This window comes from Hymenobacter jejuensis (assembly GCF_006337165.1).
In the GTDB taxonomy this organism is placed as follows: domain Bacteria; phylum Bacteroidota; class Bacteroidia; order Cytophagales; family Hymenobacteraceae; genus Hymenobacter; species Hymenobacter jejuensis.
The window spans coordinates 1,211,100-1,267,638 of sequence record NZ_CP040896.1; the positions used below are offsets into that span (position 1 = coordinate 1,211,100).

Below are 56,539 nucleotides of genomic sequence, written 5' to 3' on the forward strand. Positions count from 1 at the left end.
AATATGTTGCCCGAAATAGTGGCCTACAAGGAAACCCAAGGCATTCCGTACCGTCGCTTGCCGCCACACAACCCGGAGTGCCAGCTCGTGCGCGGCGGTGCCGAACGCGCGCCCAGCATCACGTCGCCGCTACCCAACACTGAATACGTGCTCAACCGTGGCGAAAAGCAGCAATTGCTGCTCAGCTGCACCACCGACAACGAGGTGCGCCAAGTGTATTGGTATGTAAATGATCGGTTTCTGCGCGCGGCGGCGGCTACTGAGCGCGTCTTTTTTCGGCCCGCGCCTGGGCCGCTCAAAATTTCCTGCGCCGACGATCACGGCCGCAACACAGATATTCGGGTGATTGTGAGCGAGTTATAAAGCCAATAAGCTCTTATTATAAGCATTTGACTATCAAACACTTATAACTCTGGCACTTCATCGCCTGCGAACACGGGCGCCATCGCCTGCGATTCTTCTTCCGTGAAAAGCCGCGAGCGAATGAGGAAACGCACGCCCAAAGGGATTTCGAGTGAAAAGCTGGCGCCGCGGCCTTTCGTCACGTCGACGGTGAGTTGGGTGTGCTTCCAGTACTCAAACTGGCTGGCGCTCATAAAGAAATCGCAGCCGTAGATGCGGCCGAGCCACACATCGCTCCCCCCGACTCTGAACTCGCCGGCGGCAAAACACATGGGCGACGAGCCATCGCAACAGCCGCCGCTCTGGTGAAACATCAGGGGGCCGTGTTCCTCGCGGAGCAAATCGATAACAGCTTCAGCAGCAGGCGTCACCAAGACGCGGGGTGTGAGGGTGGGCATGGCAAATGAATGAATTAGCGGACGTGACGCCGACAGGTACGAACAACACCCGTGCGCCGCCGGAGCAGCACAAAGCAAGTGTCTCACATACGGTAGTAACACGTTTTAATAGAAACGTGACCTACTGTAAAAAAGACACTTATCGCCCTCCGACTAAATGATAAAGAACGTCATGCTTCGCTTACGCTCTGCATGACGTTCTTTACATTGCATTGATTATCAATATTTTACTTTAAAAGAAGCCGAGCTTCTGCTGGCTGTAAGAAATCAGCATGTTCTTGTTTTGGCGGTAGTGATTGAGCATCATCTTGTGATTCTCACGGCCAAAACCTGAAGCCTTATAGCCGCCAAACGGCGCGCCAGCGGGGTAATCGTGGTAGCAATTGACCCACACGCGGCCGGCCTGAATGGCGCGGGGCATCTGATACAGTTCGTGGGCATCGCGGGTCCAGAGGCCGGCGCCGAGGCCGTAGAGCGTGTCGTTGGCGATGGCGATGGCTTCGTCGTTGTCCTTGAAGGTCGTCACCGACAGCACCGGCCCGAAGATCTCTTCCTGGAAGATGCGCATCTTGTTGTGGCCCCGGAAAATGGTCGGCTGAATGTAGTAGCCCTCGGCCAGCGCGCCGTCTTCCTGGTGGTACGCATCGCCGCCCACGAGCACTTCGGCGCCTTCGGCCTTGCCGATTTCGAGGTAGCTCAGGATTTTTTCAAACTGATCGTTGGAAGCCTGGGCGCCCATCATGGTTTCCATGTCCAGCGGGTTGCCGAGCTTGATGGCTTTCACGCGCTCGATTACGCGGGCGATGAACTCGTCATAAATGTCTTCGTGCACCAGCATCCGCGAGGGGCAAGTGCAGATTTCGCCTTGGTTGAGGGCAAACATCACGGCCCCTTCGATGGCTTTGTCGAGGAAGTCATCGTCGTGGTCCATCACGCTCTTGCAGAAGATGTTAGGCGATTTGCCGCCCAGCTCCATCGTAACGGGAATGATGTTTTCGGAAGCGTATTGCAGAATCAGGCGGCCCGTGGTGGTTTCGCCCGTGAAGGCTACTTTCTGCACCCGCGGCGACGAGGCCAGCGGCTTGCCAGCTTCCAGCCCAAACCCATTGACGACGTTAAGCACCCCAGCCGGCACGATGTCCTGAATCATTTCCATCAGCACCATGATGCTGGCGGGCGTTTGCTCGGCGGGTTTTACTACCACACAGTTGCCGGCCGCCAGCGCAGGCGCGATTTTCCAGGTGGCCATCAGCAGCGGAAAATTCCAGGGAATAATCTGGCCAATGACGCCCAGCGGCTCCTGAATTACCAGCGATAACGTATTCTCATTCAGCTCCGTAGCCGAACCTTCTTCGGCCCGAATCACGCCGGCAAAATAGCGGAAGTGATCGATGGCCAGGGGTAAGTCGGCGGCCATACACTCGCGGATGGCTTTGCCGTTTTCGATGCACTCCACGGCGGCCAGATGCTCGAGGTTGGCTTCCATGACATCGGCAATTTTCAGCAGCATGTTGCTACGCGTGGTGGCTGAGGCATGCTTCCAGGTTTTGAAGGCTTCGTGGGCGGCGTCGAGCGCCAATTCGATATCTTCCTTGGTCGAGCGGGCTACCTTACAGAAGGCCTTGCCGTCGATGGGCGAAGGGTTCTCGAAGTACTGTCCTTTCACTGGCGCGACCCATTTGCCGCCGATGAAATTATCGTAATGATCTTTAAATTGAGGACGGGCAACTAGGGTGGTGGGTTTTTCTAACGTTTCCATGCTGTGGGAGTTATGGAGTTAAGACTACTTCCAAGGTAGCTTCTATTATTGCCCGAAAAGATGTAGTATCCTCTCATTAAGCTTGATGATAATCGCAAGTTGACTTATCCTTTCAAGGCTTGATTTCTGCTCCTCTGCTGCCGGTTTTCGTTGCCCACAACGGAGGGCCGGCCACTACTGAAACGGAGAACTGATTACGCCTTCCTGCCCTTTATCCCCACCCATCATGTCCCGCCCCACTCAGCCCACTTCTGTTGCCCTTCACCACCCCGATAAGCTGGATACGCTGGTCGAAAACCGCACGGTGTACACGCTTGAGGGCTTCGAGCTAAACATTTTCGAAACGCACCAGCAGGCCAGCCGCGTGCCACTCAGCATGGGCAGCCTGGTACTCACGACCATGCTGCGGGGCAAAAAAGTGATGCACCTCCCCGACCGCCCCGCTTTCGACTACCTGCCCGGCGAATCGGTGATTGTGGGCGAACAGCAAACCATGGAAATCGACTTCCCGGAAGCTACTCTCGACAACCCGACGCAGTGCCTGGCCGTGGCCATTCCGTCCGATACCATTCGCCAAACCGTCGATTTGCTCAACGAGCGCTTTCCGCTGGCCGAAGACCACACGCCCTGGCACCTGAGCAACTCCGCGAACGCGCACCTGACCAACACGCCCGAGCTTACCGGCACGCTGGAGCGCCTCATTCATCTGTCGCAGGAAACGCACGCCGCCAAGGATGTGCTGGCGTCGTTTACGCTGCAAGAATTGCTCATCCGGCTCATGCAGACGCAGGCGCGCAAGCTCATTTTTCACAACTACGCCCAGCACCTGACCTCGCACCGCTTTGCGCACGTCGTGCACTACATCAAGCAACACCTCACCGAGCAGATCACGGTGCAAAAGCTCTGTGAGCTAGCCTGCATGAGCAAGGCGACGTTTTTTCGCCTCTTCAAGCGCGAGTTTGGCCTTACGCCCGTCGAGTACGTGATTCAGGAGCGCCTTACCGAAGCCAAACGCTTGCTGCGCAACCCTTTCAGCACCGTGGCCGATGTGTGCTTTCGGGTGGGCTTCAACAACACCAATTACTTTCAGGTGCTTTTCAAAAAGTACGAAGGCATGACGCCGGGCTTGTACAAAAAGCGGTGCGCCGCGTGAGAACCCACGCAACCAAACAAGAAATATATTTTATATAACCATCTGGTTATCAATAACTTATACAATAAAGCAAAAGAAGATTTCTGTCCCGTTGTAACATTTAGGTACTCCCAAAGCATTTAAGGGAGCAAAAGCGGCTGAATTTAGCGGTTGGGTTTCGCACGTTGCCGCTCACCCACCGGGCCGCCTTACCACGGATTACAATTCATGAAATCAACTCTTCTTGAGCAGGAAAAACCGGCTTCGGCGGTTTCTGCTCCGGCCATCGATGCCGCTTTGGTGTGGCTGATGGCGATTACGTGCGGCCTGGTCGTCGCCAATATTTACTACAACCAACCGTTGCTCGCCGACATCGGCAACACCTTCCACCTCTCCGACAGCAAAGTCAGCCTGATTGCCACCGCCACCCAAATCGGCTACACGCTGGGGCTGTTTCTGGTGGTGCCGCTCGGCGATAAAGTCGAACGCAAGCGCCTGATCTTGTTGAAGTTGCTGTGCGCGGCGGCAGCCATGGCCTTAGCAGCTTTTGCGCCTTCGTTTGTGGTGCTGGTCGTGGCCAGCGTTTTGATCGGCATTTTTTCGGCGGTGCCGCAGCTTCTTATTCCGATGGCGGCCTCGCTGGCCAACGACGAAGATCGCGGCCGCATCGTGGGCAAGGTCATGAGCGGCCTGCTGATCGGCATTCTGCTTTCGCGCACTATTAGTGGGTATGTAGGCGCGCATTTTGGCTGGCGCACGATGTTCTGGGCTGGTTCGGCGGCGATGGTAGTACTGACGGGCGTATTGGCCTTGAAACTTCCGACCAGCCGTCCGTCCTTCACCGGCACCTACGCCAGCCTGATGAAATCGCTGGTGAGCCTGACGCGCGACTTGCAGCCGTTGCGACGGGCTGCCTTGGTAGGCGGCTTTTTATTCGCGGGCTTCAGCGTTTTCTGGACTACGCTGGTGTTCTTTCTGGAAGGCAGCCCCTACCATTACGGCAGCGACGTCGTGGGCTTTTTCGGCCTGATTGGCGCCTGCGGAGCCTTGGCCGCGCCGCTGGCTGGCAAAGCCGCCGACAAAAAAGGGCCCGACTACGCCATCCGAATTGGATTGCTCCTGGCTCTGGCCGCATACGCCATACTGGGCTTCGGCGGCTACCACCTGGCTGGGCTAGTAGTGGGCGTCATCATTCTGGATGTGGGCGTGCAGGCGACCCACATTTCCAACCAATCGAGCATTTTCGCGCTGATTCCGGAAGCGCGCAGCCGCCTCAACACCGTGTACATGACCGCCTATTTTATCGGCGGTTCGTTGGGCTCGCTGGCAGGCGGGTTTGCGTGGGCCAACGCTGGTTGGGCGGGCGTAAGCGCGACCGGTTTTTCGTTTGTGCTGGCCGCTTTTCTCATCAATCAGCTCTACCGTCGTAAGCAGCAAGCGCGCTAAAACGCAAAAAGGCCGCGATTCACATGAACCGCGGCCTTTTTATATCTGTTTGACGATCAATTAGATACGACTCATGCACTCCTTCAGGCTATCGCGCCAGTGCGGAATGGCCAGTTGCAGGTTGGTCTTGACTTTCGTTTTGTCCATTACCGAAAACGCCGGGCGCGTGGCTTTGGTCGGGTACTCGGCCGTACGAATGGGCACCGCGTTGACACTTGTGTTGCTGAGCTCAAAAATGGCCTTGGCAAAGTCATACCACGATGTAACGCCCTCGTTGCTATAGTGATACACGCCGTACTGCTGGCTCTGGCGTTCGATGATGGTGAAGATGCAGCCCGCCAAATCGATGGCGTACGTGGGCGTCCCGATCTGATCCCAGATGATGCGAAGCTCGTCGCGCTCGCGGCCCAGCTTCAGCATCGTTTTCACGAAGTTGTTGGCAAATTCCGAATACAACCAGCTGGTACGCAGGATGAAATACCGGCTGGTGTGTTCGGCTACCACCTGCTCGCCTTCCAGCTTCGTGAGGCCGTACACGCTGATTGGCTCCGTTTCGTCGGTTTCGATTAAGGGCTGATTGCCAGTGCCGGCAAACACAAAATCGGTGGAGATGTGAATGAGCGTGGTTTCAAATTCGTCGCACACCCGGCTCAGGTTTTCGGCGCCGTCGCGGTTGATTTTCCGGGCCAGATCCACGTCGTCTTCCGCTCTATCGACGGCGGTGTAGGCGGCGCAATTGATGCAATACGCGGGTCGGTATTGCGCAAAAACGGCTTGTAGCTTCGCCGCATCCAGAATATCGGCTTGCTCTTCGGGCAGAAACACGACATCCGTTACGTTGCGCTCTTTCGCGACGTGCTGCAGGCATTGCCCCAATTGGCCGGAGGCCCCGAAAACGACTATTTTGCTCATGTAGTGGTGCTAGTTGACGTAAAGCAATTCGGAATTTGGCTCCAAATTAACTCATTCAACCCAAGCGCTACTCACCGCGCGAGTCACGGCGTTTGTTTTTGATGGGCTGAAAGCGCAATTCGCGCGGCTGCTTTTCGCTGAGGTATTTCCAGTAGCGCAACGGAATGTGGCGCCGGTGCAGTTTTAGGTTGCGGCGCTCCGGAATATTGACGTGGTCGAAGTACGTCTGCCAGAGCACTTTAAACAGCGGCTCGCGCTCGTCGAGCACCGTTGCCGACACGCTGGTGCTGCGTTGCGGCGCGTCGGCTTCAAACTGCACGATGTCAGTATGATGCAGGTCGTAATACAGCCCGTAGTGCCGCCGCCGGTCGAAGATGAGCCAGCGCTGGTCGGCGTAGCGCTTGGTAAAATGCGGCGCAATGAGCGGCAACACATCAAAATCCGGATCGATGGTAGCGTGAAACAGGCCATCACTTGTTTTTTCAAAGCGCACGAACGCTTCCATGCGGTGCTTTTCGCGGCCGAGCTGCTGGCTAATGTGTGCCACGAGGCGCACGGTATCGTCGGCGTAATTCTCCGAGATATCTACTTGGCCCCGTGCTTCCACCGCCTGCTGCACATACCGACTGATCAGCATCTCCCGATCGGGCCGCTCCGATAAATACGTGTGGTACAAACGATTACGCGTCTCGCCGTCTATGTACTTTAGCAAGCCTTTCCACACGCGGGTGGCTTTGTCTTCGTTGGTTTCGATGTGCACCGTGGCTGTAAACAACCCACCCTGCACGGCCCCGAGCGGCTGCACGCTGTTGGGCCAGGCTTTGCGCTCGTACATTTCCAGCACTACCGTAAGCAGGCCGTCGAAGGTGCCGTCGTAGGTATAGTCGTGAGTCATGCGTGCGCTTCGTTAAAAAATTCCAGCAGCAACCGATTCACCTCAGCGGGTTCTTCGTGCTGCACCCAGTGCGTGGCACTGGGCAGGTAGGTTAGCTGGCCGTGGTCGCACATCTCCAAGCTCATCTGAGCGAGTTGGGAGTTGAGAAAAGCATCGCGCTTGCCCCATATAATGCGAACAGGAATTCTAACGCGGGCATTCTTTCCTAATCCTGAGCGGAACCGGAAAGCCGCCCGGTACCAGTTAATCATGCTGCGCATTGCCCGCGGCTGCGACCAAGCCTGCTGATATAAAGCCAAATCGGCACCGCTAAACGTGCCGCGGCGGCTCGTGCCACGCAATGCGGAGCGGGCGACGCGCCAGTTGCGCCAGCGCGTCGCCCGCTCCGGCAGCCAAGGCACCTGAAAAAAGAACACGTACCAGCTTTTAAACAGCTGCGAGGGCGTGCGGCGGAGCGCCCGCGACAGCGTTCTTGGGTGCGGCACATTGAGAATCGCCGCTCGCCGTATCCTGTTTGGATATTTAATTGACAGCCACCACGTTACAACAGCGCCCCAGTCGTGCCCAACAACGATTGCCGACGACTGCCCCGCGGCATCCAGTAAGCCAATAACGTCGGCAGCAAGCGTAGCGACCTGATAGTCACGTATATGCAATGGCTTGTCGCTCAGGTTGTAGCCGCGCTGATCGGGAGCCCAAACGCGGTAGCCCGCCTCAGCCAAGGGTTGAATCTGATGGCGCCAGCTATACCAAAACTCCGGGAAACCGTGCAACAGAATCACCAGCGGGCCTTGGCTAGGACCGCATTGGACTACGTGCAGCCTGATGCCGTTGGTCTGGACGTAGTGGTGCTCGAAAGGATAACCCATGCCGGCTTCTACCGCCTTTCTTGGCCGCGAGTTGTCGGTGCGCGCCTACGCCGCCTCGGTCTGCGTGGTTTGCGTAGCGGCTGCGTTGTTGGCGCGGGCAGCTTCGTGGAGTTGGCGCACGATGGGCAGCAGGTCGCTGAGTTTGCAGCAACAAGCCATACGGACAACTTTCATGTTGTTAGCGGTTTGCGTGGCGGCCGACGCGTCGGTGGCGCGGTGAGAAATAGTCATAGCTCAGAGAGGCTTAGCTGGCTTGTGAAAACAGGTCGGTAGGTACGGGAGGGGCAAAAAGGTCAAGCTGTTGGGTTACCAACGCCGAACGCACAGAGCCGGAGCCAAATAAAATCTGGCGCCGGATGCTTTGCTCGTCGTAGTCGCGGGTTTCGAGGGATTGACCGCGGCAGGTAATGAAGTATTTGGCGCGCTTCAGCACCACCCCAAACTTGTGCAGGTGATCGAGCGACAGCGAAGCAAAGCGCCGGGCCGCCACAATGCGCTTAGCCGAACGCGCCCCAATGCCGGGCACGCGCAGAATCATCTCGTAATCAGCAGTATTAACATCAATCGGGAATACGTGGCGATTGCGCAAAGCCCAAGCCAGCTTCGGATCAATCTCCAGATCCAAGAACGGATGTTCAGGGTCCAGAATTTCGTCGGCGTCGAAGCCGTAGAAGCGCATGAGCCAGTCGGTTTGATAGAGGCGGTGCTCCCGAATGACGGGCGGCTGCGTGGTTTGGGGCAGGCGAGCATCATCGCTAACCGGCACATACCCAGAATAATACACGCGCTTCAATCCGTAGCCTTTATAAAGCGAATCGGTGAGCTTGATGATCTGGTGGTCGTTTTCAGCGGAAGCCCCCACAATCAGCTGAGTGCTTTGGCCGGCGGCAGCAAACTGGGGCACCTTCTTGAATAAGGCTTTTTCTTCCTTATTCTGGGTGATGCCATCGCGGATCTGCGCCATTGGCGTCAGAATTTCCTCGTAATTCTTCTCCGGCGCGAGGTTTTGCAAACTCATTTCGGAGGGCAGCTCGATGTTCACGCTCAGGCGGTCGGCGTACAAACCGGCCTCCTGAATCAGCTCCGGCGAAGCGCCCGGAATGGTTTTGACGTGGATGTAACCATTGAATTTGTGTTCGGTACGCAGCTTTTTAATAATGCGAACCAAGCGCTCCATGGTATAATCGGAGTTGGAGAAAATGCCGGAACTCAAAAACAGCCCCTCGATGTAGTTGCGGCGGTAGAAGTTCATGGTCAGGTCCACAACTTCGTCGACGGTGAAGGCGGCGCGCTTCACGTCGTTGCTGCGCCGCGACACGCAATAGGCGCAGTCAAAAATGCAGTGATTCGTAAGCAGAATTTTGAGCAGCGACACACAACGGCCGTCTTCCGTGAAAGAATGGCAAATGCCCATGCCTTCCGCGTTGCCCAAGCCTTTATTTTCGTTTTTGCGCTTGCCGCCACTGCTGGAGCACGATACATCGTACTTCGCGGCGTCTGCCAAAATACTTAGCTTTTCCTGAATGCGCTCGTTCATTCGACCTGTTTGATGGCTTAAAAATAAAGATTTATATCCAACCTGACAATAGATAACTAAGCTAATTTTTTTAGGAATGGTTCCTTGCGGCCTGCGGCATTTTTAACTTTTGCGAGGGCCGTGGCCTAAGCGCTCGAAAGGAATTTTGCGGCTTTCCGGCCCGTTTTCTATCTGCGCACGGCTTTGACGTTGCTTGTTTGACGGCGGCCTTCGCGGGCGTACTTTGTATCTTGTCGGGCTAGAAGCGCGGCGCCATCCGAAAGCCGGCTATTGTTGCGTTATCCTTATGATGTTGCGCTTTGCTTTCCCCTGCTTTTTGCCTCGCCTGCGCGGGGGGTGGCTGTGGCCTGCCCTCGTGTTGTGGATGGTGGCCGAACAGGTGCAAGCCCAGCAAACTGCGCCGGCGGCCGTGCCGGATACCACGCGCATCCAACCCGAAAACACCCGCCCCGATTCGTTGCGCCGACGCTTCGACCAAGAGCGCATCCTGACGGGTCTGAAGGCCTATACTAAGCGCAAAACCATTGTGGGCAAAGCCGCGTCGGCGCTGTTCAACTTCACCGAGCGCCGCGAAGACCGCGCTGGCCTCGATGCCCAACTCCTTGACCGCCAGTTTGATCAGCACAACTACAAGATTGTGCGCCGTATCAACATTACGACGCTCGATGCCTTTGGCTACAGCATCAACGACCCGGCGCGGCAGCCGCGCAACTTCCTCGAGAAAACGGGCAATACCTTTCACATCAAAACCGTGCGCTCGCGCGTGCGGCAGGTGCTGTTGTTTCGGATCGGGCGGGAGTTGCAGCCGCAGGCGCTGTCTGAGTCGGAACGCTTGCTGCGCCAGACGCCCGAAATTCTGGATGCGCGGGTGTTTGTCAACGAGCAAACCACCTCCGCAGACAGCGTTGATATTGAGGTAGTTACCAAAGACGTATTTAGTATCACCGGTTCGTTCCAACTGCGCGATGTGGGCGCCGGGGTGGTTGGGGTGCGCGATAATAACTTTCTAGGGCAGGGTCACCAGTTTCGCAACGTGTACGAATACGGCCGCGGCAAGCCACAAACCTGGAAATACGAAGGCAGCTACCAGGTGCCGTTTCGCAACTTCGTTACCGGGCGGCTGCACTACCGCAACGAAGACCAGTTCCGCCAAGCCGACGTTACGTTTAGCCGCGGCTTCTACTCCGTCAAGACGCGCTATGCGGGCTCCCTCTCATTGGCCGACTATTACCAGGGCGTCACGCTGGCCGTGCCGCCCGAAGGCCAGCCGTATGTATTTCATCCGCTGCGCTATACGGTGCAGGATGGGTGGCTGGGCCGCTCCTTCAGCCTGCATAGCTACGACTTGGCCTACGAAAACCCGGCGCGGCTGATTTTGTCGGGACGGGCCATTCATACGCAATATTCGGAGCGGCCCATCACCGATTCGGTCAATAACAAGTCGGCGTACCGCACTACCTCGCTGCTGCTGGGCACCATCGGCTACAGCGTAAGGCGCTATTACAAAGACAAATATCTATTCGGCTTCGGCCGCACCGAGGATATCCCGACGGGTACATTGCTGGGCTTTACCATGGGCTACGAGCTCAACGAAGAGTTCAACCGCAATTATTATGGCGTGCGCGCGGCGTGGGCGGGCTACAACCCCTTGCACGGGTACCTCTACCTCAACGCCGAGTTTGGCAGCTTCCTGCGCCGCCCCCAAAACGACTGGCAGCAAGGCCTGCTCAACACCGAAATCCTGTATTTCACGCCTTTGTATAACACCGGCAACTGGCAGTGGCGCCACTTTTTCTGGAATCGCTCGTCGTTGGGCTTTCATCGCCTCGATAGCGAAACGCTGCTCAGCATCGATGGCGTGCGGGGCCTGCGCGGCTTCCAGACCGACGGCTTGTTGCGCGGGGCCAGCCGCTTCGTGGTCAACTACGAGGCCAACGTATTTACGCCGGTTTCCTTTTTGGGCTTCCGCTTGGCGGCCATTGCCTTTGCCGATGCCGCCTGGATAACGCCTAATATCAAAGGTGGGCTGCCGTTTCATGAGTCGCCGTACATGGGATTTGGCGCCGGTTTGCGGTTCCGCAACGAGTACACGGCCATCCGCACCCTCCAGATTCTGATCGGCTATTACCCGCGCGGGCAGTACACCAACAACGGGTTGCGCATTTTTGAAAGCTCGCGGCCGTATTACGGCTTCAACGATTTTGGCTTTGGCCAGCCCAACACCGCCCGCTTCGATTAATTGCGGAGTATGAAGAAAAGAATAAAAAAGCGATGTTTGCCTTTGTATATAAGCAATTCATAATCAATCACTTATATACATGGCCTTATTTCGAATAACATTTCTTAAGCACCTACCTTTGCCTGCTTGCTTGTAGCGAGCTTACCCGAGAACTTAATTTCCGATTGCATATGCTGCTGGGCGATTACAATGAGCTGGAAGTAGCTCGCGAAGTGGATTTTGGATTGTACCTGACTTCCGACGACGGCGATCTGCTGATACCGGGCAAATACGTGCCGGAGGGCACCCGCGTGGGCGATTTTCTGCGCGTATTCGTGTACCGCGACTCCGAAGACCGCCTCATTGCCACCACTTTGGAGCCGCTGGTGCGCGTGGATGAGTTTGCGGTGCTCACGGTGCGCGACGTGAGCGACATCGGTGCCTTCCTGGATTGGGGTCTTGAAAAGGACCTGTTCCTGCCCTACCGCAACCAGCGCCGCCGCCTGCGCCCCGGCGACCGTGTGGCCGTGTACGTGTACCTCGACGAAACTTCCGACCGCATTGTGGCCACGGCCAAATACGAACGCTACCTCAGCAAGGAGCCTTTCCCCGGCCAACCCGGCGACGCCGTGCAGGTGCTCGTCGCCAACGAGTCGGAGCTGGGCTACGCCGTGATCGTGAACAAAGCATATCCCGGCTTGCTCTACCACAACGAAGTCTTCCGGCCGCTGCGCCTTGGCGACATCCACACGGCCTACGTGCGCCGAGTCCGCGACGACGGCAAGCTCGACGTGAGCCTGCAACGCACGGGCTACGACGAAGCCGTGGCCGCCACCGATACGCTACTGGCCGCGTTGCGCAAAGCCGGCGGCACGCTGCCCCTCTCCGACAAAAGCGAGCCCGACGACATCTACCGCCGCTTGGGCATGAGCAAAAAAGTGTTCAAAAAAGCCTTGGGCAGCCTTTACAAACAGGGCGTAGTGCAACTAGCGCCAGACGAGACGCGACTTGTAGAAGGCAAGTAAGCTTCGGGGGCCGGCAGGTAGCTTTTTGTGCCGCTTCTTCCGTATGAGGAATCGAATCTCGGCTCCCCCTTGCTTCTTTCCCTACGCTACACCGCCCCATGACTCCCCAGAAAACTGCCCTCATTGCCGGTGCTACCGGCTTGGTAGGCAGCACATTGCTGCCTTTGCTGCTAGCCTCCGAACGCTACGCAAAAGTTATCACCGTGGGGCGGAGGCCCTTGCCGCTGGTACACCCCAAACTGGAACAACGCGTCATGGACCTAGACCAACTGGAAGAAAACCGCTTGGGCTTAATCGCCGATGATGTGTACTGCTGCTTGGGCACGACTATGCGCCAAGCCGGTTCCAAGGAGGCTTTCTATAAGGTTGACTATCTGTACGTTGTAAAACTAGCTGCTATTACAGCCGGGAATTTTGCGGCGCAGTTTCTGGTGGTTTCGGCCATGGGCGCCGACGCAGAGTCGCGCATTTACTACAACCGGGTAAAAGGCGAAATGGAAGACGCCGTTCGGCAGACGCCGTTTCGGGTAATTCATATTTTCCGGCCGTCGCTGCTGCTGGGCGAGCGCCGCGAAAAACGGCTTGGCGAGCAAATAGGCTTTGTACTTATGAAGCTGCTGAATCCGTTGCTGCTGGGGCCTTTGCGTAAGTACCGGGCCGTGCCGGCTGCGGCCGTTGCCCGCGCCATGATCCGGGCCGCGGCCGAAGATGGCGGCGGTGTGCGCGTCCATCTTTCCGACGAAATTGCGGAGAGCGGAAGATAAAAATAGCAAGCGTCGAAGTTGATTTGTATTTTTGCAAGAGAATCAACTTTCCTTTTCGCTTTCTATTTTCCTATGAAACAACTGTTTCCACGTTTGATGATCCTGCTGTTGCTGCTTACGTCAGGGGCGGCTCATGCACAAAGCAAGAAAGGCCGAAGCAGCGGTAGCGCCGGAGCAGGCTACAACACCGGCCTTGGGTTGCGCGCCGGCGGGTATTCTTCGGGCCTGACTTTTAAGCATTTCATAAGTGGCAAAAACGGGGTCGCTTTTGAAGGCCTGGTTACCACCGAATACAAGGCCCATGGCGCCCGCGTAACCTTGCTTCTAGAAAAGCACCTGCCTGTCGCCGACGTCAAAAACCTGCAATTCTATTACGGGGCTGGTGGCCACGTAGGCTCCTATCGTGGCCGTTACTACTACGTGGGACGGTGGGAAACGCGCGGTAAGCACAAAGATGTGTATTACACTTACTACGAAGACGATACCAACTACATCGCCTTCGGGGCCGACCTGATTTTGGGTCTGGAATACAAATTGCCCGACCTGCCGTTCGTAGTAGGCGTCGATTACAAGCCATTTTTCGAGGTGTTTGACGGCTACAGCGGCTTCTACAACGATGCGGCCCTGAGCTTGCGCTTCACTTTCTAATTTCAGAGCTGCATATAAAAAAGGCCCGCTGATTGCTCAGCGGGCCTTTTTTATATGCAGCTCATAGCCAACCGTTTATCTTACACGATAACCACGGTGCCCACGCATGTTATTGTTGTAATAACCGGGACGGGGTGCCACAATCACGCGTTGTGGCCGCACAATTACCGGAGCAGGCCGCACGTACACACGAGCCGGCCGGTAATACGGACGATAGTACGGCCGCGGGTAAGGCCGATAATACGGGCCGTAGTAAGGGTCCGTTGATACGACGGCTGTGCCGGCCGAGGCTACGCAACCTGTCAGCAGCGAACCCGACAGGAGCAAAATGAACAGAGCAGGTATTTTCAGAAATTTTTTCATAGTCGTAGAGCAAGCAGAGTTTTAAACGCTTGTACCTACCTTAGACTACTTGAGGATGCTAAGGTTTAATGGAAGTTTTGCCATTGGCTATCACTTCTAAAGCCGTATACGATAAGTAGTTGCGGAAGTGCCGCCAAACAAGCCGTAACCCGGACGGATGTTGGAAAACAGGGGCGCCGGCTCGGCAAACGGGTTGTCGCCGGTGTTGTTGTAGCGTCCTAGCGATTGGTAGAACAGGTACATATCGCGGGTAAGCGAGCCGACCACCACTTCCACGTAAGCCGGCGCCGGAATGTCGGCGGGGTTGCCGGTGTAGCGGCCGTTGTAATACCCTTGTACGTCATTAGCCAACGACAACTGCTGACCGTTACCGTTGGTATCGGCGTAGGGCGATTTGTTGTACAAGATACCTATACCTGACAGCTCAAATCGCTGTAAGTTACTGACGTCGTTGGAGTTATTACTATTATCTCGCTCCAGGTAGCCCCACAACCGGCCTCGCTCATCCAACACTCGGGCATAGGCGATGTAGTAGTCTGTAGTGGCTGCGTTGTCGGCTACGGCGAGAGTAAGGTGCCCAAAAACCCGCTGTTGGTAACTGTTATAAGGATCGGATCTGGGCGGCGTTCGGGGAGTGTAGGTTGCCGACGCGATGACGGGCGTAGCCGGCAGCGTGAGGCTGCTTTCGACGGTTTCGAGGCCGGGTACCTTGGCGCGTATCGTGTAGGTCTGGCCGGGCCGGGCCACAAAGCCCATAGTGGGCCGGTAATAGCCGTCGTAGTAGAAGTAACTGTTCGTGCCTGGGCTCGGGTTGGCAATCGGTTGGAAGCGCTCGATTACGGTACCGCTGGCATCCTGCACTTCCACGGTAGCGTCGGTGCGGCCGGTCAGGCGCTTGGTCTCAAACACCCCTTGACTGCTACTCACGAACACTTGCCGCTGCCCCAACACGGCCGAATCGCGGGTATCGGTGTTGAGGATATACAGTAATGAAATGCGCGGTGTGTGAGGCGGCGCGGGCACGTCGATGGCGGTTTCGCAGGCCGCCAGACCCAGCATGGCGCTCAAGGCCAGAAGAGAAAATATGATATTCTTCATAAACAACTTAGAATCAATTGCTTAGAATTTAAAGCTTTTACTGAACGACGGAATAATGGGAAACAGCGAGATTTCGCGGTATCCGGGCTTGCGGGTCACGTTGCCGAATTCGTCTTCGGAGCCTTGTTGCAGGAACAGGTAATAAGGATTTTTGCGACTGTACGCGTTGTAGAGGCTAAAGCTGTTCACGACCTCACCCCATCGCTTTTTCTTGGTCTTGCTCAGGTCGAGGTCCATGCGGTGGTAGGCGCGCATGCGGTAGCTGTTGCGCGGACCGTAGTCGTCAAACTGGTTATAGCCATAGCCATCCAGCGTGAAATGACCTTGCGACAGCGTAACGGCGTTGCCGGTGCCATACACCCAAGTACCTGACAGCGTGAGCGTTGGGCTGATATGATGGATCACCACCAAGGAGGCGTCGTGACGGCGGTCGTATTTGTAAGGGAAGATGCGGCCCTGGTTGAGCTCCGGGAATTTGCGCTTGCTCCAGGCCAGCGTATAGCCGATCCAGCCGGTGGTGCGGCCGGTTTTCTTTTGCAGGAAGACCTCGCCGCCGTAGGCCCAGCCCTGCCCGCTGGTCACTTTGTCCTGCCAGTTGTTGTCGGTAGTTCCCAGAAAACTGGCGCCCTCCCGGTACTCGATGAGGTTGCGCATGGGCTTGTAATACGTTTCGAAGCTCAGCTCGTACTCCTCCCCTTTGTGCCGAAGCGTACGTGCGGCGCCCAGGCTAACTTGCTGAGCACGTTGCGGTTTGACCTTCGCCGTAGCGGGCACCCACAGATCAGTGGGCAGACCGATACCGCTGTTGGTGAGGAGGTGAATGTATTGCGTCGTGCGGGCGTACGCGGCTTTCAGCGCCCACTCCTCCGTGAGCAGGAAGCGGGCCGACACGCGCGGCTCCAGCGACGGATACAGCGTGCGATCGACCCAAAACCCGTTGAGGCGCACCCCGCCGTTTACTTTCAGGCGCTCCGAAACCCGGTAATCGTCCTCAGCATACAGCGACGCTTCGCTGGCCATGGTGCGCGCCACTGAGTTGAGGCGGCTTAGGTCGTTGCTGCCAGAATTGTCTTTCACTTGCAAGGCGCCCGGCCTGAACGAGTGCAGAATGTATTGCCCGCCAAACCGAATGTAATGGTCGGGGCTGGGCAGGTATTCCAAATCAGACTTGAGGCTAAAGTCCCGAATATTAGACAGATAGCGCAAGTTGAATTTATCCGTCTTCACGGCGTTCTGCGGGTCGCGGTATTGGCTTTCCTGCTCAATCCCGACGTTGAACTGGTACTTCGTGTAAGTGAAGTGCGTATTCAGAAACAGCTGATCGTTCAGGAGGTGGTTCCAGCGCAGCGCGGCCGTGAGGTTGCCCCAGCCCAGGCCCGAGTTTTCGCGGTCGGCCAGCCCTTCGTTGGTATCGTTGTAGCGGGCATAAAACTTATCGTAGCCGGTGTAAGCGCTCAAGTACAAGCGGTCGCGCCGGCTCGGTTTCCAATTTAGCTTGCCGTTCAGATCGTGAAAAAAGTATCCTACGGTAGCGCTGCTACCACTTGCGTTCTTGGTCGCCGCCCAAATCAGGGGCCGGGCCAGAATGTCGATGTAGGTGCGGCGGGCCGAGAAGATGAACGAAGCCGTATCCTGCTTGATCGGACCTTCGACCGTGATTTTGGAAGCGATCAGGCCGATGGCGCCTTCGCCGTGAAACTCCTTCAGGTTACCTTCCTTCATCGAAATGTCCAGCACCGACGACAGCCGCCCGCCGTAGCGGGCCGGAAAGCCACCTTTGATGAGCTCTACGTTATTGAGCGCATCGGCATTGAATACGGAAAAGAACCCGAACAAATGCGACGCATTGTAAACCGGAGTGCCGTCGAGCAGGATAAGGTTTTGGTCGGGCGAGCCGCCGCGTACGTACAGGCCGCTGGTGCCTTCGCCGCCGCTTTGCACACCGGGCAGCAGTTGTAGCACCTTCAGCACGTCGCGTTCGCCGAGCAACGCCGGCACAGCCTTGATCTGGTTGAGCGGAATATTGACGGTGCCCATGCGGGTGCTCTGCGCAAGTTTTTCCTCGCGGCTCCCAACTACTTCTACGCCCGCCAGCTCCGAGGTAAGCGGCTGTAAGCCAAAGGTATGCGTCAGGTTGCCAGAAGCTGGGGCCACCCATTTCTGCTTGGCATACCCCAGGTATGAGACCAGCAGCCGCACCGAATCGGTGGCGGGCAGGGTTAGCGAGTAGAAGCCGTAGGTGTTGGTGCTCGTGCCCAGCCCCGAGCCCGGACTAATGACGGCCACGCCAATCAGGTTTTCGCCAGTTTGTTGGTCGCGGACGTAGCCGCTGACGGTGTGCTTGCCAGCTTGCTGGGCACTCGCTACGGCGGGTTGTAAACATAAGATGAGTACTAAAGAGCGAAGAATTCGCCTCATACGCGAACTGTTAAATTGTTGTAAGTCAATTGTTTATAAAATAGGAATCATAAAACTTCTTCCCAGGCTTCCCTCGGTTCACAAGCGGGAGTAAAAGGCGGCCCCGAAAGGTTACGACCAGCACCGCGCAGGCAAGAAAAAGCGCCTGCCTTTCCGGAGAATTGCAGGCGCTTTTACCGACGTTTTACAAGCCGAAACGGGTTATTTCTTGGCGGTGTATTCTTGGTTGAGATATTTCACCACGGCGGCCGTAATGTCCATGTCTTTGCGGCCGTAGGCGATGGCGCCGCCGGGCGCCGAAATCAGAATGAGACGGTAGCCATTGGCTTTGCCATACGTTTCTACTTGCTTGTCCACACGGTCGAGAACCTGTTTGGTCATTTTGGCTTCTTGCTCCTGAGCCTGCTGCTGGATCTGCTGCTGCTTCTGCCCCGACTGAATGCGTTGGGTTTCGAGTTGCTGCTCGGTTGCGGCGCGCTGTTCCGGCGTGAGGCTAGGAGCCTGCTGCTGATACTTTTGCACGGCAGCTTGGAAGCTGCGCACCAAGGTTTCGTTCTGGCGCTCCCATCCTTTGGCTTTACCTTCGAAGGCTTTGCGGGCGTCCTGCATGCCTTTGTAATCAGCCAAAAGCTTGTCCGATACTACGAACGCTACTTTATCGGTATCGGCTACTACGGCCGTGGAGGGCTCGGTTGTAACAGTGCCAGTCGAGTCGGTTTTGGTGGCAACCACCTTGGCGGGGGCGACTTTAGCGGCAGATTTGTCCGCAAAATGGAGGTAAAACAGCACGGCCACGGCAATGACCAGCACAGCGTCGATAATCAGGCGCAGGGAATTGTTCATCAGGAGAAAAAGGGGAATTAAAACGAATGCCAACTAACTGGCCTTCAAAGAAACGCAAAAAGGCCCGCAGAATTTCAAGCCCTGCTATAATTACCCGATTCGCTGGGCTGAGTGGGCCAGCTTACGGCTCTTCTTCGACTTCTTCCGCGTCCAGGTCTTCTGGGGCGCTGGGCTTCTCCTCAAACGGCGGCGCTTGGCTAAGCCGACTGCCGCTTTCGCTTACCATGCCGATGTGCAAGAGCGCGTCGCCCTGGTTGACGACCGGCATGTGGTTGATTCCCACGATATACCCAGCCACCGGCGACTCCAGCCGCACCGCCATTTCGCCGTATGGGTCGGCCACGCTGCCGTAGACTTCGCCTTTTTCCAGATACTGCCCCACCTGCACGTGGCTCCGAAAGAGGCCGGCAAAGCGGGCGCGTAGCCACGTATGGCGCATGCACACCACGTTGGGCTGCGTGGCGGCGGGCGCGTCGGCCGCCATGCCGAGCGAGCGCAACACCCGAAACGTACCCGCAATGGCCAGCTCGATGCCGTGCTCATCCAGCCGCAACGACTCGCCGGTTTCGTACACGATGATGGGTTTTTGCTGCTTGAAAGCGGCTTCGCGCAGGGAACCAGGCCGCAGAGAGGCGTTCAGCGTAAACGGCGCCGCGAAAGCCTGCGCCATCGCATCGCTATCGGGGTAGCCGAGTTGGCATCGCACTTGCGGATAATTGCTGCGGGCCGCGCCGCCCGTGTGAAAATCGATGCCGCAATCGACCAACGGCAGGATCTCGCGGGTAAACCGATGCGCTACCCTACTGGCCAACGACCCGCGCGGATTGCCCGGAAAGCTACGGTTAACATCCTTACCATCAGGCACTTCCCGCGAGAAGTTCAGAAAGCCATAAATATTGAGAATCGGGATGGCGATGATCGTGCCGCGCAGGGGGCGCAGCAAGTCGCGGCGAATCATGCGCCGAATGGTTTCGATGCCGTTTACTTCGTCGCCATGCATACCGGCCATGAGCAGCACCGTGGGGCCGGGCTGTGTGGAGCGAAACACGTGCACCGGCACATCGATGACGGTGCCAGAAGGCAGCCGCGAGATCACCAGCCGCGTGAGTACCCGCTCGCCGGGCTTGATGGTCAGGCCGTTGAGATGGATGCTATCAGGAGGAGTGGAAGGTGCCAATATGCTACGCGGAAAGGTTAAATATAAGCAGTTAGCCTATCCACGCGGCATCCCGCGGCTTGCACGCTGCCGATCGCTGTGTATTTCCATGCTACCAGCATAATTATAAATCATTGATTTACAACCACTTATACCTAAGCGTTCGGATGGATTACTTACCTCAAGCCTGCTCATACCGCCGGGACATCCGATTGGCTATCGGGCTGATGGGCAGGGTGCTTGGAAGCGATCTTGGCTTTGTGCTTCTTGGTCAGTTGTTCGGTGTACTCAATTATTTTGTCGGCGATGTCGAGGCCGGTGGCTTTCTCGATGCCTTCCAAACCGGGCGAGGAGTTGACTTCCAATACCAGCGGCCCGCGCTTGCTTTGCAGCATGTCAACCCCGGCAATACCCAAGCCCAACGCTTTGGTAGCCAGCAAGGCAGCGGCTTTTTCGGCTCGGGTTAGCTTGACGAGGTTGCCAGAGCCGCCCCGGTGCAAGTTCGAGCGGAACTCGCCTTCTTTGCCCTGCCGCTTCATGGCCCCTACTACTTGGCCATTGACCACAAAAGCCCGCAGATCAGCGCCTTTGCTTTCGGCAATGAACTCCTGCACGATGATGCGGGCCTTGAGGTTATGAAAAGCCTCGATCACGGACTGAGCCGCTTTTTCGGTTTCGGCCAGTACTACGCCCAAGCCTTGGGTGCCTTCGAGTAGCTTGATGATCACGGGGGCGCCGCCCACCTGCTTGATCATCTCAACCACTTCGTCGGAGTAGTTGGTGAAGGCCGTTTTGGGCATCCCAACGCCCGCCCTACTCAGGATTTGCATGGACCGGAGCTTGTCGCGCGAGCGCACGATGGCTTGGCTTTCGACGGCCGTGCGCACCTTCATCATCTCGAACTGGCGCACTACGGCACAGCCATAGAACGTCACCGAAGCCCCAATGCGCGGAATAATGGCGTCGAAGCCTTTGAGGTGTTTGCCTTGGTATATAATGCCTGGTGAGCCTTTTTCGAGTACCAGATTGCAGTGTAAATGATCTATAACCACGGCTTCGTGGCCACGGCGCTCGGCCGCTTCCACTAAACGCATGGTAGAATATAGCTTCGGCTCACGCGATAGAATCGCCAGTTTCATCAGAAAATACTTGAGAGAGTGTAATAAAGAGAGCAGGAGCTGCTGTCGAATAGCCAGGATGCGTCAGGGACGAAGTTGTTTGCGCAGGACCTCGGTTTTGTACGAGACGTGAAGCCGGGCTACATCCACCATAAAGCGCCCACGCCGCAACAAAGAGCGGCCCATGAGCACCGGGTATTTCATGTCGGATCGGTCGGAAAGCGAGAATTCAGTGTCAAAATCTTCCCCAAACAGCCGAATGATCGCCCGGATTACGTAGCGTTCCTGCACTTCGCCATTGGAGCTTTTGATGTCGCGCAACAAAAAGCTATCAAACTCCATGAGGCGGCCGTCAAAGTTAGGGTGCGACGGATCAAGAAACTGCACCCGCAGTCGTTCGCGCCCGTCGGGCAGTTGCTCGACGTTGATGTTGGAACAGTGAATAGCGCCGGTATAAGCCCCGGTATCTACCTTAGCCTCAACCCCCCACAGCTGAAACTGTGGAAAGTCAACCAACTCCCGCCGCCCCACAACACGTTTAGCAACTCGCTTGTTTTTCATCGGACGGCAAGATAAACCACAGAGATTAATGAGGAGGTTAGGGCTAAAAAGCTCGCCCCCTCTCAACAAGGAAGCGAGCTTTCTAGCCTTTGTAGGAAATGCGGTAGATGGCGTCGTTCTGGTCGTCGGAGACCAATAGGGAGCCGTCGGCAAGTTGGAGCAGGCATACCGGACGGCCCCACGCTTGCTGGCCTTGTAGCCAGCCTTGCGCAAAGGTTTCGTAGCTGGTAGCCTGTTTGCCGGTGGCGTCGAGGCGCACGAGCGATATGCGGTAGCCGATCTTGCTGCTACGGTTCCAGGAGCCGTGTTCGGGAATGAAAATCTGGTTGCGGTACTGCGTCGGAAATTGCTTGCCCGTGTAGAATTTCATGCCCAGCGCCGCTACGTGCGGACCGAGCTTGCGCGCGGGCTTCGTGTACGTATTCGACGATTTGCCTTTCCCAAATTCCGGATCGGGAATGTCGCCGGCGAAAAAATAAGGAAACCCGAAGTGCAGCCCCGGCCCGCTGGCCCGGTTCAGTTCGTCGGCGGGTACGTTGTCGCCGAGATTGTCGCGGCCGTTGTCGGTGAACCAGAGGGCTTTATCCACCGGGCTCCAGTCGAAGCCAACGGTGTTGCGCACGCCGTTTGCAACTATCTCAAAACCAGTACCATCTGCGTTCATGCGGTTGATGGTACCGAAGATGGGCTCCTCGGGCAGACACGAGTTGCAGGGCGCGCCCACTGGCACATACAGCTTGCCATCGGGGCCGAAAGCAATGTAGCGGTAGCCGTGCCATTCCTTACTGGGTAGTTGGTTGTACACTACCGCCGGCTTAGGCTTTTGCTTAAGATGCTGGGCAATGTTGTCGTAGCGCAGCACCCGATTGATTTCAGCCACGTACAGCGCACCGTTGCGCACGGCTACGCCGTTGGGGGCATTCAGCCCGGTCGCAATGGTCACAACTTCGTCGGCGCGGCCGTCTTTGTTGCGGTCAGGCAGGGCGTATACTTTGTCGTTGCGCGTGCCTACATACACAGTGCCATCGGGGCCTACCGTGATTTCACGAGCCCCGGACACGTTCTGCGCGAAGTAGCTGATGGCGAAACCAGCGGGCAATTTGATCTTGCTCAGGTTGGCATCGGCCGCTGCCGAGGGCAGCTCAGTAGTGAAGCCAAAGACCAAGGGCGTCAGGAAAGCAAAGGCTAGGAGGCGGCGCATCATACTGCCTCAAACCCGCTGTCGAGCCGGAAGGTTGCGTGTAACTGCGCAAGAGAGGCAGATAGATTCGCTTACCTCCAAGCCTTTGCTTTGTCTTAACGGCCTTTTCGCTCGCGCACCAGCCGCTCGTATTCTCGCTCCGATTGCCGACCGCCGAAGTCGCTGTACACGCGAATCCCGTTCATCAGCACGCCAAAGCCCCAAAATACGGTGGGCCATACTGGCCAGGGAATGTCGAAATGGCGCCCGTGACCATGCCAGTCGGAATAATCGTTGGTCAGAAACCAGATAACCCAGAGCACAGAATTTACGACCAGGTAGGTAAACAAATGAGACTTAAACCTGGCGCGGGCTTTGGCCATGCGCCACAGTTCGGGATCACGGTTGGCAGCTTCCATGGGGATGATTATTAGGGGTTTAGCAATAGATAAAAGTAGCGGAAGGCACTGCATTTCCCAATCTTACTATTCCCAAACCGCAACCTTTGCCGCTCAAGTGTTGAATACGCCAGAAGAAGCGTTCGCCCCAGCGACCAACCGACTTCTATGACTCGTCTTTTCCACTTCCTGACTCATGGCTTCTCTCCTCCCCGACTGGCGCGCCACTGCCCAACGCTTTGGCCGCATTCTGCTGCACCAAGGCGACATCACCCAGATTGATACCGCCGCGATTGTCAACGCCGCCAACTCCTCCCTGCTGGGCGGAGGCGGGGTCGATGGTGCCATTCACCGCGTTGGCGGCCCCGAGATTTTGGAAGAATGCAAGACAGTTCGTGCCTCCGCTTACCCCAACGGCTTGCCCACTGGCGAAGCCGTCATCACGACGGCCGGGCGGCTTCCCGCCGGTTTTGTCATTCATACCGTGGGGCCGGTCTGGAATGGCGGCCGCAAAGGCGAGCCAGAACTGCTGGCCAATTGCTATCGCAATAGCCTGCAACTCACCGCCGAGCACCGCTTAGACAGCGTTGCTTTTCCTGGCATCAGCACCGGCGTTTATGGCTATCCGAAGGCCGAAGCCACCGGCATCGCGGTTCGCGAAGTCCGGCTGTTCCTAGAGCAAAACATTGATTTACAGACAATTGTGTTTGTCACTTTCGACAGTGAAAGTTATCGCCTCTACGAGCAGGAGCTGAAGCGCTGATTTTTTACCAGCGCACCTCTTCGGAGTGACGGCGGAGGTAGGCCGCCACATCGTAGATCAGGCCGGCGTGGCCGGCGTCTAGCAATACGGTGTGGGCATTGGTCAGTGACCTGATGAATTCCTGCAAGCCGGCGTGCGGGATAACGCGGTCGTGTTTGCCCAGAAAAAAGGTAACCGGCGTCGGACGGCGGTTCAGGATGGCCGCTAGGTGTTTCAGATCGAACACCAATTTGCGAAACCCCACCCAGCTACGGTACACGCGCAAGCGCTTTTCGCGGCTATCGAGCTGCCATTGGGCAAAGCGCACCAAATTCGTATTGACGAGGCGCCGCTCCTGAAGCACATCCAAGAAGCGCAGCAGGCGTTGTGGCCGCAACACGGCCCGCCCCAACACACCGCGCATCCACGGCGGATACGTCGCCAGCGAATACCAAAACTGCGTCCGGATACCGTCCGGGGCAATCAGCCAGATCTGCTCTACGCGCTCTGGGAAGTACTCGGCGGCCGTGAGCGCATATTTGGCTCCCATGCTAAACGCCAGTAAGCCAAACGATTGCACGTCGTTCTCCTCCAGAAACTGCCCAAGCAGTTCGCTTAAGCGCTTTTTGGTGAGGGGCGCATCGGCTTTGGCCAGCTGGCTCGGGCCGTGGTAAAACAGATCGAAAGCGTACAACGTGACGTCAGAGCCCAAGATGGCGGCCATGCCGCGCCAGTGCCCTTCGCCCTGCCCGTAGCCGTGAAAGGCCAACACGGCCCGCGGCCCGGTGCCATAGCGTTGGTAATGCAGTCGGGTCCGGCCCGCTTCCACGAACATGCTGATATGGGTAAGGAGTGCAAATACTTATGGCGCCTCCTTATACGTGCGCCGTTTTCACGGCGCTATAAATGTTCAAATTACTATTATATAAGTATTTGATTTTCAATAATTTATAACCTTGATACACCACCCGAAACAATAAACTTCATTACCTCGCTGCTGGGCAGCTCCAAGTAGGTTACGTTGTCTTTGGGCACCAGTACCAGCTCGCCGGAAAAGTTGTAGGAGTGCGGGAAATATACGGCCAGCAGCGCCTCTTGGTTGATGGCGGCCATGCTATCCTGCGTCACAAACCCCATTTTGTAGCAGTGGGCTTCTTCGTTGATGCGCACCAGCACGGGGCAGTTAAACTTCTGGTTGTCACCTACAAAGGCGTCAAATAGATCTTTCAGGCTGGAATAGATAATGCTGACCAGCGGCGTGCGGTGCAATAGCCGCTCAGTAATGATCAGGAAGGGCCGCACCATGAATGATTTGGCCACGTAGCCGATGACCGTGATGGCCACAATGGCCAGCAGCAGCCCCAAACCGGGGATGTCGTAGAAGTTGAACAGGTTGTTGAGCCACCGAATGCTCGCGTACAGGATGTAGATCGTCAGGGCGATGGGCGCGACGATGAGGAAGCCGTTGAGGAAGTAGTTGAAATACTGGCGCATGAAACGAGAAAGCAAAAGAAAGCCCAGCCGATAACGGCCGGGCAAGTAACAAAAAGTAGGATTGCCGGATGCTTACGCGACTTCCAGCGCAACTTGCTCAATGTGATCGGCTACGCGCTGCATCAGCCACATAGGTGTGCTGGTAGCGCCGCAAATGCCCACCGACTGAGCCCCCAAGAACCATTCGGTTTGCAGTTCTTGCTCATTCTCAATGAAATAGCTGCGGGCATTCGTTTGGTTCACGACGCTGAACAACGCCTTGCCATTGGAGCTTTTACGTCCGCTCACAAAGATTACTACATCGTGCAGCTCGGCAAACTTGCGCAAGGCAGGCTCGCGGTTGCTTACCTGGCGGCAAATGCTGTCGTTGGCATCGAAGGAAGCAATTTCGCCTTTGGCCGCCGCGATGCGCTCCTCGATGAGTTGCTTCATGCGGTAGAAGCCGGCGGTGCTTTTAGTCGTTTGGCTGAAGAGCGTAACGGGGCGCGTAAAATCAATCTGGTCCAGATCGGGCTCGGTCATCACGATGATGGCGCGGTTGCCGGTCTGGCCAGTCAGGCCGGTTACTTCAGCGTGACCGGGCTGGCCATAAATGACAATTTGGCCATTTTGCCGGGTCGAGGTATCGTAGGCGTGCTTCACGCGGTTTTGCAACTTGAGCACCACCGGGCACGAGGCGTCGATTAGCTCCAAGTTGTTGCGCAGGGCCAGCTCGTAAGTTTCCGGCGGCTCGCCGTGGGCCCGAATCAGCACTTTGCAATCGTGCAGTTCGGCCAGCTGTTCGCGGTCGATGATGCGCAACCCCAGGCCGTGCAAGCGCTCTACTTCCATGCGGTTGTGCACGATATCGCCGAGGCAATACAGGGTTTCTTCGTGCTCCAACTCATCCTCCGCCATCTGAATGGCAAATTCGACCCCAAAACAGTAGCCGGAATTTTTATCGATAGTGACGTTCATGGACTCTCTCAATAGACAAGACGTGCAGTTGGCAGCAACTTTCGCGCCCTAATTCTAGATAACAGTATTGCTGCCATTACGTTCGCCTTCTTCCTCATACGATGGCAAAGCCGTCGCAGGCGAGAAGAGGACGGCCGAAACGCGTTCCAGCACAAAATCGACCTGTTCGTCGATCGTAATGTGCGTGGTGTCCAGCAATACGGCATCCGCCGCGCGACGCAGCGGACTTTCGGCCCGCGTTGAGTCGATGTGGTCGCGCTTGCGTAGGTTTTCTACAATATCGTCTAGTTCTACCGATTCTCCATTCAGGGCCAGCTCTTCTTGTCGTCGGCGGGCGCGCGTCAGTACGTCGGCGGTCATAAACACCTTCACTTCGGCATCGGGAAACACGGTCGTGCCGATGTCGCGGCCGTCCATGACTACGCCGCGCTTGCGGCCCATGCGTTGCTGTTGGCGCACCAGCGCGTGGCGCACGGCCGGAATCACCGACACTTCGCTCACCGAATTGGAGATGCGCATCTGCCGGATTTCATCTTCCCGAATTTCACCGTCGAGGCACAGCTCGTTGCGGCCCGTGCGGCGGTTGCGCTTAAACGAAATGTGAATGTCGTGTAGCGCCTGCTCAATGCGCGGCAGGTCGTCGAAGGCAATTTGCCGTTCGAGCAAATAAAGCGTCACTGCCCGGTACATGGCTCCCGTGTCGATGTAGGCATAGCCTAGTTCGGCGGCCACTGCTTTGGCCGTCGTGCTTTTTCCGCACGAGGAGTAGCCATCTATGGCAATGACGATTTGTTTCATGTTGCTACGATTCGTTGAGGCGGCAAGGGCACAGGTATCCAAGTGCGGCGCCGACGGGGCTCCTCCCCTCCAGCCACCCGCAATGGTATGGACGCATACAGGCCGGTAATTACATCCGACAGCTTGTACAGCCACTGCCGCTCTACGTACCAGAAGGGGTTAATGAAAGTGCCTGCCCCAAGCTGCACTCCCACCACTCCGGCCGTATCACGGTTCCATTGGCCGCCAAAGCTACGGACGATACACTCACCCAAAAAACAGCCCAACGCATTAATTACGGCGGCCCGGTCAGCAGGGCTGGCGTTAACACGCTCTTTCTCAATAAATTCTGCTAATGCGCGCACAGCGGCTTCATCGAAGGCAGAAATATTTAAATTTTGTCGCACGGCCTCAGCGGCACTTCTTAGCTCTTCCACGGCACAAACGTCATCAGTGCCCGTCGCGAGGCGGGCACAAAGTGAAACAATAGGGTGGCGGGTGGAATAGAAAGTTAAATAACCGGCGTGGTAAAATTCAAATTTTATCCGAAAGTTACTATTTAATCCAGCTTTTACGCTGTATAGGGCTACTCAAAAGGGCTGGAATCCCGGTAAAAAAGACTGCTACCGATTCTGACAAGCCGCAGCTAAGTTGCTGGGACACACGGTAAAATGGATTGAAAAAATGGGTTCCGTTGATGCCCACGCCCGTGCTTTTGTCGGGGCCAGCAGCCCATTCGCCCTTGTACGTCTCGACCATGCACTGGCCCAAGAAGCACCCCAACGCATTAATGACTCCTTCACGCTCTGTGTCCTTGATACTGGGCCGCTGGCTTTCAATGAATTGCTCCAAGTGTTGCACAGCCTGCACATCGTAGGTGGCAAGATTCAACTGCCGCCGCACGGCTTCGGCCGCGGCTTGTAGTTGTGCAAGAGGTGATGAATCGGGCATGTAGTAATGAAGAGGAAACGGACTGCTCTCCCAAATCAGGCGAATAAATTGCCTCAGGGAATTTAACTCTGTTACGCAGGCAAGCTCAGCCGTTTCACAAGTTATTTATTTACAAGAACTTAGCAATCGTGCGTGGGACAAGGCATACGATCGCCGGGCTTGTGGTGGCGCTGAAATGCACGCGTTTTGCGCTCTTGGGTCGTGCGGCGGGCGCAACTCGTAGAAGCCATTGCGGTGCCCAAGAGCGCAGCAGCCAACAGCATCGTTACAATCTTATTCACGGCTATGGGTTTTCCCGCAAATATAAGGTTCTTTACCCGCCTGCTGTTCAGCAACACCCATTTTATACTGCTCGCTTCCTAGCTTATGCCTGCCAAATTTCACCTGCGCGCCAACTATATCGATCTGATTAACAACACGATATCGCCAGCCGAGATTCACGTAGCGGATGGCCAGATCCGCAGCATCAAGCCTACTGGCGCAGCCACACCCGACCCGGCGCTGCCCTACGCGCTGCCCGGCTTCGTGGACGCGCACGTGCACGTGGAAAGCTCGCTGCTGGTGCCCGCCGAATTTGCCCGCTTGGCGGTCACGCACGGTACCGTTGCCACGGTTTCCGACCCGCACGAAATAGGCAATGTGCTGGGCGTGGCGGGTGTGGAATATATGCTGGAAAACGCGCAGCATGTACCCTTCAAGTTCTGTTTTGGGGCGCCTTCCTGCGTACCCGCTACGCCTTTCGAAACGGCTGGGGCAATTATCACGGCGGAGGATATCGAGCAGCTGTTTCAGAACCCGGCCATCGGCTACTTGGCGGAGATGATGAACTGGCCCGGCGTGCTGCACCACGATCCAGATGTCCGTCGCAAAATTGAGCTGGCTCAGCGCTACAACCGCCCTGTCGATGGCCACGCGCCCGGCCTGCGCGGCGACGAGGCGCGCCGCTACGCCGCAGCCGGCATCACCACTGACCACGAATGTTTTACCGCCGACGAAGCCCTCGACAAACTGGCTTGCGGCATGCACATCCTTATTCGTGAAGGTTCGGCTGCGCGCAACTTCGACGCGTTAATTGATTTATTGCCAGAGCATTACGAACACATGATGTTCTGCTCCGACGACAAGCACCCCGATACGCTCGTGCTGGGCCACATCAACCAGCTAGTGCAACGCGCGGTGGCCCGCGGCCAGGATGTATTGAAAGTCCTGCGCGTGGCTTGCCTGAACCCCGTGCTGCATTACCGTCTGCCGGTGGGCCTGCTCCGCGAAGGCGACCCTGCCGACTTTATCGTGGTCGAGGACCTGAAGGAATTTCGGGTGCGCCAAACCTATCTCAACGGGGAGCTAGTGGCTGAAAACGGCACCACCTTAATTTCGGCAGTGCCCAGCAAAGTGGTCAATAATTTCGAGGCCGAACCCCTCACTGCCGCCGACTTCCAGGTGAAGGCACCGGCCGAAGTAGCCACCACGCGCGTGATACAATGCTTTGATGGTCAATTAATTACTAAAAGGCAAGACCTCCTTGCCTCCATCATCGGAGGCCTGGTTGTGCCCAATGTTGCGCAGGATGTGCTCAAGCTCACCGTCGTCAATCGCTACGCGACAGCACCGCCGGCAGTGGCTTTTATCACTGGGTTTGGGCTGAAATCCGGGGCGCTGGCTTCAAGCGTGGGCCACGATTCGCACAACATCACGGCCGTCGGCTGCGACGACGACAGCATTGTCCGCGCCGTAAACTTAGTCATTGAAGCCAAAGGTGGTCTAGCGGCCGTCGGCGCCGATGGCGAAGAGTTGCTGCTCCCCCTTCCCGTAGCCGGCCTGATGTCGAACCACGATGGCTATCAAGTAGCCAAGCTCTACGCCGCCGTCGATGCGCTGGCCAAAAAGCTGGGCAGCCCGTTGGAAGCGCCCTTTATGACGTTGTCCTTCATGGCGTTACTGGTAATTCCGAGTCTGAAACTCAGCGACAAAGGCCTCTTCGACGGCGAAGCGTTTCAGTTTGTAGATGCTGTTGTATAGACAACTAGCACCATTTGCAAAGGGTTGATAATCAAGAACTTTCAAATGATACTAGAATCTTTAAAAGCCGGATTATACAAATACAAAAGGCCGCTACTCTTCAGAGTGGCGGCCTTTTGTATTGACGGTTTACCGTATTAGTTTTCGTTGAAGCGCTTCTTCAGCAGCTTTTGCATCTTCTCTTCCGTGAGCGGCTTGGCCAGGTACTCCACGCCTTCGTGCTGGGCTACGCGAATGGTATCCGCAGAGTGCATGGACGTTGTGAGCACAGCCAAAACCGTTTTCTGCTTTACATCCTGCGGGAGAGCGCTGTAGAGCTTCAGAAATTCGAAGCCATCCATGCCCGGCATCTTCAGATCGACGAATACCAGTTCCGGGACGTCCGTCGCTACGGTATGGGATTGGTCGCGGCCGGCACCCCACAAAAAATCGAATGCCTGCTCAGCCTGAGAAAAGGTCAGCACTTGATCAGCGACGCCCAAACGGCTCAGAAGACGATTGTTCAGGAAGCTGGTGGTTTCGTTATCATCCACCAACACCACGTTGCGGAGCTTTCTGGTCATTGTTATAAAGCTGTAAGTGAGGACGTCATGCCGGTTGACAGAGGCTATAACCAGCCCTGCTCGCGCATCCAGTCGTCGTTGTAGATTTTGCCGAGGTAGCGAGTGCCGTGGTCGGGCAGCACAACCACCAGTATATCGTCTTCTTTCAGATGCTCTTTGGCGTATTCCAGCGCCCCGTGCACCGCCGAACCACACGACCAGCCCACAAAAAGGCCTTCTTCCTTGGCCAATCGCCGAGTCATGACGGCGGCGTCCTGGTCGCTAACTTTTAGGAACATGTCGATCAGGTCAAAGTTAACATTCTGAGGCAGAATATCTTCCCCGATTCCTTCGGTTTTATAGGGGTAAATCTCCGTTTCGTCGAAAATTCCCGTCTCTTTATACTTCTTGAAGACCGAACCATAGGTGTCGAGGCCCAGCGCAAACACGTTCGGGTTTTGCTCCTTTAGGTATTGGCTGATGCCGCAAATGGTGCCGCCCGTACCCACGCCGCAGGCAAGGTGCGTCACTTTGCCGTCGGTTTGCGTCCAGATTTCGGGGCCAGTGCTTTCGTAGTTGGCCGCCGTGTTGGAGAGGTTGTCGTACTGGTTGGGGTAGAACGAGTTCGGGATCTCAGCGTTTAGCTTGCGGGCCACCGAATAATAGGAGCGCGGATCGGTAGGCGCCACGTCGGTGGGGCACACAATCACCTGAGCACCAACGGCTTTCAGAATATCCTGCTTTTCCTTACCCTGCTTGTCGCTCATCGTGAAGATGCACTTGTAGCCTTTGGCAATGGCGGCCAGCGCCAGGCCCATCCCGGTGTTGCCGCTGGTGCCTTCGATGATGGTGCCACCAGGCTTGATGAGACCTGCTTTTTCGGCGTCCTCGATCATCTTGAAGGCCATGCGGTCCTTCACTGAGTTGCCAGGATTAAAGTATTCGACCTTGGCCAGCACAGTGCCCCGAATGCCTTCGGTTACCTTGTTGAGCTTAACGAGCGGCGTGTTGCCAATGGCTTCGACTATGTGATTCAGATACATAGAGTTGGGTGGGCGGTTTGTAAGAGAGGACCGCAAAGGTACGAATTTACCTTTGGAGCACCCTCGAACCCGGCAAATTCGGGTCTTGCCGCGGGCCCAAAAAAGGCTACTTTTGTGGGTCGGCAGCCCAGCGAGGCCGTCGCACTTCCCACCTCAAACCGAATTATCCTCTAACCCCTCTCCTATGAGTGTTCTGGTCAACAAGGATTCCAAAGTGATTGTGCAGGGCTTCACCGGCTCCGAAGGCTCGTTTCACGCCCAGCAAATGATTGAGTACGGCACCAACGTAGTAGGTGGCGTGACGCCCGGCAAAGGCGGCACCCGGCACCTCGATCGCCCCGTGTTTAACACTGTGGCTGAGGCGGTAGAGCAAGCCGGCGCCAACACGAGCATCATCTTCGTGCCCCCGGCTTTCGCGGCCGACGCCATCATGGAAGCGGCCGACGCCGGCATCAAAGTCATTGTCACCATCACGGAAGGTATCCCGACCAAGGATATGATTGCGGTGAAGGAATACCTGAAAGGCCGCGACGGCTTGCGCATGATCGGGCCCAACTGCCCCGGCGTAATGACCGCTGGCGAATGCAAAGTAGGCATCATGCCCGGCTTCATCTTCCAGAAAGGCCGCGTTGGAATCGTTTCTAAATCAGGCACTTTGACGTATGAGGCAGTTGACCAGCTCACCAAAGCTGGCTTGGGCCAGACTACGGCCATCGGCATCGGCGGCGACCCAATCATTGGCACGACCACCAAAGAAGCTGTGGAACTGCTCATGAACGACCCCGAAACCGAGGGCATCGTGATGATCGGTGAGATCGGCGGCGGCATGGAAGCCGAAGCAGCTCGCTGGATTAAAGAAACCGGCAACAAGAAGCCGGTTGTGGGCTTCATCGCGGGCCAAACGGCACCTCCCGGCCGCCGCATGGGTCACGCTGGTGCTATTGTCGGCGGCGCCGATGATACCGCTGCGGCCAAAATGGCCATCATGCGCGAGTGCGGCATCCACGTAGTGGATTCGCCGGCCGAAATCGGCGACACGATGCTGCGCGTGCTGCAAGGCGACAAAGTAGAAGCGTAAGCTTTTTGCTTTTCTAAATACAAAAAAGCCCCGGCTCACGTCGGGGCTTTTTTGTTGTTAAATGAGTGCAGTGATAAGACAGCTAGCACAGTTGGGGCGCCTTGCAGACGCCCGCCGTTGTTAACAATGTTGGCAAACGAGGCTCGTTCCGTTCAACGAAGGGTGCGTGCAATGCGGCCTTACAGCGCCAAAATTGCTACGCTTTACCGCTTCCCTTCCTGCCCGCCTAAGTTCACCACGATTCCTAATTGGAACACTGAGTTCGCGGCTTTTAAATATTTTCGGTGCCGCAGGCCGAAGTTGCTGCCGCTGATCAATTGAAGTTGCACCGGCCCGAGCACTTGCACCCGAGTGTAGGTAATGGGCTCCAGGAAAATATTGTCCTCCGGCTCATGATATGCGTTATTTAACTTAATATCAGTTAGTTGCATGTAGCTCAGGCGAAGCGCCGTGCCGTAACTGACGGGCCAGTCGCGGTCGAAAAAGTGCCAGGTCGTGCTTTCTTTCGAGCTGTAGTTGGCTTGCAGGAAGTACTTGGTTAGGTTGCCCTGCACACTCAGATTTACATCACCGGCGCGGCTGTCGCGCTCCACACGCTTGGATTTGCCGAAACCATAGCCGCCGTAAAATTCCAGCACGCGCCGGTCGCGGATGCGCGTGAAATAGCCGGCGCCGAATTCGCCGAAATCAAAGTCTTCGGCTTTTTTGCGCTTGTTGGAATGCAGGAAAGAGGCGTCGCCTATCACGCCGATGTGTTCGCCTACGGCATACGCGCCCTGCAACGAGGTATTGCTACTCCAGTCGGTGTGAATGCCGCCGCTAAACTCGCCTTTCTGGGTAAACAGCGGCACTTGCGGCGGCGGCGGAAAATACAGAGACGAGCAGCTGGCGAGCCAAGGCAGCAGAAACAGCGAAAGGTAGCGGAGGCGAAAAATCATGCTTGAACGGCGGGCGAAGGATGAGGGCAAAACGATAAGATCGAATTTTCGTTGTGTGGCCACCGCACGCAGTCGGCCGTATAGCAAACATATTTCTCTAATGCTCAGCTTCCAATGCCTATTTCCTGCGACGTACTTATCATTGGTTCCGGGCAAGCCGGCAACCCCCTGGCCACTGCTTTTGCCGACGCCGGGCGGCGCGTGGTACTCGTGGAAGAAAACCTGCTGGGCGGCTCTTGCATCAATTACGGCTGCACGCCTACCAAAACCATGCTGGCTTCGGCCGAACGCGCCCACCACATCCGCACGGCCGCTGACTTTGGGGTACAAGCCGGAGAAGCACAGGTGAATATGGCGGCCATTGTGGCGCGTAAAGATGCCGTTATTCAGGAAATGCGCGACGGCATCCGGAAAAACTTGGAGCAGCAGCACAAAGGCATCACGGTGCTGAACGGGCACGCGGCCTTTACCGAGCCCCATGTCGTGCGCGTAGCCTTGGCTGGCGGCAAAGAGCAAACTGTTACGGCCCCGCTGGTTTTTATCAACACCGGCACCCGCCCCAACATCCCGGAAATCGATGGCCTGTCGAAAGATATCTATTTGACCACCAATGACATACTAAATATCAAAGAAGTACCTGAGCATCTGATCATTCTGGGAGGTGGCTACATTGGGTTGGAGTTCAGCCAGATGTTTCGGCGCTTCGGCAGCCGCGTGACCGTGGTAGAATCGGGGGCAGAGCTGCTGGAGCACGAAGACGATGACGTATGCCGCAGCATGCAGGAACTGATAGAAGCGGAAGGCGTGGAATTTGTGCTCAACGCTCGGGCGCATCGGGTTTCGTGCAATGACGAAGGCGCAATTACCGTGTCGGTGCATACGCGCGCCGGCGAGCGGCGCCTGCGGGGTACGCACCTGCTCGTAGCCACCGGCCGGCGCCCTAACACAGATGCGATTGACTTAGAGAAAGTCGGAATCAAGACGGATGAGCAAGGCTACATTCAGGTAAACAGTCGGCTCGAAACGAGTGTGCGCGGCGTGTACGCCCTGGGCGATGTGCACGGCGGACCGCAGTTTACCCACATCAGCTACGACGATTTCCGCGTCATCCGCGACAATCTGTTGCTAGGCAAGCGCCGCTCCGCCAAGCAAAGACCGCTGCCCTACGTCGTGTTTACCGAGCCGCAGTTGGGTCGCATTGGCCTATCCGAATCGCAGGCGCAGGAAAAGAAAATCCCGTATCGGGTAGCGACGATGCCGGTGCAGTACATCGGCCGCGCCCGCCAGACCGCCCAGACCGCCGGCTTTTTCAAAGTGCTGGTGGACAACAAAGACCAGATCATCGGCGCGGCGATTCTGTGCGAGCAGGGTGGCGAAATCATGTCGATGCTACAGCTCGCCATGGCCGGCAAGCTGCCTTATACCACGCTTCAGGACACCGTATTTGCCCACCCAACCTGGGCCGAGGCGCTGAACAACATGTTTGCGAAGCTGGAAAAGCCAAAATAGATGATAATAGACGCTCCTCCTGTTTTGCAACAAAACTATCGCTGATAAAAGCATTAGTATCTGTTGTCAACTAATTGTATTTCAATAATTTACACAACTCTATTTATCCTTGCTATGCTTAGGCAAGCGGTGCGGATAAAAGACCAATCCGACGCTTGTGTACCAGTTACTTTCTTTTATATCCCGAATGTAGCGGGTATCGGCATATCCTTTGGCGTTTGAATAATTGGGCACCACCGACAAACCCGTAGCCACTTGCAGCTGCAAATACGACGAACCTACCCTGCTTATAAAACTCGGCTCGCTGCGTAGCATGTGCCGCATACCGAACGATTGCCCGTTGTAGGTAAGCGACTCGAACGTGACGTTGGTCAGGCGATAAGCCAGCCCCAGTAGTACGTGGTCAGTTTCCCAGCTAAAAGCCAGTTGGCCGAAAGCCTTGTGATAGCGGCTGCGATATTCAGTAAGCGAAGGATCAGGTTGGAAAAGGATGCCGGTTTTCGCGGAATCCCCGCGCGCTTTTCGCGCGCCCGTAGCCGCCCAAAGCGCTTATCAGAAAGCGCCGGCCAATGGGGTGATACCCGCCCGCTGCAACTTCAAACTGCCGGTTGCGGAAGTAAGTGGTATCGCGTGAATCAGATTTGGAATAGCTAGTAGCTAGCACCGTGGCATAGCGAAGCGGCGAGTAGGCTACCGAACCTCCTACTTGGCCATTCAGATGCACCAAGGCAACGACTTCGGCTTGGCCTCGGACAGTTAACTGCGGCACCGTAGGCTGCACGGGCGCATACACAGAGCAGCTTGTCAGCAACGCACTCAGAAGCAGGAACTGTAATAAGCTCGGTAAATCTATTTTCATAAATAATTATCAATCAAATACTTACCAATAAAGCACTTACACAAAAAAGCGGCCGTAGCTAAGAGCTACGGCCGCTTCAAAACGTGGCATGGGGTTGTCAGTTACTTGGCGTAAGCCACTGCGCGCATTTCCCGGATCACGGTAATCTTGATCTGGCCAGGATACTGCATTTCCTTCTCGATTTTCTGCGAGATCTCGTAGCTCAATTCCTGGGCGCGCTCGTCGGTTACGTTTTCGGCGTTCACCATTACGCGTAGCTCACGGCCAGCCTGAATGGCGTAGCATTGCAGCACCCCGTCAAACGACACGGCTGTTTCTTCGAGCTGCTTGAGGCGTTTGATGTAGCTTTCCATCATCTCACGGCGGGCGCCGGGACGCGAGCCGGAAATGGCGTCGCAGGCCTGAACCAGCGGCGAAATCATGGCCGTCATCTCGATTTCGTCGTGGTGAGCGCCAATGGCATTCACTACGTCGGGATGCTCTTTGTATTTCTTGGCCATCTCCATGCCCAAAATGGCGTGGGGAAGCTCAGGCTCTTCGGTGCTTACTTTGCCGATATCATGTAGCAAGCCAGCACGTTTGGCATGCTTCACGTTCAGGCCCAGCTCAGCGGCCATCGTGGCGCAGAGGTTGGCGACTTCGCGCGAGTGTTGCAGCAAGTTTTGGCCATACGACGAGCGGAAACGCATCCGGCCCACCATCTTGATCAGCTCCGGATGCAGGCCGTGAATGCCCAGATCGATGATGGTGCGCTCGCCGATTTCGACAATTTCCTCGTCGATATTCTTGCGCGTTTTGGCCACGATTTCTTCAATGCGAGCCGGGTGAATGCGTCCGTCTTTCACCAGCAAGTGCAACGACAGGCGCGCTACCTCACGGCGCACGGGGTCGAAGCCGGAGATGATGATGGCCTCAGGCGTGTCGTCGACAATAATCTCGACGCCGGTTGCGGCTTCCAGCGCCCGAATGTTACGGCCTTCCCGACCGATGATTTTGCCCTTCACATCGTCGGATTCGATGTTGAAGATCGACACGCAGTTTTCGATGGCGTGTTCGGCGGCGGTGCGCTGAATGGTTTCCAGCACTACCTTTTTGGCGTCTTTCGTAGCCGACAGCTTGGCCTGTGCTACTACATCCTTGATGTAACTGCTGGCCTGAATCTGGGCTTCGTTTTTCAACGATTCTACCAATTGCTCGCGGGCTTCGGCAGCCGTCAGGCCCGAGATGACTTCGAGCTGTTGCTGAATCGCGTGGCGTTTCTCGTCCAAGTCAGCTTCTTTTTGCTGAAGCTTAGCGATTTGAGTTTCGTGCGTCAGACGGCGTTTTTCTTCCTGGGCTTCGAATTTTTCGCGTTGCTGCTGCGACTCATTTTGCAGCTTTTCGCGGGTCGTTTCCAGTTCCTGCTCTTTGCGTTGCAGCTGCTCGAGTTGGCGTTGGGTAGTCTGGGTCAGTTGCTTGATGCTCTGCTCCTGCTCTACCACGGCAGCACGGCGCTCGGTGAGTTCCTGATCGAGGGCCTGCTTTTGGCGGCGGCTTTCCTGCTCAAATTCGTTTTTGAGACCGCGGAACTTGTCTTTCGACTGCTGAATCCGCTCGTCGCGGATGCGGTTGGCCTTTTCTTCGGCTTCCTGCAGCACTTGCTGCGCGCGGGAGCGAGCTTCGGCTTCGTGATCCTGCCTAGCCTTTCCGGCCAGCAGGCGCCCCACCACAATGCCGACCACAAGGGCAAGCACAGCGGCCAGGACGATATAAATAGTGTCAGACATTAGCTATGGTTTTTAAGGGAGGTGGGATTTAAAAACCATAACAACGGAAGGCTGCCGAACGGCGTCCGAATGGCGGAGCCGATTGCTCCCCCAGGGCCGGGCGTGAAACCGCACCAGTGCTCTACCCGAGCACTAGCGACGAGAGCAGCTGGTCTAAGCGCGTAAGGCGCTCAGTCAGAGCTGCATCGGTGCCATCCTTTTCCTTGCTGACCTTCAGGCGGTCAGCCATTGTGGATAAGGCAATCATGGCCAGCAAATCTTGCTTGTCTTGAATGCCGTACTGTTCGCGAAATTCCTTGACCCGTTCGTTGAGCAAGCGGCCTGCCATGCGCAGGCGCTCTTCGTCCGTGGGAGATACCCGCATTGGGTAATCCCGGTCGGCGACTCGGATTTTAATAGATAATTCGCTCATCAGTAGTGGATTGGAGGTTTGATGGTTGTTACTCCCTCAAATAGGCAAGGCACTTATCAATCTCTCGTATATATTCGTTGATGCGCAGTTTCAGCTCGTTTGCGTTGGCAGGTTCCCCTGCTATGGTATTGACAAGTTTAGCAATATTCTCCTGATTCTGGAAATCCTTCAACTGCCGCTCCCGGTCGCGGACGTCGGCGCGCAGTTGCTCAATGGTGGTGTGGGCATCGCTCAGTTCTTCGCGCAACTGCTGATAAGCAGCCACTAACGTGGTCACCTGCCGCTCTAAGCGGTCGAGTTGGGCAAGTTGCTGAGAAGAAGCCATGCAGATTGTTTTTTGTAGAAGAACGACCAGCGGCGCGTTCGTCGGATGGACCGGTTGAGCAAGTTGGCAGGTTTTCGCCTGTTCCCCAAACCCGATGCAAACGCCGAACGCGCTGTAGTTCGTACTTACCGCCGAATTACGGCCCCCGCCTGTTTCTCAAACTGCCCAATCAATCGCTGCATGGCGGCATCAATCGCTTGGTCAGTCAAGGTCTGGGTAGGGTCTTGAAGGATGAAGCTCACGGAATAAGACTTTTTGCCTTCTCCAAGATTATCGCCTTCGTATACGTCAAATACAGTAACAGTTTGCAACAGTTTCCGTTCGGCGCGCACGGCAATCTGCCGCAGTTGCTCAAAGGTCACGCTCCGATCCACGACCAGCGACAGGTCGCGCCGCACCTCCGGAAACTTGGGCAGCTCACGCGCGGCAAGCGCGTTCTTGTACTTGCGCACCAGCCAATCCCAATCCAGCTCGGCGTACCACACGGGCTGGCTCACATCTAAGCGCTTCAGTACGCCGGCAGCCACCGCACCCAGTTGCGCAACCACCTGATTGTGAGCTAATAACGCAAGCCCACCGGCCAAGTACGGATGCTGTACCGGCTGGGGCGCCGGCACCGGATGCCCAAGCGCGGCCAGCACCTGTTGCACAGCCGCAGCCAAGTCGTGGAAGTTGCTCTTTTCAGACTTGTGTTGCCAGGTTTCGGCGGTCGCGTTGCCCGTTAGGAAAATAGCTAACTTATTCTTTTCCTGATACTTACCATCAGCATCGCGCTGATACGTTTTGCCGAATTCGTAGAGCTTGAGGTCGCGCTGGCGACGGTTGATGTTGTGCCGCAGAATCTCGAGGCCCGACTGCAGCACCGATGGGCGCAGCACGTTTAGGTCGGCGCTGTTGTAGTTGAGCACGCGCACCAACTCGTCGGCGGGCTGGCCTTCCTTCTCGAAGTATTGCGAGTTGGTGAGCGAGTTGGTGATGATTTCCGAATACCCCTGCCCGCTGAGCAGCCGCGCAATGTTTTGGCGCAACACTTCGGGGTCCGGATTCGGGAACTTGGCCAGAAAGGAAGCTGAGTTGTGCGGCCGTAAGGCTACGTGGTTGTAGCCGTAAATGCGCAGAATCTCTTCGATGATGTCGGCTTCGCGGGTCACATCTACCTTGTGCGGCGGCACGGCCAATATCCACTCGTGGCCGTCCTCGCTTTCTTCCGAAATCAGAATATCCAAGTCGGTGAGAATCTGGCGGATTCGCTCCGGCGCAATGTACTGTCCCACAAGCATTTCCACGCGGGGCAACCGCAGCCGCACCAGCGTATGCGCGATGGGCGTTGGGTACACATCCACAATGGGCGCGGCAATCGTGGCACCCGCAATCTCTTGCAGCAGCAACGCCGCCCGCTTCAAGGCAATGGGCACCATGTGCGGATCGGTGCCGCGCTCGAAGCGGAACGAGGCATCGGTTTTGAGTTGGTGCGTTTGGGCCGTGCGGCGCACCGCGGCGGGCGCGAAGTAGGCGCTTTCCAGAAAAACGCGGGTAGTAGCGTCGGATACGCCCGAGGTTTTGCCCCCGAACACGCCCGCCAAGGCCAGCGGCTCACCGGCGGCCCCAGCAATCACGAGGTCGGCGGCGCGCAAGGTGCGTTCGGCCCCGTCGAGCGTCACAAACTTTTCGCCTTCGGTGGCGCGCTTCACTACAATTTTGCCACCTGGGATTTGGTCGGCGTCGAAGGCATGCAGCGGCTGGCCCAGTTCGTGCAGCACGAAGTTGGTTACGTCCACCACGTTATTAATTGGCGACAAGCCAATGCTGCGCAGCCGGCGTTGCAGCCACTCCGGCGAAGGGCCAACCTGCACATTATCAAGCAGTAAGCCTGCATAACGCTGCGAGCCTGTTTCATCCTCGATAGTCACTGATATGGTATCATCATACCATTCTTTACGAGTTTCGACCCAATTCCCTTGGTCAATTTCAACTACATTCTGTTTTTTAATTGGTGCAGTAGGTGCGTGGAATTTACTCACGTCCGGCAAGTGGCAGGGCTGCCGCAACAACGCCCGAAGCTCACGGGCCACCCCGAAATGCGAAGCGGCGTCGGCGCGGTTGGGCGTCAGGCCGATTTCGAACACCGAATCCGAACCCAGCCCGAAATACTCCGCTGCCGGCGTACCATTGGGCAACGGCGTGTCGAGGACCATGATGCCGGCGTGCGACGTACCCAAGCCAATCTCGTCTTCGGCGCAGATCATGCCTTCCGAAGCGGCCCCGCGAATCTTGGACTTCTTGATTTTAAACGGCTCACCCTGAGAAGGATACAAAGTGGCGCCATCCAAGGCCACAACTACCTTTTGTCCAGCAGTGACGTTTGGGGCACCGCACACGATTTGGCGGGGCGTACCGTCGCCTACGTCAACGGTAGTAAGGCTGAGCTTGTCGGCGTCGGGGTGTTTCTGGCAGGTAAGCACTTCGCCGATCACGACGCCGCGCAAGCCGCCCGGAATGCTTTCCAGCTCCTCAATTCCTTCTACCTCTAGCCCGGAGCCGGTGAGCAACGCCCCGATTTCGGCAGCAGATTTGTCGGTGGGAATGAGTGTGCGGAGCCAGTCGAGAGAGATTTTCATCTAGTTGGTAGTTGTCTGGGGCCGGTTGCAGGCCAATAGCGACGACAAAGGTACGGATTCGGAGGGAGGCCTAAACGGGTACTCCAAGCGATCGTTTAATCATGAAAGGACTTCTCCCCGGCCTTCACCGCAAAGGTTAGGCGGTTTTCCGACGGCGGCACAGGGCAGGCAAACTCGTCGTTGTAGGCGCAGTAGGGGTTGTAGGTCTCGTTGAAGTCGAGCACGATGGTTTTGTCGCCGGGTGCAGGCTTGGGCGCGTCGAGGTAGCGGCCGCCGCCGTAAGTATCGAAGCCGTTGCTGCGGTCGGTAAAGGGCACAAATAGCGTGGAGTCGCGACCGTCGGCTTTCAGAAACAGCACGAGCTGCTGCGGCTGCTTCTGCCACTCAAACGAAGCGCGGCCCCAGCGCAGGTACTTCTCCGCTTTGCCATCGGTGAGTTGCATCAGCACGGTATCCCGCTGGGCAAAAGGCTCTAGCTGGGCCGTGAGACGGTACTCTTTGTTAGGCGCGAAATAGCGCAGGCTGTCGAACATATCGCGCTGGGTGCTGCTCAGCGGCGAGGTTCCCGACAGGCGAAACGCATCGTCTTTGGCTTGCCGGGCTTTTTCGATGCCCGCCGCATACTGGTCGCTGCCAAAGACCAGATCGGCCAGAAAATACCCCGCCACAATGAGCAGCCCCAGGCCAATGAGAAGTTTAGGATTCAGACGCATATGAGCGCAAAAATAGCACGCCCAAAGTTGTCATCTTGAGCAGAGCGAAGGACCTTATCACGAAAGAACAACAGGTATTTGCAGGCGTGATAAGGTCCTTCGCTCTGCTCAGAATGACAGAGATTATTTGTATAAGCATTTGACTTGCAATTACTTACAGAATACCTGCGTCGGCAAAGCTGTAGTACCCGTGGTCGGTGTAAATCAAATGATCGAGCACGGGAAGGTCGAGGAACTGACCGGCTTCTTTGAGCTTGCGGGTGAGGGCAATGTCGGCGGTGCTGGGGTTGCGGTTGCCGCTGGGGTGGTTGTGCACCAAAATAATAGAGCTAGCTAGTTGCTCCAGCGCGTGCTTGAAAATCACCTTGGGATCGGCGACGGTGCCGGCCACGCCGCCGGTGCTTACTGGTTGCTTGCGCATCACCACGTTGGCCCGATTGAGCAGAATCACCCAAAACTCTTCGTGCGGCAAGTCTTGCAGATTGGGGCGCACCAGATTGTAAATGTCAGTGGAGCAGGTAATTGTAGTGCGTGCTGCGGCCGTGGCTTCTTTGCGGCGCCGCCCCAGCTCCAGGGCCGCTACGATGGCAATGGCTTTGGCCTCGCCAATGCCTTTGTGGCGCATCAGCTCCTTCACCGACAGTTTGGCCAGCGCATTCAAATCGTTATCGACGGCGGCCAGAATCAGTTTGGCGACGTCCACGGCGGAGAGTTTGGCCGTGCCGGAGCCCAAGAGGATGGCCATCAGTTCGGCGTCGGAGAGGGCGGCGCGGCCTTTTTGCAGCAGCTTCTCGCGCGGCCGGTCTTCCTCAGCCCAGCTTTTGATGCTGAAGCTGGCCGGTGTTTGGTAAGCAGTAAGGTTTAATTTTTCTTCCGACAGAATGTCAAACGAATTCATTGCGCACTGTTGTTGACAGGATAATACTCTTCTAAACTTCTAAAATAAAGTAAAATCCCTCGTCTTACGTCTACTTCTGACGTAGAGCGCTGTTGAAATCAGCTTCGGCGCCCAGACCCTTATTTTCTCTATGTCACGCATTTTCTCTCCTTTTGTGCTGGTGCTTCTGGTGCTGGCCGAATGGTACGGCCTGCAAGCCGTTCGCATGTTGATACACGCCGATACGGCCTTTGGCCGGCGCCTTACTACCGGGCTTTATTTGCTCATCACCTTGGGTATCTGGGTATTGGGCATCTGGGCCATGATGACGCGCCGCGAGCATGCCACCTACAAAGCTTATTTCGGGGGCTTGCTGATGGCCATGATTGCGGCGCAGCTCCTGACCATGGTTCCGCTGTTGCTGGAAGACGTGGTGCGCGTCGGCCGGTTTGCGGTACGCCAGTTTTCGCCTTCCGATGTTGCCACCACGGGCACACCAATTTCGCGCAGCACGTTCCTGAGCTGGTTTGCGGTGCTGCTCGGCGGCATTCCGTTTGTGGCCCTGCTCTGGGGCATGGTAAAAGGCGGCACCGACTACCAAGTAAAGCGCGTAAAGCTGCGTTTTGCCAACCTGCCCGCGGCGTTTGACGGCTTCCGGGTGTTGCAGATTTCAGATTTGCACACGGGCTCGTTTCAGTCGAAAGAGCCGTTGCAACGTGCTGTGGATCTGATTAATGCACAGAAAGCCGACCTCATTTTCATGACCGGCGACTTGGTGAACAACTACGCGCACGAAGTCGAAGAGCACATCGACACGCTGGCCGGCATCAAATCCGACTTGCCGATTTATTCCATCCTCGGCAACCACGATTACGCCGATTATGTGCAATGGGAAAGCCGCGAGGCCAAAGCCGCCAATTTGCAGCGGCTCATCGGCAACCACGCCAAAATCGGGTGGAAGCTCATGCTCGACGAAAGCCACACCATCGAGCGCAACGGCGAAAAAATCGCGGTATTGGGCGTCCAGAACTGGGGCAATAACCTGCATTTCCCCAAGTACGGCAACCTAGCCAAAGCCCACGCCAGTTCCGGCGACGCGCCTTTCAAGATTCTACTCTCGCACGACCCCTCGCATTGGGAAGGTCAAGTACTTGATTATCAAGATATTGACCTGATGCTAGCGGGCCACACCCATGGATCGCAGTTTGGCGTCAATTTGCCTTTTCTCAAGTGGAGCCCGGTGCAATACGTGTACAAGCAATGGGCGGGCCTGTATCAGAAAGGCAAACAGTACCTGTACGTCAACGTGGGGCTGGGCTTTATTGGGTACCCGGGCCGGGTGGGCTTTCTGCCCGAAATCACTGTGTTTGAGCTACATCGGGCGTAGCGCCAAAAGGACTTTTACTCTGGAAAGCCACAGCCAGCCGGTTGTGGCTTTTTTGTGGGCGTACGTTCTGGCTGGGCAGTAACCTACAGTAGAGCTCAGCGTATATGCGTCAATCCTAATGGAAGAAATCCTATCCCCCTTCCTTTTCTCTCACCTTCCCGATTTATCATGAAAAAGACACTGCTGCTGTTGACGAGCGCTGCGGCGCTCACGATGGCTTCCTGCTCCCAGGATAAACCCGCCGATACGGCTACGACCACAACTACCACGACCACCACCACGACCTCGGACGCCGCTTATCGTGATCGGGCCGACCGCATTGCGCAGAAAATGGCCACCGACATGAAAATCACGGATACGGCCGTGGTATCGCGGGTGCGCACAGCGTACTACAACCGCGCCCGCCGCCTGAGCGAGCTGCGCAGCCAATACACGTCCGACACGACGGGCATGGCCGCCGCAATGCGCGATGCCAACACGGAAACCGATTCGGAATTCAAAACCATCTTCACCGATCCGGCTCAGTATCAGGCGTATGAAACCAACCGCGCCACGTACGACGATGCGAATTATGCCGATAACTCGTCGTCGTCGGATGCCATGAGCTCTTCCGACTCCTCGGGCACGACCATGAGCGCCGACGCGTCTTCTGGCAGCGCTTCCGATGCGGGCTCTACTACCAGCATGTCCGTCGATAAAGCCAAGCTGAAAGGTGACAACGGCAGCAAGATGAAAGTAAAAAGCGACGGCGACGTGAAAGTCAAAGACAGCGAAGGCAACAAAGGCAAAATGGACGCCGACGACGGCACCGTGAAAAGCAAGCCTGTCGACGCCCCAAAAACGAAAATCAAATAAGGGAGCACTTATTGGCTGCTTTTTTGTTCTTGCCCAGCCCGCACCTGCAACGGTGCGGGCTTTTTTTGGCTCAGTAGTTGGCTACCTTGCAGCCTTCGTAGAATTTGCTTGCCTTGAGTATTCGTTCGTCGCACGTCCTGTTGTCCTTCTTTGCCAAGCACGCCAGCTTGTTGCTGCTTTTGCTGCTGCTTTCGGGGGCGGCTTCGGCCCAGATTCGCGTGACGGGCACCGTGACGAGCGCGCAGGATGGCAAGCCCATAGCGGGCGCCAGCGTCGTGATTCAGCGCACGGGTCGGGGCACGGCCGCCGACGATCAAGGCGATTTTAATGTGCAAGCCGCCAGTACAGATACGCTGATATTCCGAGCCATCGGCTTCAAAACCAAGCTTTTGCCTTTGGGCGGCTCGGGGCTCTCGCAGATTATTATTCAGGTGAAGCTGGAGCGCGCCAACATTCAGTTGGGCGAAGTACGGGTGCAACCCGGCCGCCCCGACGACGCCACCATCAACCGCGCGCTGCGCAACATCAAGCGCCTCACGCCGCCTGCCAATGCCGTGCGGCGCCCACCCAAGCCCAAGCCGCTGTTCCCCGTCGATTCGACGGCGCCCAAGACACCCGTGCCCACCGTGCAAAGCCCGGTCAGCCTGATTTACGATCAGTTTTCGAAGGAAGGCAAGCAGCGCCGCAAGCTGCAAGAGCTTCAGGCTCAGGACAAAGCCGAACAGCAGCGCAAAGAGCGCCAACAGTACAACAAGAGTTTCAAGGACAACCGCGGCTACGAATAGCGCCAAGGCAAGGCTTCTTCGTCTTTATGGCAAGCATTTGATTATCAAATACTTGCCATAAAGGCGTTTCTATTTACTGGGCAAGCCGTTTGCGGCATTTATTAACCATTCGCTTACCGCCGCCGTAAGCTCGGGGTATGAGAATTGGATATCCCTGCGTCAACGAAACCCTGGATTGTAGCTCGTCTACCACGTTTCGGCTGGCGTCTTATTCCGAAGAGCGCCTGATCAGCAGCGTGGCTTCCAACTTGGCGTGTTTGCAACGGATTCTGGAGTACAACGTGGCCAACGAGCTGCGCTTTTTCCGCATTAGCTCGGGAATTGTGCCATTTGGGTCGCACCCGGTCAATACATACCCGTGGCAAACGCATTTTGCAGCCGAGTTTCGCGCCATTGGCGATTACATAAAAGCTGAAAACCTGCGCATTTCGCTGCACCCCGATCAGTTTGTAGTGCTTAACTCGCCCGATCCGGACATTGTGCAGCGGAGCATTGCCGAGTTGGTTTATCAGGGCTCAATGCTCGATTTAATGGGTCTCGACTCGACGGCCAAGCTCCAGATCCATGCCGGTGGTGTGTACGGCGACAAAAGCAGTGCCCTAGCCCGTTGGATCGAAACGTATCACCAAATACCGGAAGCGGTGAAGGTGCGGCTGGTGGTCGAAAACGATGACCGCCTCTACAGCTTGCGCGACTGCCTGGAACTCCACACGGCCATCGGCGTCCCCATCTTGTTCGATAATTTTCACCACGAGTGCCTCAACCACGGCGAACCCATGTCGGAGGCCTTGCGGCTAGCGGCGGCCACTTGGGACCCCCAGCGCGACGGCGTGCTGATGATGGATTATAGCTCTCAATCGCCGGGCGAGCGCAAGGGCAAGCACGTGACGTCCTTGGAGGAAGATTTGTTTCGCGAGTTCCTGACGCATCTGCATGGCCTCGACGTCGATATCATGTTGGAAATCAAGGACAAAGAAGCCAGCGCTTGCCGGGCCGTGAGCATCTTGCGGGAATTACAACTGGTAGCCTCCTCAGTAACTATTTGATTGTCTGTATTTTACGCAAATCCATTCACCTACTTCGATTTCTCTATCTGATGGCTAACGAACCCGCTCCCACCGATCGCCTAAACCTTACAATTAAATCTTTGAAAAACGGCCTGACCAGCATTCCGCTCAGCGCCGCTATGGACATGCTCGAGGCTTGGCAGCAAGACTTTCTGCAGAGCGGCCAACCGGCGTTGCAGGACATAGGCCGCGAAATCGGCAACCTGCAGTCGTTGCTCACCACATCCAAACTCGACGGCGGAGCTATCGGCCAGTCGCTGAGCCTGCTGGGCTCCCAGACCAACCAGGCTGCTTTTCAGGCGCCTGCTGACCAGCAAGCCGATCTTCGTACCATCGGTGACTTGCTCATCAAGAAAGGCGCTGAGCTGGATAAGCAGCGCTAAAACCCTAGACAGGCATTTTGCACACAAAAAGGCCGCTGACACAAGTTGTGTCAGCGGCCTTTTTAGCTGTTAGGAATCAGCTTCCGACTACATGCCGGTTGTGCTGCTGGTTCTCTTGGTTTTGGTGGTTTTGCTGGCTTTGGTAGCCTTGGTTTTCGTACGGCCCGAAGTTGTGCCGCTCGTAGTCATGTCGCCAGCGCCGCTGGTCGTGCCATACGAGGTAGTGCCGCTCGTGGTGCCGCTAGTCGTGCCTGCAGTCATCGAGCCACTTGTAGTGCCCGAAGTTGTGCCGGTCGTCATGGCGCCGCTCGTGGTGCCCGAAGTGGTTGCGCTGGTAGTAGTGCCGGCGGTCGTGCCGTACGAGGTAGTACCCGCGGTAGTGCCGCTAGTCATCGAACCGCTTGTAGAGCCCGAGGTGGTTCCCATGGTACCCGATGTAGTGCCGGTAGTAGTTCCTACCGTTGTGCCGGTTGTACCGGCGGTGGTGCCGTACGTTGTCGAGCCCGATGTGGTGCCTACTGTTGTACCTGCAGTCGTTCCCGATGTGGTACCAGCAGTCGTTCCAGTGGTAGTGGTTTGGGCGTTAGCCGACGTGATACCCGCCGCGAGTAGCGCAGCAATTGCAAAAGCAGTTTTCATAAGAATTGGTGTTGGGCTGAAAATGGTAGAATAAGATTCTCTTATACCATGTCCTAAAGACAAGTCAGCCTTTTACGGGCAAATGGGCAGCAGTGTTCGTAAATGGCTGATTATATGACAAATGCTATACAGTAGAACTAATCAATTTTCCAGCTTCAAAACGCGTCAAGCAGGAATTTTCTAGCGGTCACGAGCAATAAAAAAATGCGGTTACTGTCCAGCATCTAGTCAGCTGTACTACCCAAGCTGCTTTTACCAAGGCCGACAAGGAATTGTACGATGCCGGCTTGCGGCCACCTTACTCATCAGGCAGCCATTAGCGCATGCCCAAAAACAAAAACCCCGCCTCCAACTTGGAGGCGGGGTTTAAAGTGGAGCTGCAGGGAGTCGAACCCTGGTCCAGACAAGGAAGCCGTCGAGCTTTCTACGTGCGTATCTATGCTTAGATTTTCGTGGTATCCCAGGCGCACATCAGGCCCTTGGTTTACCCTTAGATGCAGTTAGATTCGCTGCGTGGTCACACCTCCCACGCAACTATCCCTTTACTTACGACGCCCCGTGCTCACCCGTGAAAAGGAGGACGGATGCGGGACGATGACATTACTTAGTACCTAGACTAAGCAGCCATGGCGTAGCTATACTCGCCGGTTGTTGTTCGGATAACTTTTTGGCAGGAGATTTACCCAACTCCCGGCACGCTTACTCGCGACATGCTCAAGCTGTCAATTCCGGTCAGCCCCAAATGAGAAAGAACAAGTGCCAGCGTAACTGCCGGCAGGGTGCGAAGATACGCATCCAACCCACAAAACGTTACTTGTTCCCGCATTTGTTCCCTTCCAAAGACCGTCTTTTCGGGGTATCTTTGCAGGAAGGAGTATGGAAAATTTCGTCGTTTCGGCCCGTAAGTATCGTCCCGCCACCTTTCGCAGCGTAGTGGGGCAGCAGCACGTGACCACCACGTTGCAGAACGCTATTCTGAGCAATCATCTGGCGCAGGCTTTCTTGTTTTGCGGACCACGCGGCGTGGGCAAAACCACCTGCGCGCGCATTCTGGCCAAAACCATTAACTGCCAGAATCTCACCCCCGAAGCCGAAGCCTGCGACACGTGCGAGTCGTGCCGGGCCTTTAACCAGAACGCTTCGTTCAATGTGCACGAGCTGGACGCGGCCTCCAACAACTCGGTCGAAGATATCCGCTCGTTGGTAGAGCAGGTGCGCTATGCCCCCCAGACGGGCCGCTACAAAATCTACATCATCGACGAAGTGCACATGCTCTCCAACGCGGCCTTCAATGCCTTTTTGAAGACCCTGGAAGAGCCGCCGTCGTATGCTATTTTCATTCTGGCAACTACCGAGCGCCACAAAATCATCCCCACGATCCTGTCGCGGTGCCAGATATTCGATTTTAACCGCATTCGCGTTGAGGACATTCGCAAGCACTTGCGCTATGTGGCCACGCAGGAACAGGTTGAGGCTGAGGACGATGCACTCCACCTCGTAGCCCAGAAAGCCGACGGTGGTCTGCGCGATGCCCTCTCGATGTTTGACCAGATGGTGACCTTCGCCGGCCACCACTTGACTTACAAGGATGTCGTACAGAACCTGCACGTACTGGACTATGAGTACTACTTCCGGCTAGTTGATGCGCTCCTGACCGAAAACCTCTCGGCAGCCTTAATGCTACTGGATGAGGTGATGCAAAACGGCTTCGACCTCCACAACTTCGTGGTGGGCGCTGCCGAGCATCTGCGCGGCCTGTTGGTGTGCAAAGACCAAGTGACAGTACAATTGCTGGAAGTATCGGAAGGCATCAAAGCGCGCTATGTGCAACAGGCTCAGGCCGCGCCGCTGTCTTTTCTGCTCTCGTCCCTGAACCTCGTGAGTCAGTGCGACCGCGAATTCAAACAGGCTAAAAATCAGCGCCTACACGTTGAGCTTACGCTCATGAAGCTGGCTTATCTCAACGGTGCTGTGCAGTTTGCCCGCGACTTGAGCAACGGCTCCGCCAGCAACGGCGAGGCTAAAAAAAAAACTAGTGTAGCTACTGCTGCGCCAGCTGTTCAACCTGTTAGCACTAGCGAGTTTGTTGCCCCGGCAGCACCTCAGCCCGTTGCGCCCTCTCCCCTTTCTGCGCCGGTAGCTATGTCGGCGCCGGCTGCGCCGGAGGAGATGATCCCGGTTGAAAGTGGCATTGAGGAGATGCACGATACGCCCAGCATCGAGGACGAACCCGCCGATATGCCGGTTACGTCGCATCAATTTCGCGATACCAGTCCGCATGTGGAAATTGGCCGGCCGAGTGTGGCCGGCCACGAGCCCGGCGTGGCCACTTTGCCGCCATTGACAGTAGCTGCTCCGCGACCGCTGTCGGCCACGGCTAAGCCCGTTGGCCTGGCAGCCAAGCTCCCGAGTCTCAATGACTTAAAGGCACAGGTAGCGCAACCCAGCGCCAAGAAAGCAGTGGAACTGGAAGAGCCCAGCGCCCCGGTCTTGGGATTGCAGCCGGTAAATACTGAATTGCTCCAGCGCGTCTGGAATGAGCTGAAAGAAGAGCGACGGGCCCAAGACAAGATGAGCGAATACACGGTGCTCAATCGCCCGGTAGCAGCCGACGAGCAGCATGTGATTCAACTGGTCGTCGACAATCCGATTCAGGTAGATCAGTTCAACGAATTGCGCATCGACTTTTTGGGTGAATTGCGTCGTCGCACTGGGTATCCGCGCCTAAGCATCAATGTAGTAGTAGCCGAGCAGACCGATACCAAACGCAAGCTCTACACCTCTAGCGACAAGTTTGAATATCTCGCTGAGAAGTTTCCGATGCTCCGCGAAATGAAAAATCGCCTGGGTCTCGACGCAGATTTCTAAGGATTCATCTTCTCAAATAAGAGTCCGCAACTTTTCAGGCGGTCGTTCTTTGTTCCGGACGAAAGCCGTTTGATGGGCAGAATGCGCCTCGTCTAAACGTCGATTTACCAGCCTGTCTGCTGGGCAGGCCCGGAGGCAGTTTACCTTCCTACAGCTCTGCTTCCCAGCAACATGTACCAAGCAAAATGCTAGAGCGCGGAGGCCGTTTTTTCGCGGGGTTTTGCCTGCTCTTCGGGCGGCATTGTAGCACTACGCTCATAGCAAAAAGGATCGAATTGGTAATTACTTAGTAATCAATACTATACCTGATCACGTTTTTAATTCCAGTGCTTGCCTCCTATCTTTGATTTCTTATCCCTCAGGCCTGTTTTTTGCTCCGGAAATTCGTGAAAAAACCCTTTCTGCTTTTGTTTCCGGCTTTAGCGGCTTTGGGCCTTACCACGCAATGCCAATCCAGCAAACCGGCTGCAACGACTACTTCGGCAGTTACGGCTCCGGCCCCGACGGTCAAAGAATACAAATACGAAACCGTTGAGGGTGACCCACTTAAGGCCCGCATCTATACCCTCGCCAACGGCCTAACCGTGTATTTGTCGGATTACGACGACGCACCACGCATCCAAACATATTTGGCGGTGCGCGCAGGCTCCAAAAACGATCCGCACAACGCCACCGGCTTAGCGCACTATCTGGAGCACATGGTGTTCAAAGGCACTTCGCAGCTCGGCACGCAGAACTGGGCCGCGGAAAAGCCGGAACTCGACAAGATAGAGGCACTGTACGAAACCTATCGCACCAAAACGGACGCCGCGGAGCGTAAGCGCATTTACCACCAGATCGACTCGATTTCGAGTGTGGCGGCCAAATACGCCGTCGCTAACGAGTACGATAAGGTAATGGGTGCTATTGGCGCCAAAGGATCGAACGCTTACACTTCGGTAGAACAGACTGTCTATCAAGAAGATATCCCTTCGAACCAAATCGAGAAGTGGGCCGCTATCCAGTCGGAGCGCCTGCGCGAAATGGTGCCGCGCCTGTTTCATACGGAACTGGAAGCCGTGTACGAAGAGAAAAACCGTACGCTGGACAGCGATTTTTCGAAGGAATTTGAGGCGATGAACGCCACGCTGTATCGCAAGCACGAGTACGGCACCCAAACGACCATCGGCACGATTCAGCACTTGCAGAATCCGTCGATCACGGAAATTAAAAACTACTTCGGCAAGTACTACATGCCCAATAACGTGGCACTTTGCCTAAGCGGCGATCTGGATTACGACCAGACCATCCGCATCATCGACCAATACTTCGGTAAGCTGCCTACCAAGCCAGTGCCCACGTTTAACGTGGCGAAGGAAGATCCCATTGCGGCTCCCATCACGAAGGAAATAGTTGGTCCCGACGCCGAAAACGTGATGATTGGCTTTCGCTTCCCGGGCACAACCACCCAGGATGCGCTGGTGCTGCGCATGATCGATAAAATCCTGAGCAACGGCCAGGCCGGTCTGATTGACCTAAATCTGAACCAGCAGCAAAAGGTATTGCAGGCGGCTACGATTACGGACATCAACAACGATTACTCGACGCACATCCTGTACGGTATGCCGCGCCAAGGCCAGACGTTGCAGCAGGTGCGTGATCTGCTCCTCGCCCAGCTTGATAAGGTAAAGAAAGGCGACTTCCCCGAGTGGCTTATCCCGGCCATCGTCAACAATGAGAAGCTGCAGCGTACCAAAAGCTACGAGAGCAACGAGGCCCGCGCCGGTGCTTTTGTGGCGGCTTTTGTGGCCCACGAAGACTGGAAGGATTACCTGAAGCAGTTCGATGATTTTGCCAAAATCACGAAGGACGACGTGCTGCGCGTTGCCAACCAATACTACGGCACCAACTACGCGCTCATCTACAAGCGCACCGGCAAAGACACCAGCACGCCGAAAGTCATCAAACCTGCGATCACGCCGGTACCGGTCAATCGGGATGCTGCTTCGGCTTTTTACAAGCAGGTAACGAGCATGCCGTCGCCGGATTTGCAGCCGGTTTTCGTTGATTATCAGAAGGATATCCAGCAGGCCACGCTGAAATCGGGCATACCGCTGTATTACAGTCAGAACACCGAAAACGGTTTGTTCAACCTGTACTACATCCTGGATATGGGCACGAACAACGATCCCAAACTGGGCTTAGCGGCTGATTATCTGCAATATCTGGGCACCGACAAGTACACAGCGGCGCAGCTGCAACAGGAGTTCTACAAGCTGGGCTGCTCGTTCGGCGTTTTTTCCGGCCAAGACCGGGTGTATGTAAGCCTGAGCGGGCTGGACACCAACTTTGAGCCGGCTTTGCAACTGTTTGAAAGCTTGCTGGCGAGCCCCAAACCAGATGCCAAGGCGCTCAACGACATGGTGGCGGGCATTCTAAAAGCCCGCCAAGACGCCAAGTTGAACAAGCAGGTGATCCTAAGCCAGGCGATGGTGAATTACGCCAAATACGGCCCCAAAAATCCGTTCACCAGCATTCTGCCAGAGAAGGAGCTTCGCGCCTTAAAACCTGCTGACCTCACGGCGCTCACCAAGAAGCTGACTTCTTATCAGCATCGCGTGCTGTATTATGGCCCACGGCCTGCTGAAGTACTTCAGGCAAGACGAGAAGCTGTTCCAGTTGACACGCAAAAAGTGGGGAATATTGTTAAGCGTATTATCGATACGTCCGGAAACCTGCTCCAAGTACTCAACAAATTCCACCAAACACCCGCTAAGCTCACTCCGGTGCCGGCTGATAAGGATTTTGCGGAGCAGCCCATGAAGGACCGCAAGGTCTATTGGGTGGACTACAACATGGTGCAGGCCGAAATCCTGTTTTTAACTAAGGGCGACATTTACAACAAGGAAATTGTGCCCACTGCGAGCCTTTACAACGAATATTTCGGAGGCTCGATGGGCAGCATTGTATTCCAAGAACTACGCGAGTCGAAGGCGCTGGCGTATTCGGCTTCGTCGCGGTACGCCAACGCCGATAAGCTGGGCCGATCCAACTATGTGCTCTCCTACATTGGCACCCAGAGCGACAAGCTCCCCGAGGCGATGGCCGGGATGGAAGCGCTGCTCAACGATATGCCGGTGGCTGAAGCGAACCTGCAAATCGCTAAAAATGCCATTCGCAACAGCATCGCTACGGAGCGCATCACCAAGTCCGACATTCTGTTCAGCTACGAGCGTGCCCGCCGCCTGGGCCTCGATTATGACGTGCGCCGCGACGTGTACGAGAAGACTTATAACATGAGCTTCGACGACCTGAAGAAGTTTCAGGAAGCCAAAATCAAAGGCCAAAGCCAGACGATTTTGGTGATTGGCTCGAAAGACCGCTTGAATTTCAAGGAGTTGGCCAAATACGGACAAGTCCAGCAACTTACGCTGAAGGAGATTTTCGGCTATTAATAACTACTTGTTAATCAAGGGCTTGCAAATTGGCTTGTTTGGCATACTCCGTACGCATCGGAATTAGTTTGCAAGGCCTAACGTGACAACCTGCTTTTACTTAATACAACCCAAAACACCAATAACTGTCAACTAACAACTGACACATTTCAACAATGGCAGAACAGAAAATCACCATTAAAAACGGCAAGCTGACGGTACCCAATACTCCCGTAATCCCTTTCATCGAGGGCGATGGTACAGGTCCGGATATCTGGGCGGCTTCGCAGAAAGTGTTTGACGCAGCGGTGGCCAAAGCATATGGCGGCGCGCGCAAACTGGTGTGGAAAGAAGTGCTGGCCGGCGAGAAATCCTTTAAGCAAACCGGCAACTGGCTGCCAAACGAAACGCTGGACGCGTTCCGCGAATACTTAGTAGGTATCAAAGGCCCCCTGACGACTCCCGTGGGCGGCGGCATTCGGTCGCTGAACGTGGCCCTGCGCCAAGAGCTTGACCTATATGCGTGCGTGCGCCCGGTGCGGTGGTTTGAAGGCGTGCCATCGCCGGTGAAGCAGCCAAACCTGACGGATATGGTGATCTTCCGTGAAAACACCGAAGATATTTATGCCGGTATCGAGTACATGAACGGCACGCCGCAGGCGCAAAAAATGCTCGAATTTTTGCAGGACGAAATGGGCGTGAAGAAAATTCGCTTCCCCGAGACGTCTTCGTTTGGCATCAAGCCGGTTTCGAAGGAAGGCACCGAGCGGTTGGTGCGCGCGGCCATCGATTATGCCATCACGCACAAGAAGCCTTCGGTGACCATCGTGCACAAAGGCAACATCATGAAGTTCACGGAAGGCGCGTTCAAAACCTGGGGCTATGAACTGGCCGAGCGCGAGTTTGGCGACAAGGTGTTCACGTGGGCTCAGTACGACCGCATTGCGGCGAAACAAGGCCAGGACGTTGCCGATGCTCAGCAGAAAGCCGCGCTCGACGGCGGCAAGCTGCTCATTAAGGACAGCATCGCCGACGCCTTCTTACAACAAATTCTACTTCGCCCAGCTGAGTATTCGGTAGTAGCTACCCTCAACCTGAACGGAGACTACATCTCCGACGCGCTGGCAGCTATCGTGGGCGGCATCGGCATCGCGCCCGGCGCCAACATCAATTATATAACTGGCCACGCCATCTTCGAAGCTACCCACGGCACGGCGCCCAAGTATGCAGGCCAAGACAAAGTAAACCCCGGCTCGGTGATCTTGTCCGGCGCCATGATGTTCGAATATTTGGGTTGGCAGGAAGTTGCCGACCTCATCTACAAAGGCCTCGAAGCAGCCATCGCGTCCAAGCGCGTGACCTACGACTTTGAGCGCTTGATGGAAGGCGCTACTTTGCTGAAATGCAGCGAGTTCGGCGAAGAGATCATCAACAGAATGTAATACTTTGGCTAGACCAAAATAAAAACCCACGTTGGCTTTAGCTGGCGTGGGTTTTTATTTTAAAGTTCTGACGCGGCTTATAAAACAACAGAACATCTATAAACTTCCAATAACCCAATTACAGAAAGCAACACTTTAGACAGTGTAACTTGCCGCTTCATTTAGCTTCAGTTTATGCTTGCCACTTTGCTTCGTACTACCCTTGGGCGCTTGCGCATTATTGGTTTTTTGGAAGGTCTTTCGTTTCTGACACTGCTGGGAATCGCTATGCCCCTGAAATACCTGGCGGGCCAACCACAAGCGGTGCGCATCGTGGGCATGGCGCACGGGCTGTTGTTTGTGCTGTACGTCGTGTTGGTGATTCAGGCCAGCATCGAGTACGGCTGGCATTTTCGTAAAGCCTTGCTGGCGTTTTTTGCCTCGGTGATTCCCTTCGGCACCTTTTGGGCTGACAAGAACTTATTCCGGAACGATGCGCGTGAATAGGCAAATTGCCCCCAACTACCGCATCTTCATAATAAGTTAATAATCAAGCATTTATAAAAATAGGCAAATACCCAGCTTTGATTAGATGCTTACTGGGGGTTTGCATTAGCTGAGTAATTGTACTTGGTCGTATCACCGGCGTCTCAGAACAGCCTCTAAGCCAACTACCTAAAACGCCGACGGCTCCTGCATGCAGGAGCCGTCGGCGTTTTAGGTAGTTGGGATACTTACTTCTTCATCGAAATGGTGACCAACGTGGCTGGGCCGCTCACAGTGAACTTACACTCGTCGAAAGCCGGGGCGCTAAACTTGGGGCGGATATTGTTGGAAAAGGCATACGGCTCCGTCGGAATGCCCAGCATGTTCTTGTCCACCAAATCGTTGTCGTTCAAATCCTGCGTCAGTGCGACGGCCCACTCGCCGTTGGTCAACTCGATGGGCAGCGTAATCTGTT

The 56,539-nt window shown here is 55.9% G+C and carries 54 protein-coding genes, 1 other RNA gene and 1 pseudogene (2 of these 56 only partly in view); 21 read left to right on the top strand and 35 right to left on the bottom strand.

Features of this window, described 5'->3' with window-relative positions; translation table 11 throughout:
- Window positions 1–363 carry the final stretch of a penicillin-binding protein 1C gene (gene pbpC / locus FHG12_RS04740; RefSeq protein ID WP_230471292.1) on the top strand. The gene continues 1,899 nt to the left of window position 1, outside the view, so the window shows 363 of its 2,262 coding nt (coding positions 1,900–2,262); its start codon lies beyond the left edge, outside the window; its stop codon occupies window positions 361–363.
- A 41-nt stretch (window positions 364–404) separates the two neighbouring features.
- Here the strand turns inward: pbpC and FHG12_RS04745 are convergent, their stop codons facing one another.
- On the bottom strand, window positions 405–800 hold the full coding sequence (locus FHG12_RS04745) for a DUF779 domain-containing protein (RefSeq protein WP_139514635.1): 396 nt from the start codon (window positions 798–800) through the stop codon (window positions 405–407).
- A 232-nt stretch (window positions 801–1,032) separates the two neighbouring features.
- The gene (locus FHG12_RS04750) at window positions 1,033–2,559 is read right to left on the bottom strand and encodes an aldehyde dehydrogenase family protein (RefSeq protein ID WP_139514636.1); all 1,527 of its coding nucleotides are present in this window, start codon (window positions 2,557–2,559) and stop codon (window positions 1,033–1,035) included.
- A 226-nt stretch (window positions 2,560–2,785) separates the two neighbouring features.
- On the opposite strand from FHG12_RS04750, the gene FHG12_RS04755 reads away from it, so the two are divergent.
- Together FHG12_RS04755 and FHG12_RS04760 are read left to right on the top strand one after the other, a co-directional pair.
- Window positions 2,786–3,712, top strand: coding sequence for an AraC family transcriptional regulator (locus tag FHG12_RS04755; RefSeq protein WP_139514637.1), 927 nt, complete (start codon window positions 2,786–2,788; stop codon window positions 3,710–3,712).
- A gap of 207 nt (window positions 3,713–3,919) precedes the next feature.
- Window positions 3,920–5,137, top strand: coding sequence for an MFS transporter (locus FHG12_RS04760; RefSeq protein WP_139514638.1), 1,218 nt, complete (start codon window positions 3,920–3,922; stop codon window positions 5,135–5,137).
- A 60-nt stretch (window positions 5,138–5,197) separates the two neighbouring features.
- On the opposite strand, the gene rfbD is transcribed toward FHG12_RS04760, so the two are convergent.
- The 5 genes from rfbD to FHG12_RS04785 form a co-directional block, all read right to left on the bottom strand.
- Window positions 5,198–6,049: a dTDP-4-dehydrorhamnose reductase gene (rfbD, locus tag FHG12_RS04765; RefSeq protein WP_139514639.1), complete on the bottom strand. Its 852-nt coding sequence runs from the start codon at window positions 6,047–6,049 to the stop codon at window positions 5,198–5,200.
- A gap of 67 nt (window positions 6,050–6,116) precedes the next feature.
- Window positions 6,117–6,944, bottom strand: a complete 828-nt coding sequence (locus tag FHG12_RS04770) for a TIGR03915 family putative DNA repair protein (protein ID WP_139514640.1) — start codon at window positions 6,942–6,944, stop codon at window positions 6,117–6,119.
- Window positions 6,941–7,813, bottom strand: a complete 873-nt coding sequence (locus tag FHG12_RS04775) for an alpha/beta fold hydrolase (RefSeq protein ID WP_139514641.1) — start codon at window positions 7,811–7,813, stop codon at window positions 6,941–6,943. The genes FHG12_RS04770 and FHG12_RS04775 overlap by 4 nt, the downstream gene beginning before the upstream one ends.
- A gap of 45 nt (window positions 7,814–7,858) precedes the next feature.
- The gene (locus FHG12_RS04780) at window positions 7,859–8,044 is read right to left on the bottom strand and encodes a hypothetical protein (protein ID WP_139514642.1); all 186 of its coding nucleotides are present in this window, start codon (window positions 8,042–8,044) and stop codon (window positions 7,859–7,861) included.
- Between the two features lie 13 nt (window positions 8,045–8,057).
- Complete coding sequence (locus FHG12_RS04785; RefSeq protein WP_139514643.1) at window positions 8,058–9,350, bottom strand: putative DNA modification/repair radical SAM protein; 1,293 nt, start codon at window positions 9,348–9,350, stop codon at window positions 8,058–8,060.
- 316 nt (window positions 9,351–9,666) lie between these two features.
- Here FHG12_RS04785 and FHG12_RS04790 point away from each other — a divergent pair, with 316 nt between their 5' ends.
- The 4 genes from FHG12_RS04790 (at window position 9,667) to FHG12_RS04805 (ending at window position 14,005) form a co-directional block, all read left to right on the top strand.
- Window positions 9,667–11,589 (top strand): hypothetical protein, encoded by a 1,923-nt coding sequence (locus FHG12_RS04790; RefSeq protein WP_230471293.1) that lies wholly within the window; start codon window positions 9,667–9,669, stop codon window positions 11,587–11,589.
- A gap of 170 nt (window positions 11,590–11,759) precedes the next feature.
- Window positions 11,760–12,593, top strand: coding sequence for a CvfB family protein (locus FHG12_RS04795; protein WP_139514645.1), 834 nt, complete (start codon window positions 11,760–11,762; stop codon window positions 12,591–12,593).
- Between the two features lie 98 nt (window positions 12,594–12,691).
- Window positions 12,692–13,357 (top strand): NAD-dependent epimerase/dehydratase family protein, encoded by a 666-nt coding sequence (locus tag FHG12_RS04800; protein ID WP_139514646.1) that lies wholly within the window; start codon window positions 12,692–12,694, stop codon window positions 13,355–13,357.
- Window positions 13,358–13,429: 72 nt separating this feature from the next.
- Entirely contained in the window at window positions 13,430–14,005 is a 576-nt protein-coding gene (locus tag FHG12_RS04805) for a hypothetical protein (RefSeq protein ID WP_139514647.1), read from the top strand.
- Window positions 14,006–14,080: 75 nt separating this feature from the next.
- Here FHG12_RS04805 and FHG12_RS04810 read toward each other — a convergent pair whose 3' ends face one another.
- The 9 genes from FHG12_RS04810 to FHG12_RS04850 form a co-directional block, all read right to left on the bottom strand.
- Entirely contained in the window at window positions 14,081–14,368 is a 288-nt protein-coding gene (locus tag FHG12_RS04810) for a hypothetical protein (RefSeq protein WP_139514648.1), read from the bottom strand.
- Window positions 14,369–14,464: 96 nt separating this feature from the next.
- Complete coding sequence (locus FHG12_RS04815; protein ID WP_139514649.1) at window positions 14,465–15,466, bottom strand: DUF4249 domain-containing protein; 1,002 nt, start codon at window positions 15,464–15,466, stop codon at window positions 14,465–14,467.
- Between the two features lie 21 nt (window positions 15,467–15,487).
- Window positions 15,488–17,884, bottom strand: coding sequence for a TonB-dependent receptor (locus FHG12_RS04820; RefSeq protein WP_139514650.1), 2,397 nt, complete (start codon window positions 17,882–17,884; stop codon window positions 15,488–15,490).
- A gap of 201 nt (window positions 17,885–18,085) precedes the next feature.
- Window positions 18,086–18,727, bottom strand: coding sequence for an OmpH family outer membrane protein (locus tag FHG12_RS04825; protein ID WP_139514651.1), 642 nt, complete (start codon window positions 18,725–18,727; stop codon window positions 18,086–18,088).
- Window positions 18,728–18,848: 121 nt separating this feature from the next.
- Window positions 18,849–19,904: a succinylglutamate desuccinylase/aspartoacylase family protein gene (locus FHG12_RS04830; RefSeq protein ID WP_139514652.1), complete on the bottom strand. Its 1,056-nt coding sequence runs from the start codon at window positions 19,902–19,904 to the stop codon at window positions 18,849–18,851.
- A gap of 170 nt (window positions 19,905–20,074) precedes the next feature.
- Window positions 20,075–21,022 (bottom strand): 30S ribosomal protein S6--L-glutamate ligase, encoded by a 948-nt coding sequence (gene rimK, locus FHG12_RS04835; protein WP_139514653.1) that lies wholly within the window; start codon window positions 21,020–21,022, stop codon window positions 20,075–20,077.
- A gap of 63 nt (window positions 21,023–21,085) precedes the next feature.
- Window positions 21,086–21,562 (bottom strand): ATP-dependent zinc protease family protein, encoded by a 477-nt coding sequence (locus FHG12_RS04840; protein ID WP_139514654.1) that lies wholly within the window; start codon window positions 21,560–21,562, stop codon window positions 21,086–21,088.
- Between the two features lie 82 nt (window positions 21,563–21,644).
- The gene (locus FHG12_RS04845) at window positions 21,645–22,766 is read right to left on the bottom strand and encodes a PQQ-dependent sugar dehydrogenase (RefSeq protein ID WP_230471294.1); all 1,122 of its coding nucleotides are present in this window, start codon (window positions 22,764–22,766) and stop codon (window positions 21,645–21,647) included.
- 92 nt (window positions 22,767–22,858) lie between these two features.
- Complete coding sequence (locus FHG12_RS04850) at window positions 22,859–23,161, bottom strand: 2TM domain-containing protein (RefSeq protein ID WP_165699305.1); 303 nt, start codon at window positions 23,159–23,161, stop codon at window positions 22,859–22,861.
- Window positions 23,162–23,336: 175 nt separating this feature from the next.
- On the opposite strand from FHG12_RS04850, the gene FHG12_RS04855 reads away from it, so the two are divergent.
- Window positions 23,337–23,903, top strand: coding sequence for an O-acetyl-ADP-ribose deacetylase (locus tag FHG12_RS04855; RefSeq protein WP_139514656.1), 567 nt, complete (start codon window positions 23,337–23,339; stop codon window positions 23,901–23,903).
- 4 nt (window positions 23,904–23,907) lie between these two features.
- Here FHG12_RS04855 and FHG12_RS04860 read toward each other — a convergent pair whose 3' ends face one another.
- From FHG12_RS04860 to FHG12_RS04880, 5 genes are all read right to left on the bottom strand, one after another.
- Window positions 23,908–24,717, bottom strand: a complete 810-nt coding sequence (locus FHG12_RS04860) for an alpha/beta fold hydrolase (RefSeq protein WP_139514657.1) — start codon at window positions 24,715–24,717, stop codon at window positions 23,908–23,910.
- 113 nt (window positions 24,718–24,830) lie between these two features.
- Window positions 24,831–25,376 carry a DUF502 domain-containing protein gene (locus FHG12_RS04865; RefSeq protein WP_139514658.1) on the bottom strand — a complete coding sequence of 182 codons (546 nt, stop codon included), beginning with the start codon at window positions 25,374–25,376 and terminating at the stop codon, window positions 24,831–24,833.
- A 72-nt stretch (window positions 25,377–25,448) separates the two neighbouring features.
- A complete protein-coding gene (locus FHG12_RS04870; protein ID WP_139514659.1) occupies window positions 25,449–26,333 on the bottom strand; it encodes a 4-hydroxy-3-methylbut-2-enyl diphosphate reductase in 885 nt (294 codons plus the stop codon).
- Between the two features lie 54 nt (window positions 26,334–26,387).
- Window positions 26,388–27,131, bottom strand: a complete 744-nt coding sequence (gene cmk, locus FHG12_RS04875; RefSeq protein WP_139514660.1) for a (d)CMP kinase — start codon at window positions 27,129–27,131, stop codon at window positions 26,388–26,390.
- Window positions 27,128–27,517: a hypothetical protein gene (locus tag FHG12_RS04880; RefSeq protein ID WP_139514661.1), complete on the bottom strand. Its 390-nt coding sequence runs from the start codon at window positions 27,515–27,517 to the stop codon at window positions 27,128–27,130. The genes cmk and FHG12_RS04880 overlap by 4 nt, the downstream gene beginning before the upstream one ends.
- Window positions 27,518–27,761: 244 nt before the next feature.
- Here FHG12_RS04880 and FHG12_RS04885 point away from each other — a divergent pair, with 244 nt between their 5' ends.
- On the top strand, window positions 27,762–28,034 hold the full coding sequence (locus FHG12_RS04885) for a hypothetical protein (RefSeq protein ID WP_139514662.1): 273 nt from the start codon (window positions 27,762–27,764) through the stop codon (window positions 28,032–28,034).
- A gap of 146 nt (window positions 28,035–28,180) precedes the next feature.
- Here the strand turns inward: FHG12_RS04885 and FHG12_RS20990 are convergent, their stop codons facing one another.
- The gene (locus tag FHG12_RS20990) at window positions 28,181–28,342 is read right to left on the bottom strand and encodes a hypothetical protein (protein ID WP_165699308.1); all 162 of its coding nucleotides are present in this window, start codon (window positions 28,340–28,342) and stop codon (window positions 28,181–28,183) included.
- Between the two features lie 85 nt (window positions 28,343–28,427).
- Here FHG12_RS20990 and ade point away from each other — a divergent pair, with 85 nt between their 5' ends.
- Window positions 28,428–30,080: an adenine deaminase gene (gene ade, locus FHG12_RS04890; RefSeq protein ID WP_139514663.1), complete on the top strand. Its 1,653-nt coding sequence runs from the start codon at window positions 28,428–28,430 to the stop codon at window positions 30,078–30,080.
- Window positions 30,081–30,217: 137 nt separating this feature from the next.
- Here ade and FHG12_RS04895 read toward each other — a convergent pair whose 3' ends face one another.
- Both FHG12_RS04895 and FHG12_RS04900 read right to left on the bottom strand, forming a co-directional pair.
- The gene (locus FHG12_RS04895) at window positions 30,218–30,643 is read right to left on the bottom strand and encodes a response regulator (RefSeq protein ID WP_139514664.1); all 426 of its coding nucleotides are present in this window, start codon (window positions 30,641–30,643) and stop codon (window positions 30,218–30,220) included.
- A 47-nt stretch (window positions 30,644–30,690) separates the two neighbouring features.
- Window positions 30,691–31,665: pseudogene (locus FHG12_RS04900) on the bottom strand (PLP-dependent cysteine synthase family protein); the annotation flags it as partial.
- A 184-nt stretch (window positions 31,666–31,849) separates the two neighbouring features.
- On the opposite strand from FHG12_RS04900, the gene sucD reads away from it, so the two are divergent.
- Complete coding sequence (gene sucD, locus FHG12_RS04905; protein ID WP_139514666.1) at window positions 31,850–32,743, top strand: succinate--CoA ligase subunit alpha; 894 nt, start codon at window positions 31,850–31,852, stop codon at window positions 32,741–32,743.
- A 203-nt stretch (window positions 32,744–32,946) separates the two neighbouring features.
- On the opposite strand, the gene FHG12_RS04910 is transcribed toward sucD, so the two are convergent.
- A complete protein-coding gene (locus tag FHG12_RS04910; protein WP_139514667.1) occupies window positions 32,947–33,681 on the bottom strand; it encodes a hypothetical protein in 735 nt (244 codons plus the stop codon).
- Window positions 33,682–33,795: 114 nt separating this feature from the next.
- On the opposite strand from FHG12_RS04910, the gene FHG12_RS04915 reads away from it, so the two are divergent.
- Window positions 33,796–35,190 carry a mercuric reductase gene (locus FHG12_RS04915; RefSeq protein ID WP_139514668.1) on the top strand — a complete coding sequence of 465 codons (1,395 nt, stop codon included), beginning with the start codon at window positions 33,796–33,798 and terminating at the stop codon, window positions 35,188–35,190.
- A 475-nt stretch (window positions 35,191–35,665) separates the two neighbouring features.
- Here FHG12_RS04915 and FHG12_RS04920 read toward each other — a convergent pair whose 3' ends face one another.
- The 7 genes from FHG12_RS04920 to radC all read right to left on the bottom strand — a co-directional run bounded on the left by FHG12_RS04920 (window position 35,666) and on the right by radC (window position 42,781).
- Window positions 35,666–36,049: a hypothetical protein gene (locus tag FHG12_RS04920; protein WP_139514669.1), complete on the bottom strand. Its 384-nt coding sequence runs from the start codon at window positions 36,047–36,049 to the stop codon at window positions 35,666–35,668.
- 101 nt (window positions 36,050–36,150) lie between these two features.
- Complete coding sequence (gene rny, locus FHG12_RS04925; protein ID WP_139514670.1) at window positions 36,151–37,815, bottom strand: ribonuclease Y; 1,665 nt, start codon at window positions 37,813–37,815, stop codon at window positions 36,151–36,153.
- A gap of 121 nt (window positions 37,816–37,936) precedes the next feature.
- Complete coding sequence (locus tag FHG12_RS04930) at window positions 37,937–38,227, bottom strand: cell division protein ZapA (RefSeq protein WP_139514671.1); 291 nt, start codon at window positions 38,225–38,227, stop codon at window positions 37,937–37,939.
- Between the two features lie 28 nt (window positions 38,228–38,255).
- Window positions 38,256–38,552 (bottom strand): hypothetical protein, encoded by a 297-nt coding sequence (locus tag FHG12_RS04935; RefSeq protein ID WP_139514672.1) that lies wholly within the window; start codon window positions 38,550–38,552, stop codon window positions 38,256–38,258.
- A 125-nt stretch (window positions 38,553–38,677) separates the two neighbouring features.
- A complete protein-coding gene (gene pheT / locus FHG12_RS04940; RefSeq protein WP_139514673.1) occupies window positions 38,678–41,170 on the bottom strand; it encodes a phenylalanine--tRNA ligase subunit beta in 2,493 nt (830 codons plus the stop codon).
- A gap of 95 nt (window positions 41,171–41,265) precedes the next feature.
- Window positions 41,266–41,883 carry a DUF1684 domain-containing protein gene (locus FHG12_RS04945; RefSeq protein WP_139514674.1) on the bottom strand — a complete coding sequence of 206 codons (618 nt, stop codon included), beginning with the start codon at window positions 41,881–41,883 and terminating at the stop codon, window positions 41,266–41,268.
- Window positions 41,884–42,037: 154 nt separating this feature from the next.
- Complete coding sequence (gene radC / locus FHG12_RS04950) at window positions 42,038–42,781, bottom strand: RadC family protein (RefSeq protein WP_139514675.1); 744 nt, start codon at window positions 42,779–42,781, stop codon at window positions 42,038–42,040.
- A 130-nt stretch (window positions 42,782–42,911) separates the two neighbouring features.
- Between radC and FHG12_RS04955 the strand changes: the two genes are divergently transcribed.
- The 5 genes from FHG12_RS04955 to FHG12_RS04975 all read left to right on the top strand — a co-directional run bounded on the left by FHG12_RS04955 (window position 42,912) and on the right by FHG12_RS04975 (window position 47,237).
- Window positions 42,912–44,147 carry a metallophosphoesterase gene (locus tag FHG12_RS04955; protein ID WP_139514676.1) on the top strand — a complete coding sequence of 412 codons (1,236 nt, stop codon included), beginning with the start codon at window positions 42,912–42,914 and terminating at the stop codon, window positions 44,145–44,147.
- Window positions 44,148–44,315: 168 nt separating this feature from the next.
- A complete protein-coding gene (locus FHG12_RS04960; RefSeq protein ID WP_139514677.1) occupies window positions 44,316–45,002 on the top strand; it encodes a hypothetical protein in 687 nt (228 codons plus the stop codon).
- 113 nt (window positions 45,003–45,115) lie between these two features.
- Window positions 45,116–45,787 (top strand): carboxypeptidase-like regulatory domain-containing protein, encoded by a 672-nt coding sequence (locus tag FHG12_RS04965; RefSeq protein ID WP_165699309.1) that lies wholly within the window; start codon window positions 45,116–45,118, stop codon window positions 45,785–45,787.
- 137 nt (window positions 45,788–45,924) lie between these two features.
- Window positions 45,925–46,833 (top strand): UV DNA damage repair endonuclease UvsE, encoded by a 909-nt coding sequence (gene uvsE, locus FHG12_RS04970; RefSeq protein ID WP_139514679.1) that lies wholly within the window; start codon window positions 45,925–45,927, stop codon window positions 46,831–46,833.
- 50 nt (window positions 46,834–46,883) lie between these two features.
- The gene (locus FHG12_RS04975; RefSeq protein WP_139514680.1) at window positions 46,884–47,237 is read left to right on the top strand and encodes a hypothetical protein; all 354 of its coding nucleotides are present in this window, start codon (window positions 46,884–46,886) and stop codon (window positions 47,235–47,237) included.
- An 87-nt stretch (window positions 47,238–47,324) separates the two neighbouring features.
- Here the strand turns inward: FHG12_RS04975 and FHG12_RS21065 are convergent, their stop codons facing one another.
- Together FHG12_RS21065 and ssrA are read right to left on the bottom strand one after the other, a co-directional pair.
- On the bottom strand, window positions 47,325–47,876 hold the full coding sequence (locus FHG12_RS21065) for a hypothetical protein (RefSeq protein WP_196240457.1): 552 nt from the start codon (window positions 47,874–47,876) through the stop codon (window positions 47,325–47,327).
- 369 nt (window positions 47,877–48,245) lie between these two features.
- Window positions 48,246–48,616: a transfer-messenger RNA gene (gene ssrA, locus FHG12_RS04985) on the bottom strand.
- Window positions 48,617–48,752: 136 nt separating this feature from the next.
- Between ssrA and FHG12_RS04990 the strand changes: the two genes are divergently transcribed.
- The 4 genes from FHG12_RS04990 to FHG12_RS05005 all read left to right on the top strand — a co-directional run bounded on the left by FHG12_RS04990 (window position 48,753) and on the right by FHG12_RS05005 (window position 56,085).
- On the top strand, window positions 48,753–50,744 hold the full coding sequence (locus tag FHG12_RS04990; RefSeq protein WP_139514681.1) for a DNA polymerase III subunit gamma/tau: 1,992 nt from the start codon (window positions 48,753–48,755) through the stop codon (window positions 50,742–50,744).
- Between the two features lie 386 nt (window positions 50,745–51,130).
- Window positions 51,131–54,178, top strand: coding sequence for a M16 family metallopeptidase (locus FHG12_RS04995; RefSeq protein WP_230471295.1), 3,048 nt, complete (start codon window positions 51,131–51,133; stop codon window positions 54,176–54,178).
- A 155-nt stretch (window positions 54,179–54,333) separates the two neighbouring features.
- On the top strand, window positions 54,334–55,599 hold the full coding sequence (icd, locus tag FHG12_RS05000) for an NADP-dependent isocitrate dehydrogenase (protein ID WP_139514682.1): 1,266 nt from the start codon (window positions 54,334–54,336) through the stop codon (window positions 55,597–55,599).
- 174 nt (window positions 55,600–55,773) lie between these two features.
- Window positions 55,774–56,085, top strand: coding sequence for a DUF3817 domain-containing protein (locus FHG12_RS05005; protein ID WP_139514683.1), 312 nt, complete (start codon window positions 55,774–55,776; stop codon window positions 56,083–56,085).
- A gap of 227 nt (window positions 56,086–56,312) precedes the next feature.
- On the opposite strand, the gene FHG12_RS05010 is transcribed toward FHG12_RS05005, so the two are convergent.
- Window positions 56,313–56,539, bottom strand: partial view of a DUF2141 domain-containing protein gene (locus FHG12_RS05010; RefSeq protein ID WP_139514684.1) — the 3' end only. It continues 229 nt past the right edge of the window; the window shows 227 of its 456 coding nt (coding positions 230–456); its start codon lies off the right edge, out of view; the stop codon is at window positions 56,313–56,315.

Excerpts from the sequence above, each read along its gene's own strand:
- FHG12_RS04895 (WP_139514664.1), bottom strand. The coding sequence starts at position 30,643 with ATGACCAGAAAGCTCCGCAACGTGGTGTTGGTGGATGATAACGAAACC.
- FHG12_RS04780 (WP_139514642.1), bottom strand. The coding sequence starts at position 8,044 with ATGACTATTTCTCACCGCGCCACCGACGCGTCGGCCGCCACGCAAACC.
- rny (WP_139514670.1), bottom strand. The coding sequence starts at position 37,815 with ATGTCTGACACTATTTATATCGTCCTGGCCGCTGTGCTTGCCCTTGTG.
- FHG12_RS04855 (WP_139514656.1), top strand. The coding sequence starts at position 23,337 with ATGGCTTCTCTCCTCCCCGACTGGCGCGCCACTGCCCAACGCTTTGGC.
- FHG12_RS04945 (WP_139514674.1), bottom strand. The coding sequence starts at position 41,883 with ATGCGTCTGAATCCTAAACTTCTCATTGGCCTGGGGCTGCTCATTGTG.
- FHG12_RS04870 (WP_139514659.1), bottom strand. The coding sequence starts at position 26,333 with ATGAACGTCACTATCGATAAAAATTCCGGCTACTGTTTTGGGGTCGAA.
- pheT (WP_139514673.1), bottom strand. The coding sequence starts at position 41,170 with ATGAAAATCTCTCTCGACTGGCTCCGCACACTCATTCCCACCGACAAA.
- FHG12_RS04930 (WP_139514671.1), bottom strand. The coding sequence starts at position 38,227 with ATGAGCGAATTATCTATTAAAATCCGAGTCGCCGACCGGGATTACCCA.
- cmk (WP_139514660.1), bottom strand. The coding sequence starts at position 27,131 with ATGAAACAAATCGTCATTGCCATAGATGGCTACTCCTCGTGCGGAAAA.
- FHG12_RS04845 (WP_230471294.1), bottom strand. The coding sequence starts at position 22,766 with ATGATGCGCCGCCTCCTAGCCTTTGCTTTCCTGACGCCCTTGGTCTTT.
- FHG12_RS04825 (WP_139514651.1), bottom strand. The coding sequence starts at position 18,727 with ATGAACAATTCCCTGCGCCTGATTATCGACGCTGTGCTGGTCATTGCC.
- FHG12_RS04955 (WP_139514676.1), top strand. The coding sequence starts at position 42,912 with ATGTCACGCATTTTCTCTCCTTTTGTGCTGGTGCTTCTGGTGCTGGCC.
- FHG12_RS04975 (WP_139514680.1), top strand. The coding sequence starts at position 46,884 with ATGGCTAACGAACCCGCTCCCACCGATCGCCTAAACCTTACAATTAAA.
- FHG12_RS04935 (WP_139514672.1), bottom strand. The coding sequence starts at position 38,552 with ATGGCTTCTTCTCAGCAACTTGCCCAACTCGACCGCTTAGAGCGGCAG.
- radC (WP_139514675.1), bottom strand. The coding sequence starts at position 42,781 with ATGAATTCGTTTGACATTCTGTCGGAAGAAAAATTAAACCTTACTGCT.
- icd (WP_139514682.1), top strand. The coding sequence starts at position 54,334 with ATGGCAGAACAGAAAATCACCATTAAAAACGGCAAGCTGACGGTACCC.
- rfbD (WP_139514639.1), bottom strand. The coding sequence starts at position 6,049 with ATGAGCAAAATAGTCGTTTTCGGGGCCTCCGGCCAATTGGGGCAATGC.
- FHG12_RS04820 (WP_139514650.1), bottom strand. The coding sequence starts at position 17,884 with ATGAGGCGAATTCTTCGCTCTTTAGTACTCATCTTATGTTTACAACCC.
- FHG12_RS21065 (WP_196240457.1), bottom strand. The coding sequence starts at position 47,876 with ATGAAAACTGCTTTTGCAATTGCTGCGCTACTCGCGGCGGGTATCACG.
- FHG12_RS04960 (WP_139514677.1), top strand. The coding sequence starts at position 44,316 with ATGAAAAAGACACTGCTGCTGTTGACGAGCGCTGCGGCGCTCACGATG.
- FHG12_RS04785 (WP_139514643.1), bottom strand. The coding sequence starts at position 9,350 with ATGAACGAGCGCATTCAGGAAAAGCTAAGTATTTTGGCAGACGCCGCG.
- uvsE (WP_139514679.1), top strand. The coding sequence starts at position 45,925 with ATGAGAATTGGATATCCCTGCGTCAACGAAACCCTGGATTGTAGCTCG.
- FHG12_RS04910 (WP_139514667.1), bottom strand. The coding sequence starts at position 33,681 with ATGATTTTTCGCCTCCGCTACCTTTCGCTGTTTCTGCTGCCTTGGCTC.
- FHG12_RS04770 (WP_139514640.1), bottom strand. The coding sequence starts at position 6,944 with ATGACTCACGACTATACCTACGACGGCACCTTCGACGGCCTGCTTACG.
- FHG12_RS04760 (WP_139514638.1), top strand. The coding sequence starts at position 3,920 with ATGAAATCAACTCTTCTTGAGCAGGAAAAACCGGCTTCGGCGGTTTCT.
- FHG12_RS04800 (WP_139514646.1), top strand. The coding sequence starts at position 12,692 with ATGACTCCCCAGAAAACTGCCCTCATTGCCGGTGCTACCGGCTTGGTA.
- sucD (WP_139514666.1), top strand. The coding sequence starts at position 31,850 with ATGAGTGTTCTGGTCAACAAGGATTCCAAAGTGATTGTGCAGGGCTTC.
- rimK (WP_139514653.1), bottom strand. The coding sequence starts at position 21,022 with ATGAAACTGGCGATTCTATCGCGTGAGCCGAAGCTATATTCTACCATG.
- FHG12_RS04750 (WP_139514636.1), bottom strand. The coding sequence starts at position 2,559 with ATGGAAACGTTAGAAAAACCCACCACCCTAGTTGCCCGTCCTCAATTT.
- FHG12_RS04745 (WP_139514635.1), bottom strand. The coding sequence starts at position 800 with ATGCCCACCCTCACACCCCGCGTCTTGGTGACGCCTGCTGCTGAAGCT.
- FHG12_RS04920 (WP_139514669.1), bottom strand. The coding sequence starts at position 36,049 with ATGAAAATAGATTTACCGAGCTTATTACAGTTCCTGCTTCTGAGTGCG.
- FHG12_RS04915 (WP_139514668.1), top strand. The coding sequence starts at position 33,796 with ATGCCTATTTCCTGCGACGTACTTATCATTGGTTCCGGGCAAGCCGGC.
- FHG12_RS04850 (WP_165699305.1), bottom strand. The coding sequence starts at position 23,161 with ATGGAAGCTGCCAACCGTGATCCCGAACTGTGGCGCATGGCCAAAGCC.
- FHG12_RS05005 (WP_139514683.1), top strand. The coding sequence starts at position 55,774 with ATGCTTGCCACTTTGCTTCGTACTACCCTTGGGCGCTTGCGCATTATT.
- FHG12_RS04865 (WP_139514658.1), bottom strand. The coding sequence starts at position 25,376 with ATGCGCCAGTATTTCAACTACTTCCTCAACGGCTTCCTCATCGTCGCG.
- FHG12_RS04805 (WP_139514647.1), top strand. The coding sequence starts at position 13,430 with ATGAAACAACTGTTTCCACGTTTGATGATCCTGCTGTTGCTGCTTACG.
- FHG12_RS04990 (WP_139514681.1), top strand. The coding sequence starts at position 48,753 with ATGGAAAATTTCGTCGTTTCGGCCCGTAAGTATCGTCCCGCCACCTTT.
- FHG12_RS04840 (WP_139514654.1), bottom strand. The coding sequence starts at position 21,562 with ATGAAAAACAAGCGAGTTGCTAAACGTGTTGTGGGGCGGCGGGAGTTG.
- FHG12_RS04860 (WP_139514657.1), bottom strand. The coding sequence starts at position 24,717 with ATGTTCGTGGAAGCGGGCCGGACCCGACTGCATTACCAACGCTATGGC.
- FHG12_RS04755 (WP_139514637.1), top strand. The coding sequence starts at position 2,786 with ATGTCCCGCCCCACTCAGCCCACTTCTGTTGCCCTTCACCACCCCGAT.
- FHG12_RS04795 (WP_139514645.1), top strand. The coding sequence starts at position 11,760 with ATGCTGCTGGGCGATTACAATGAGCTGGAAGTAGCTCGCGAAGTGGAT.
- FHG12_RS04775 (WP_139514641.1), bottom strand. The coding sequence starts at position 7,813 with ATGGGTTATCCTTTCGAGCACCACTACGTCCAGACCAACGGCATCAGG.
- FHG12_RS04810 (WP_139514648.1), bottom strand. The coding sequence starts at position 14,368 with ATGAAAAAATTTCTGAAAATACCTGCTCTGTTCATTTTGCTCCTGTCG.
- FHG12_RS04815 (WP_139514649.1), bottom strand. The coding sequence starts at position 15,466 with ATGAAGAATATCATATTTTCTCTTCTGGCCTTGAGCGCCATGCTGGGT.
- ade (WP_139514663.1), top strand. The coding sequence starts at position 28,428 with ATGCCTGCCAAATTTCACCTGCGCGCCAACTATATCGATCTGATTAAC.